We start from the raw sequence: 55881 nt of genomic DNA on the forward strand, positions 1-55881 counted from the left end.
CTGGGTGTCCGGACGTAAAGCGCAGCAGTCCGGACACCCAGCCCCGCAGGCCCGTCACCGCCACCCGAAAGCCCCGCGCAGCGGCACCGCCCGCCGCAGGCGCAACGGCGCGAAAGCCAAAAAGTCGACCACAGCAAAGCGCAGCGGAGAGGCCCGCCGCAGGCGCAACGGCGCGAAAGCCCGACAAGTCGGCCACAGCAAAGCGCAGCGGAGAGGCCCGCCGCAGGCGCACCAACAACAACCCCCACGGCGGGACAGCCGAAAACGTGGGAAGCAGCCCAGGCGCAGCGACTATTTGGACTGGGCGATCCAATAACTGCTAAAATGCCCCCATGGCGCGACCCAGGAAGTTCGACGAGGCGCGGGCCGTCGACGCCGCGATGGACGCGTTCTGGGCCGCCGGTTATGAGGCGACCTCCACCCAGGACCTGTGCGACGCCACAGGCCTGGGCCGCAGCAGCATCTACAACACCTTCAAGAGCAAGCACGACCTCTTCGAGCGTGCCCTGGCCCGCTATATGGAGTACAAGAACGGCGAGCTGTTCGAGCTGCTGGAGGGCGAGCTGCCCGCGCGGCCGAAGATCCGCGCGCTGCTCCAGCGGGTGATCGACGACGAGGCCGCGTACGCGGACGGCCGGGGCTGCCTGGTCGTCAACACCTGTGTCGAGGTGTCGGCCCACGATCCGTCGGTCGCGGCCTCGCTGGAGCGGGACTACGGCGTGCGGCTGGAGGCGATCCGTGCCGTGATCGAGTCCGGTCAGCGCGACGGCGACATCGCGCGCGACAAGGACCCCCGCACCCTCGCGCACCTGGTCATCGCCGCGATCGGCGGGCTGCGGGTCTCGGCGCGCGCCGGGGTCGATCGCGCGGTGCTGGAGAGCGTCGCGGATGCGGCGCTGACCGCGATCTGAGCGGGCCGGTCCGCGCCGTACGCGATCTGAGCGGGCCGGTCCGCGCCGTACGCGATCCGGGCGGACGGGCCCGCACCGTACCCGCTCACCCGGCGTCCGTACCCCGTACGGCCACCAGCGCCGCGCCCGCCGCGGCGAGTGCGGCCACCACGAGGCCGAAGACGGTGGCGGCGGCCGGGAGACCGATGGCGTCACTGAGGTAGCCGTCGGCGACCGGCAGGGCGCCGGCGAGGAGGTAACCCCCGGCGTTCAGGCCCGCGTTGGCCTCCGCGCGGCGGGCCGCCGGGACCTCGCGGCTGAGCAGGGTCAGGCCGCCCAGCTGGCCCGCGCCCTGGCCCGCGCCGGCCAGGACCACCGCGGCGACCAGCGGCGTGAGCGTGGCGGTGTGCACGGCGGCGACCAGGGCCAGGGTGGCGGTGATGGTGGCCGCGCCGGACGTCAGCAGCACCGTACGGACGCTCAGGTGCCGTACCGCGAACTGCACACCGGTGGCAGCCAGGAACATCACCAGTGCCAGCCCGCCCGCCAGTGCGCGGTTCGCCGTACCGAGGAGCCCGGCCAGCAGGGACGGCCCGAGCGACAGGACGAAGGCGGTGGCGCTGATCCCGGGGGCGAACGCCGCGAGCCCCAGGGCGAGATGGCGGCGGTTGTCGCGCGGGACCGACGGCAGCCGCACCCAGGACCGCGGGGCCTCGGCGCCGGCCCCCGGCCGCCGTCGCGGCAGCGGCATCCTGGCGACCGCCGCCAACGCCGTGGCCAGCAGGGCCGCTTCGACGGCGAAGACGGTGACGGTCGGCGCGGGCGCGGTCTGCGACAGCACCCCGGCCAGTACGGGGCCGATCCCGGCGCCCAGGACCATCGCGGTGGAGGCCAGGAGCGGCCCGATCCTGCGGCCGGCCGCGATGTCGGTGACCGCGGCCATTCCGGCGGAGACGGCGGCGCCGGTGGCCACACCGGTCAGCAGCCGGGCGGTGGCCAGCGCGGCCACCGAGGGCGCGGTGGCGTAGCCGAGGCAGGCGGTGATGCCCAGCAGGAGCGCCGGGACGAGCACCGGCTTGCGGCCGAGGCGGTCCGAGGCCACGCCGGCCACCAGCAGCGCGCCGAGCAGTCCGACCACGTAGGCGGCGTAGATCAGCGTCAAGGTGCCGGATCCGAAGCCGAGTCGGCGCTGCCACACCCCGTACAGCGGCATCGCCGCATTCGACAGGGTGAAGATCGCGACCACCGGCCAGGCCGCCAGCCAGACCTCGCGCACGGGGGGTGGTGCGGGTGCCGGTGCGGGCGGTGCGGCGGTCCGGGCCGGCGGCGCGGTACGGGTTTCGGGCATGGGGTCCCCTCCTCGTTCAGCAAGTACGAGATGATTCGTACAAGCAGTACGAGGAGATTCGTACAGGCAACTGCAGTACGATGCAAGTCGTACTAGCGGTCGGTGGTCGAGGGAGAGGAGCGCCGGATGTCGTCCAGGGCAGCGGCACGCGCCGAAGAGGCGCACGTGGGCGGCGGGGCGCGACTCGATTTCGCCGCGCTCCAGCGACCCGTCCCGCCCGGCGCGCCCGATCCCCTGCCGGAGCCGGCGCGCGAGGCCCTGCGGCTGGAATCCGTCATGGGCGCGCTGAGCGAACCGCTGCGGCTGCGCATCGTGCGCACCCTGCTGCTGGAGGCGGAGGCCTTCGACCACGCCTGCGGCTGGTTCGGCCTCGACCGGCCCAAGTCCTCGCTCACCCACCACTTCCGGGCCCTGCGGGAGGCCGGACTGATCCGTCAGCGGCAGTACGGGCTGGAGCGGCGCAGCCATGTCCGCGTCGACGATCTCCAGGCCCGGTTCCCCGGGCTGCTGGCCCTGGTCGCCGACTGGCGGGAGTGAGCGCGCGGCGCGGCCCTCAGGGCGCGCCGGCCGCCTCGACGGTCAGGCGCAGGCCCGGACGCAGCCCCCACCGCGACATCGCACCGGCCTCCGCCTCCAGGACGTGCCGGGCGCGCAGGCGGGGGCGGCCCAGCCGGCCCGGCGGCATGGTGCGTACGGCCAGCACCGTGAAGTCCCGCCCCAGATAGGCGACATCGATCGCGAACCGCATCCGGAAGGTGTGCACACCGCTCGCCGGGGTCAGCAGCAGCGCCCCCTCGATGCCGTCGCGGCCCAGCAGGCCGCGGGCGCGGGCCCGATAGGACGCCGCGATCTCCACCGGAATGCCGGTGTCCGCGCCGTGCACCATCCCCGGTCCGTTCCGCCAACGCGCCATGCGCAGCGTTCTATCAGCTCCCCTGGCGCCGGCCCACCCCTTGAGGGCCGCGGGGCCGCCGGACACGCTCTAGGGTCGGCGGGTGGCACTGATGCTGATGGTTCTCGCCGCCGCCTACGGGGCCGCGGCCGGGCTGCTCATACCGCGGCCCGCCCACCGGATGGCCGTCGAGCCCGAAGAGGAGTGGCGCGCGGCCTGTCCCGGAGGCCATCCGATCCCGGGGGTGGCACGCGGCTGGCTGGGGCGGGGATGCTGCACGCGGTGCGGGGCGTACGGGCCCGGGGCGCTGCCGACGGCGACGGCCACCGCCGCGGTCTGCGCGGCCCTGACGGCGGCCACGGGGCCGCGGCCGGAACTCGCCGCCTGGCTGGTGGCGGCGCCGCTCGCGGTGCTGATGACGGTCGTCGACTGGCGCGTCCGGCGTCTCCCGGACCAGCTGACGCTGCCGCTCGCGGTGCTCGTGGCGGGGGTGCTGGGGCTGGTCGGCCTGCAGACGGGGGAGACCGGGGCGTGGCGGCGGGCGCTGCTGGGCGGTCTGCTCCTCGCCGCGTGCTACCTCCTGCTCTACGTCGTCAACCCGTCGGGGATCGGACTGGGGGACGTCAAGCTGGCGGCCGGACTGGGGGTCGCCCTTGGGTGGTACGGCTGGCGCACCCTCGTCACCGGGGGCGCGGCGGGGGTGCTGCTCGGTGCGCTCTACGGGGCGGGGCTGCTGCTCGTCCGGCCCGGCGCCCGCAAAACGGCCATGCCGCTCGGGCCATTCATGATCATTGGAGCGTTCGGCGGGCTGCTCATGGGCGCCACCGCGGCCGGCTGACCGTCCCCCGCGCCCGTCCCGCGCGAAGCCGCCCGCACACGCCGGAGTGATCCGGGCCACGCCGCAGCGCGCGCCGGTGCACGCAGCACACCCCTCGCGGGGTTATGGTGGAAACCCCCCCTCGGGCCGGTCCGTATCCCCCCCACGGACCGGCCCGCTTTTTGTTTCCGCGGCCCCCAAGGTGTGTCCGCCCTAGCGCCGGGCCCAGATGTTCACGCCGTCCGTCGTCTTCGCGAACTCGTCGATCTCGGTCAGTTCGGCGTCCGTGATCTTGGGGGCGTCGAGGGCGGCGAGATTGGCCTCCAACTGGGCGACGCTGCTGGCGCCGATGAGGGCGGAGGTCATCCGGTCGTCGCGCAGCACCCAGCCGAGGGCGAGCTGGGCCAGGGACTGGCCGCGGCGGGCGGCGATGTCGTTGAGGCCGCGCAGGCGCCGTACGACCTCCTCGGAGAGCAGGTTCGGGTCCAGGGACTTGCCCTGGGAGGCCCGGGAGCCCTCGGGGATGCCGTGCAGGTACTTGTCGGTGAGCATGCCCTGCGCCAACGGGGCGAAGGAGATGCAGCCCATGCCCTCGTCCTCGAGGGTGTCCAGCAGCAGGTCGTCCTCGATCCAGCGGTTGATCATCGAGTACGAGGGCTGGTGGATCAGCGCGGGGACGCCCATGTCACGCAGGATGCCGGCCGCCGTACGGGTCTGCTCGGCGTTGTAGGAGGAGACCCCCGCGTACAGCGCCTTGCCCTGCTGGACCGCGGACGCCAGCGCGCCCATGGTCTCCTCCAGCGGGGTGTCCGGATCGAAACGGTGCGAGTAGAAGATATCGACGTAATCGACACCCATCCGCTTCAGCGACGCATCCAGTGACGAGAGGAGGTATTTCCGCGAACCCCATTCGCCGTAGGGGCCCGGGTGCATCAGATATCCGGCCTTCGTCGAGAGAATCATCTCGTCGCGGTAGCCGCGGAAGTCCTGCGCGAAGATCTTTCCGAAGTTCAGCTCCGCCGACCCGGGTGGCGGACCGTAGTTGTTGGCCAGATCGAAGTGGGTGACACCCAGGTCGAAGGCCCGGCGCAGGATGGCGCGCTGGGAGCTCAGGGTGCGGTCGTCCCCGAAGTTGTGCCAGAGTCCAAGGGAGACCGCGGGGAGTTTGAGTCCGCTGCGGCCCGTTCGCCGGTACTTCATCGAGTCGTAGCGGGAATCCGCGGCGCGGTAGTCGGTGCCAGTCATGCTCATCTCCCTATCACGTACCTGTGACATACCTGATTGGGCTGTCGTGACAGCCGAGAAGTAAAGTTGCCCACTTGAGGCGACGGGGCGACCGCCATTTCGGCACGGAGGGGCTGGACCACACATGCTGCGATCTTCCGGGGTGCGCATCCCGTATCCGCCTGCACTGCGCAATCTGGTCTACCGGCTGTACGCGCGACGGGTGGAGGGCCGCCTGGACCACGCCCAGGTGCCCAAGCACATCGGCGTCATCCTGGACGGCAACCGCCGCTGGGCGCGGGCCGACGGGCGGACGACCGAGCAGGGCCACCAGGCGGGTGCCGCCAAGATCGGTGAACTGCTGGGCTGGTGCGAGGAGACCGACGTCGAGGTCGTCACGCTCTGGCTGCTGTCGACGGACAACCTCGACCGGCCCGAGGCCGAGCTGAACCCGCTGCTGGGCATCATCGAGAACACCGTGCGCGGTCTGGCCGCCGACGGCCGCTGGCGGGTGCACCACGTGGGCAACCGGGACCTGCTCCCGGAGGCCACCCAGAAGGTGCTCAAGGAGTCCGAGCAGGCCACCGTCGACAACAGCGGCATTCTGGTGAACGTCGCGGTGGGCTACGGCGGCCGGCAGGAGATCGCCGACGCGGTGCGGTCGCTGCTGCTGGAGCACGCCGAGCGCGGCACCTCCTTCGAGGAGCTGGCCGAGATCGTCGACATCGACCTGATCTCGGAGCACCTCTACACCCGCGGCCAGCCGGACCCGGACCTGGTGATCCGTACGAGCGGCGAGCAGCGGCTGTCGGGCTTCATGCTGTGGCAGAGCGCCCATTCGGAGTACTACTTCTGCGAGGTCTTCTGGCCGGCCTTCCGGAAGGTCGACTTCCTGCGCGCGCTGCGCGACTACGCGGCCCGGCACCGCCGCTACGGCTTCTAGGACACACGGCTCGTTCCGGGACGTAGGACTCGTCCCGGGATGTACGGATCGTTCCGGGACGTGCGGCTCGTTCCGGGACGTGCGGTTCGAACGCCCGGTGCCGGGACACGGCTCCGGGCCGCCCCGCCGCGGACCCGCCATGGCCCCGCGGCGCGGGCGCTTCTGACGCACCCTCTCCTGGTGGTCACCCCGGTGGGCTCCGTTTCCCCGGGCGATCAGGCGTAACCAAAGGTTCATCGCGCGTGCGTCATATGCCGTGGCATGGGGGAGGGGGTTCGAGGGAATATCCCTTCCAGGTCGGCGTCCGGAACAAGCCATCGGGCGCCGCATCTCAGCGGACGGCATGGGGCCGTCCGCCCGGGAGGCCCTTTGCACATCACGGAGAGCCGTGCGCACCGCACGGGCGACGCGAAGGGCCGGCGCTCGGCCCGTACGTCGTGGCCTGAGCCCGGTCCGGTCACAAGATGGCCGGGGGTCCCGGGGGCTTCGCCCTCCGGGAGCACACCGCCCCGCGACGCCGTCGCACCCCAACCTCATCCGAGGGGGTTCGTCCACCCGTGGTGAACAGCAAGCAGCGCCGTGAGAACGACCGGCGCACTTATGTCCTCGACACCAGTGTGCTGCTGGCGGATCCAGGCGCCATGGCCCGCTTCGACGAGCACGAGGTCGTGCTGCCGGTCGTGGTGGTCACGGAGTTGGAGGCCAAGCGGCACCATCCCGAGCTCGGCTACTTCGCCCGGCAGGCACTGCGGCTGCTGGACGAGTACCGAGTCCAGTTCGGGCGGCTGGACGCGCCCATCCCCATCGGAGAGCTCGGCGGGACACTCCGGGTCGAACTGAACCACTCCGACCCAGGGGTCCTGCCGGCGGCCTTCCTCAACGGCCACCGCTACGGCGACAACGACTCGCGGATCCTCGCCGTCGCGCGCAACCTCCAGGCCGAGGGGTTCGACGTCACGGTCGTCTCCAAGGACCTGCCGATGCGCATCAAGGCGTCCTCGGTGGGCCTGCTGGCCGAGGAGTACCGCGCGGAGCTGGCGATCACCGACTCCGGCTGGACGGGCATGGCCGAGCTGACCGTCCCCGCCGACCAGGTGGACGACCTGTTCGCCGACGAGACCGCGTACGTACCGGGAGCCTCCGAACTTCCGGTGCATACCGGACTCGTCCTGCAGTCCGAGCGCGGCCGGGCGCTCGGCCGGGTCACCGCGGAGGGCGCGGTCCGGCTGGTGCGCGGCGACCGGGAGGCGTTCGGCATCCACGGCCGCAGCGCCGAACAGCGGATCGCGCTGGATCTGCTGCTCGACCCCGAGGTCGGCATCGTCTCGATGGGCGGCCGGGCCGGTACGGGCAAGTCGGCGCTGGCGCTGTGCGCGGGCCTGGAGGCGGTGTTGGAGCGCCGGCAGCACCGCAAGGTGATGGTGTTCCGCCCGCTGTACGCCGTCGGCGGGCAGGAGCTGGGGTATCTGCCGGGCAGCGAGGCCGAGAAGATGAGTCCCTGGGCGCAGGCCGTCTTCGACACGTTGTCCGCGGTGACCACCAAGGACGTCATCGAGGAGGTGGTGGGGCGCGGCATGCTGGAGGTGCTGCCGCTGACCCACATCCGGGGGCGGTCGCTGCATGACGCGTTCGTCATCGTGGACGAGGCCCAGTCCCTGGAGCGGAATGTTCTTTTGACGGTTCTGTCCCGTATCGGGGCCAACTCCCGGGTGGTGCTGACGCATGACGTCGCCCAGCGCGACAACCTCCGGGTCGGGCGGCACGACGGAGTGGTCGCGGTCGTCGAGAAACTGAAGGGGCACCCGCTCTTCGCGCACGTCACGCTGAACCGCTCGGAGCGTTCGCCGATTGCGGCACTGGTGACCGAAATGCTGGAGGACGGCCGGATCTGACCGATTGTCCGAATCTGACCCCCTGTAGGGTCACGCCGCCCGGTGAAGCGAAGGAGCTTAGCCGGGCGGCGTTCTGCTGCGTGCGGATATCCGGAAATCCTCGGCGGCAAACAAGGTGTGAGCTTTCACACCCGGCCGGGAATTGATTCCCGGTGTGTCGTTCGGGCAGAGTCTGGGTCCTGTCAGGCCCCGCATACGGCACACACACCCCTCGGGGTGCCTCCGGTCGAGCGAACGTGAGACCGGGGGAGGTGTAAATCCACGAACTTCATAGCGAGTCGTCGTATGCCGCCCGAAAGCACCACGCGGACCCCGAGGGGGACGTACCGGGCCAGTGCCTCCCGTGACCAGCCGGTCCCGCCCGCTCAACAGGGTCCGGAACAAGGGGAGACCAGCGCCAGGGGCACGATTGCGTCCGCGAGGTCACCTAAGCGGGCGATGCTGGAAGGAAAACGTGTGAGCCGGATCTCGGTCCGGGGATTCGCCGTGGCATCCGCCACCGCGGTCACCACCGTCGGCGCCGTCGTCGGCGTCGCCGCAGGACAGCCCGCTTCGGTCGGCAACGCCGAGGCCGCCGCTGCCGATGCGACGATCGCCGACATCCCCGCAGGCGCTCAGGCACAGGTGCAGACGGCTTCCCTGACGCAGCAGGCGGACGACCAGTCCACCCAGGCGGATGCGGCAGCCCTCAAGTCCGCGCAGGAAGCCGCCCGCAAGGCAGCCGCGGAGACCGCACAGAGCAAGAAGGACGCCGCGGACGAGGCGAAGGCCAAGAAGGACGCCGACGCGCGCAAGAAGAAGGAGCTGGCCGCGTCCCGCTCCGACGCGCGCGACGACCTGGGCGACCTCGTCGGCAAGAGCTCGTACACCATCGCCGAGACGCAGGCCATCGCACGTCAGATGGTGGCGGGCGACCAGTTCCAGTGCTTCAGCAACATAGTGGACCACGAGTCCGGCTGGAACTACCAGGCCACCAACGCCTCCTCGGGCGCCTACGGGCTCGTCCAGGCGCTGCCCGGCTCCAAGATGGCCTCGGCCGGCTCCGACTGGCAGACGAACCCGGCAACCCAGATCAAGTGGGGCCTGAACTACATGAACGACCGCTACGGCAGCCCCTGCGGCGCCTGGTCGTTCTGGCAGGCCAACAACTGGTACTAGGCCCGCCGGCCGCACCACGGCACATCCGAAACCCCCGAACGCGACCGCGTCGGGGGTTTCGCGCATCCCGCACAGGTAACGTCGTGCCGTCAGTGTGTGGTGCGTGGGAGGGGAAGAGGAAGGGACATGTCCAGATTGCCTCAGTGGGTCGGTGGCCTCGGCGCCGGTCTGACGCGGCTCTCGCAGCGGCTGGAGGAACAGCGCCGCCGCGCGGAGGCCGCGGCGGCTGCCGGGGAGCCGGAGGAGCTGAGGCGTGCCGAGCGCGCTGAGGCGCGGCCGGCCAACGGTTCGCCGGCCAACGGCTCACCGGCCGGTGACGGCCCGGTGGGCACGCTCGTCGCCACCCGCCCGCAGCGGCGGGCACCGGAGCCGGCGGACGGCGTGCCGCACCCCGGCGCGGAGCCCGAGCCGCCGGCCGCCGCCCCGCGTCCGCCGGAGTCCGTGCCCGCGCCGCCCGCCTACGCCCCGGCCGTCGCGGCCCGCCCCGACCCGGTGGCCGCCGTGCCGTGGGGCGTACGCGTCGCCGCCGAGGTGGGCTGGCGGCTGCTGGTGCTCGCGGCCACGCTGTGGGTGCTGGCGCGCGTCATCACCAGCATCGAGCTGGTCGTGCTGTCGTTCGTCGCGGCGATGCTGATCACCGCGCTGCTGCAGCCGACGGTGGGCTGGCTGCGCGGGCGCGGGCTGCCGCGCGGGCCGGCGACCGCACTGACCTTCATCGGCGGCTTCGTCATCATGGGCCTGGTCGGCTGGTTCGTGGTCTGGCAGGTCCAGGACAACATCGACTCGGTGTCCAGCCGCATCCAGGAGGGCATCACCGAGCTCAAGGGCTGGCTGCTGAAGAGCCCGTTCCATGTGACCGAGAGTCAGATCAACAGCATCGCCAAGAACCTGCAGGACGCGATCGGCGCCAACACCGAGGCGATCACCACCGCCGGGCTGGAGGGCGTCACCGTCGTCCTGGAGGTGTTCACCGGCATCCTGCTGGCCATGTTCACCACGCTCTTCCTGCTCTACGACGGGCGGCGGATCTGGGAGTGGGTGCTCAAGCTGGTCCCGGGCGCGGCCCGCGAGGGTGTGGCGGGTGCCGGGCCGCGGGCCTGGCGGACCCTGACCGCCTATGTGCGCGGCACGGTCATCGTGGCGCTCATCGACGCCATCTTCATCGGCATCGGGCTGTACTTCCTCAACGTGCCGCTGGCCGTCCCCCTCGCCGTGTTCATCTTCCTGTTCGCCTTCATCCCGCTGATCGGTGCGGTGGTCTCGGGCGCGCTGGCGTGCGTCGTCGCGCTGGTGACCCAGGGCGTCTTCCAGGCCCTGATGGTGCTGGCGGTGGTGCTGGCCGTCCAGCAGATCGAGGGCCACGTCCTGCAGCCGTTCATCCTGGGCCGGGCGGTGCGGGTCCATCCGCTGGCGGTGATCCTGTCGGTCGCCGCGGGCGGACTGGTCGCGGGCATCGGCGGCGCGGTCGTCGCCGTCCCCCTGGTGGCGGTCACCAACACCGTCGTCGGCTATCTGCGGTCGTACTCACGGGAGCAGGCGGTGCGGATGTCGGTGGCGCCCCGCGGGGCCACCGCGATCGGTGTGGCCCCGACGCCGCCCCCGGTGAAGCGCGCGCCCGAGGAGTCCGGAGGCTGAGCCACCGGAGCCGGTCGGCCGCCCGGCCGGCTCCGGAAGGTCCACACACGCGAAACCCCGCGGACACACCGTGTCCGCGGGGTTTCGTATGAGCGTTGCGTTGCCGATTACTCGGCGAGCGCGGCCTCGGCGTCCAGCGTGGCGCCGACGGCCTGGAGGACGGACGCGATCTTCACGGCCTCCTGGATCGTCTCGCGGTCCACACCGGCCTTGCGCAGCACCTGCTCGTGCGAGTCCAGGCACATGCCGCAGCCGTTGATGGCCGAGACGGCCAGCGACCACAGCTCGAAGTCGACCTTGTCCACGCCCGGGTTGCCGATGACGTTCATCCGCAGGCCGGCGCGCAGGGTGCCGTACTCCGGGTCCGACAGCAGGTGCCGGGTCCGGTAGAAGACGTTGTTCATCGCCATGATGGCGGCGGCCGACTTGGCGGCGGTGTACGCCTCGGCGGAGAGGTTCGCCTTCGCCTCGGGCTCCAGCTCGCGCAGCACCTTCGGCGAGCGCGAGGCGATCGCGCAGGCGAGCACCGTGCCCCACAGCTGCTGCTGCGGCAGGTCGCTGTTGCCGATCACCGAACCGAGGTTCAGCTTCAGGTCCTTGGCGTAGTCCGGAACAGCGGACTTCAGGTCATCGAGAGCCATGGGTGTCACTCACCGGCCAGCAGGGAGACCGGGTCGAGGGTGTCCTCGCCCTTGCTCCAGTTGCACGGGCACAGCTCGTCCGTCTGGAGGGCGTCGAGGACCCGCAGGACCTCCTTGGGGTTACGGCCGACGGAGCCGGCGGTCACCATCGTGAACTGGATCTCGTTGTTCTGGTCGACGATGAAGACGGCGCGCTGCGCGAAGCCGTCCTCGCCCTCGATGCCCAGGTCGCGCATCAGCTCGTGCTTGGAGTCGGCGAGCATCGGGAAGGGCAGGTCGGTCAGGTCCGGGTGGTCCTTGCGCCAGGCGTGGTGCACGAACTCGGAGTCGCCGGAGAAGCCGAGGATCTGGGCGTCACGGTCGGCGAACTCGTCGTTCAGCTTGCCGAACGCGGCGATCTCGGTCGGGCACACGAAGGTGAAGTCCTTGGGCCACGCGAAGACGATCTTCCACTTGCCCTCGTAGGTCTTGTGGTTGATCTGCTCGAACTCCTTGCCCTTCTCCAGCGAGACACAGGCAGTCAGGTCGAACTCGGGGAACTTGTCACCGACAGTGAGCACACGCTCTCCTTGTACGCAGAAAGTCCCTTGTGGGGACTTTCGGTCTTTCCTTGAGGCTTGGACGGGTTACACCGTGCCACAGCTGGCATTGATCAGGGAAATAGCTAGACTGGTTGATGTTGATCGGAGGTGGTTATCAGTGGCTTCACCGGCGAGTCAGGGCGGCCGGCCCCGCCAGCCCAGCCTGGCCCAGCTGCGGGCGTTCGCCGCGGTGGCCGAGCATCTGCACTTCCGTGAGGCGGCGGCCGAGATCGGCATGAGCCAGCCCGCGCTGTCCGGTGCCGTCTCGGCCCTGGAGGAGGCGCTCGGTGTGCAGCTCCTGGAGCGTACGACCCGCAAGGTGCTGCTCTCCCCGGCGGGGGAGCGGGTGGCGGCCCGTGCCCGAGCGGTCCTGGAGGCCGTCGGCGACCTGATGGAGGAGGCGGAGGCGGCCCGCGCCCCCTTTACGGGGGTGCTGCGCCTCGGCGTCATCCCGACCGTCGCGCCCTACCTCCTGCCGGCCGTGCTGCGCCTGGTCCACGACGCCTACCCCGACCTCGACCTCCAGGTGCACGAGGAGCAGACCGCCTCCCTCCTGGACGGCCTGTCCCACGGCCGCCTCGATCTGCTCCTGCTGGCCGTTCCCCTCGGCGTCCCCCAGGTCACCGAACTCCCGTTGTTCGACGAGGACTTCGTCCTGGTCGCCCCCAAGGAGCACTGGCTCGGCGGCCGCGGCGACATCCCCCGCGAGGCCCTGCAGGAACTGGACCTGCTGCTGCTCGACGAGGGCCACTGCCTGCGCGACCAGGCCCTGGACATCTGCCGCGAGGCGGGGCGGGACGAGAACACCCCCGTGACGACGAGCGCGGCGGGCCTGTCCACGCTGGTGCAACTGGTGGCCGGCGGACTGGGCGTGACCCTGCTCCCGCGCACGGCGCTCCGCGTGGAGACCGCCCGCAACGACCAGCTCACGACCGGCTACTTCGCGGACCCGGCACCGTCGAGGCGGATCGCCCTGGCCATGCGCACGGGCGCCGCCCGGCAGGAGGAGTTCGAGCAGTTCGCCCAGGCGCTGCGGGGGGCGCTGCGGGGGCTGCCGGTGCGGATGGTGAACCCTTAGGGGCGGGCGGCTCTGAGGATCGCTGCGACATCGAGGGTGACGGCGCCGCCGACGGAGTCGGGGAGGGTGGCGTGCTCGCCCGGGGCGTAGAGGCGGTGTGTGTCGTAGCCGTTGGCGAGGGGGTCGTGCAGGACATGAAGGCGGTCGTGCTTGCGGTCCACGATCACATAGACCGGAATCTTGGCATTGGCGTAAGCGGCGACCTTGATCTTGAGGTCGGCGTTGTAGTTGGACGACGTGACCTCAAGCACCAGGCGGAACGTGTCCGGGCCATAGCAGTTGTTCTGGACCAGGTGATCCCTGAAGTCGGCATCGACGACCGCCAGGTCGGGCACCGCGAAGTCGAACGGGCCGCCCGGGAGCCACAGGCCGATGCCTTGGATCACTTTCGATTCGCCACTGTGCAAGGAGGCGAAGGCGAAGATGAGGTCGGTCAGCGACTGTCCGTGGGCGCCGTCGGGCGGTGGGGTCACGGTGATTACTCCCCCGAGGATCTCGACTCGATAGCCGGGGTTCCGCTCGGCGAGCCTCTCGGCCTCGTCGAGCAGAGTCGGGGGCTTACCGTCACAGGGGTGCTCGACCGCTGCGGCAGACATAGTGCCTCCTTGTGGCTGGTGTCGAGAACATCATCGTAGGCCGGGCGCCCGCACGCGTCTCGTACGACAACGTTCACTCGTTCGAGCGGGCGGGCGCCCCAGGGGCCGTGCTACGCCTCGGCCGACGCCCGGGTGTAGGTCAGGAACGCCGCGCCGCTCTCGAGGACCGTGTGGTCGGTCAGGTCCCAGGTGCGCGGGTCGAAGGCGGTGTCGCGGGAGAAGAGGGGGATGCCGTTTCCGATGGTGAGGGGGCCCAGCTTGATCAGGAGCTGGTCGATCTCCGGGTAGAGGACGCCGGCGAGCTCGCTGCCGCCCATCAGCCAGATGTCCTTGCCCGCCTCGGCCTTCAGCTCGCGCACCTTGGCGACCGGGTCGGTGGCGACCAGTTCCACGGCCGGGTCCGGGCTCTCGGTGAGGGTGCGGGAGAAGACGAGGTGGCGCAGGTGGGGGTAGGCGTCGGTGATGCCGGCCTGCAGCCCGATGTCGTAGGTGCGGCGGCCTTCGAGGACGGTGTCGAAGCGGGTGCCCTCCGCGGTGACGCCGAGGGCCGAGCGGGCCGGGGCGGGCAGGATCTCGGGGAGTTCGGTGATCAGGTGCTTCAGGTAGTCCTCGGCGATCGGCCAGAAGCCGTCCGGGCCGGTCGGGTCGGCGCCGTCCGGGCCGGCGATGAAGCCGTCGAGGGTGGACGCGATGCAGTAGACGAGTCGGCGCGGTGCGCGCATGAGGAGCCCCCGTGTGTCGGTCGGCGCCGAGGCGGCGCCGGTGGTGGGCACATGATCTCCCATGATCACTCCGTGCGGAGGCCCTCGGGGCGCATCAGGCGCCACAGCAGCGGCAGGGAGAGCGCGGTGACGGTGAGGATGACGGCCGCGGCGGTGGTGGTGAGGGCGAGGACGCCCCACCAGTCGGGCAGCAGGGGACGGTCGGCCATGCGCAGCAGCAGGGTGCCCAGTGCCAGGCCGCAGGCGAGGGCCAGGGCGAGGCCGAGGGCGACGGGCAGGGCGGTCTGCCACAGCAGCGAGCGGGCCAGTACGCCGCGGGGGGTGCCCAGGGCGTCCAGGGCGGACAACGGGCGGGCGCGTTCGCGGAGTTGCTCGACGGCGGTGATGAGCAGGCCGCAGCCGACGAGCAGCAGGACGGCGACCGCGCCGGCGGTCAGGGCCCGGCGGGTGAGGTCGAGGGTCTCGTCCGGGGTGGCGCCGGCGTAGGTGCTGACCTCCGCCCGGGCGTCGATGCGGGCGGCGGTGTTGCGGATGTGTTCGAGGGCGTCGGGATCGCCGGGGGCGGGCCGCACCAGGACCGTGATGGTGGGCCGGTGCAGCAGCGTGGGCGGCAGGGCCTCGGGGGTGGCCAGGAGGGTGGGCGTGGGCAGGCCCAGGGGTACGCCGCGGTCCACGATCGTGGTGCGGCGGGCGGTGGCCGGCACGGTCCAGACGGCGGACGCCCGATGGTCGGTGGGGCCGAGTGCCGGCTCCAGGGCCAGGCGTTCGCCGGGGCGGGGGCCGCCCTCCGGCCCGCCGGCCAGGAAGACGTCGCCGTCGGAGCAGGCGCCGATGTGGGCCTGCCGGCGCAGCGTGGGGCAGTCGGCGACGGTGAACGGGTAGGGCTCGGAGGTGACGTCGGCGGGTGTGTCGGCGTCCGCCCGCTGGTGCTGCCGGCGGTAGGTGTCGGCGTAACCGGTGACGAGGGTGCGGGTGGCGAGGACGCCCGGGGTGGCGCCGAGCCGGGCGGCCATCCCGGGTGCCCGATGGGCCGGCAGCGTGCCTTCCTGGGTGGTGACCTCGGTCCAGGCGCCGGCGGCGGCGGACGGGGCGTCGAGGCCGGTCCACACACCGGCCAGGAGCAACTGGACGGCGATGGCGCCGGCCACCGCGACGGTGATGCCGCTGACCGAACGGCTGGCCGTGGCGGAGGTCAACTGTAGCCGGCGGACGGCGAGTTGCCAGGCCTGGCCGCCGAACCCGGCGCGGCCCAGGCGGGCCACCGTGGCGTCCAGTAGCCAGGGCAGCAGCGCCGCGATGCCCAGCAGGAGCAGTGCGGTGCCGAGGATCAACTGGGCGTTGGCGGCGTCGCCGGAGCGCAGCCCGCCGGCCGCCTGCGGAAGCAGCAGCGCCACCCCGGTGGCGGGCAGCAGCGCCCGCCACCACAGCCGGCGGCGCAGCGGCGGCGCCGTACGGGTCACGCCCAGCGGCTCGACGGTGACCCGACGCAGGGTCAGCAGGGTGACGGCGACCGCGCACGGGGGGACGGCGAGTGCGATGACTGCGGCCGGCACCGGGTCGGGGACCACGTCGGAGGGGAAGACACCGAGGCCGAAGAGGGTCAGTGAGGACAGCGGGACGCGGACGGCGAGGAAGAGCGCGGCGCCGCCCAGCAGGCCCAGCAGGGCGCTGGTGAGGGTCTCCCCGGCGGCGATCCGGCGGGTGGTGGGGACATCGGCGCCGACCAGGCGGAGTGCGGCGAGCCGGCGGTCACGGCGGTCGCCGCCGAAGCGTACGGCGGTGGCGACGAAGACGGCGACGGGGGCGAGCAGGGCGACACAGCCTGCGGTGATGGCCAGCATCACCAGGGGGCTCGACTGGAAGGAGGTGTCGGGGTCGCCGAACGCGGTGATCCGCTCGACGCCCGCCCCGGGCCCTCGAAGGCTGTCGGTGCCTTGGTAGTAGCGGAGTTCGGCGGGGTGGGCCAGGCCCGCGTCGGCGATCTTCGCCGTCACCCGCAGATGTGCGAAGCGCTCCTTGAGCAGGGCCCCCTCGGGGGAGGCGAGCAGCTCGGCGAGGGCGGGGGAGACAGCCAGTTCACCGGGGCCGGGGAGGCGGGACAGGCCCGGCGGGACGGGGGCGCGGGTGCCTTCGGGCTGTACGAGGAGGCCGTCGAGCGCCCGGTCGTGGAAGGCGCCGCGCAGATCGGCGGTCAGCAGGGTGCGGTCCGAGGGGCCGGTGCCCTGTGCGGCGGGCAAGACGGTGCGGGCCGTCTTGCGGTCGAGGGCGGCGTGCAGCACCTGGGGGACGGCGGCCGCCAGCAGCAGGACGAAGACGCCCAGGCCGACGCCGAGCGCCGTCAGGGCGGTCCGCAGCAGCCCTTCGCGGCCACCGGTGAGCGCGAAGCGGGCACCCAGGGCGAGGTCGGTGCACCAGCGGCGGGGGCCCGCGCCCCGCCCCCGGTCCGGCCGCGACCGGTCCGGCGGCATCGGCACGCTCACTCCGTCCGCAGCCCCTCCGGCCGCATCATCCGCCACAGGGGCGGCAGGCTCAGCGCCGTCACGAAGAGGATCACACCGCCGCCGATGCCGGTCATCGCGCCGACCCCCGGCCAGTCCACGACCACCGCGCTGTCGATGATCGACAGCAGCAGCGCGCCCAGCGTCAGCCCGCAGCCCAGTGCCAGGCCCAGGCCGAGCACCACCGGGATGGCCGTCTGCCACAGCACCGACCAGCCCAGGGTGGCGCGGCGGGTGCCGTACGCGTCGAGGACGGACAGCAGGCGGCGCCGCTCGTAGAGCTGCTCGACGGTGGAGATGATCAGGCCCGCGCCGATCAGCAGCAGGGTGATCACGGCGCCGACGAACAGGCCGTCGCGGACGCTGGTGTACTGCTCGTCGTGCGGGTTGTCGACCGCGGAGAACTCATGCATCGTCGGGTCGATCCGGGCCGCGGTGTTGCGGATGTGCTCCACCGCGTCCGGGGTGGCGCGGTCGAAGTCGACCTTCAGTTCCATGGTGCCGCCGTTGAGCCGGGTGAGGTCGATCGCGGACGGGGTGATCAGCAGGTCGTAGCGGAGGCGGTCGGGGCCGGGTCCGGGCGCGAGCAGCCGGGCGGGGCGGGCGGCGTGGGGGATCTTCCAGGGGCGCGGCGCCACCGGATCGTCCTTCAGGAACGGGGCGTTGAGGTCGAGGGTCGCGCCGGGCCGTGCGGCGGCGTCGCGGTGCGGGGCGTCGGTGACGTAGACATCGCCGTCCCGGCAGGACCCCAGGCGGGCCAGTTTGCGCAGTTCGGCGCAGCTGCCGACGCCGAGCGTGGAGTGCGGTGCGTCCGGCGCGGGGCGGCCGGCGGCCGGCATCCGGCCGGCGAGTGCGTCGATGGTGCCGCGGACCGCGGTCACGCCGGGGGTGTCGTCCAGCGCGGCCAGCGCCCGCTCGGTCCGGTGCCAGTCCTCGCCGTTGCCCCACAGGCCGATCTGCGGGAGCTTGCCGGACTCGGCGTAGGCCCGGGCGTAGCCGGCCTGCATCCCCGTCATCAGCATGTGGATCGCGACCGCGCCGGCCACCGCGACGGTGATCCCGCTTACCGCGCGGGTGGCCGAGCCGCTGCTCACCTGCAGGCGGCGGACGGCCAGTTGCCAGGGGACCGGGCCGCCGCGCAGCCGCCCGACCACCGCGTCCACCAGCCAGGGCAGCAGCGCGGTGACGCCGAACAGCAGCAGCATCGCACCGGCCGCGAGCCGGAAGGTGTTCAGCGGGGTGCCGCTCCAGGGCTCCTCCCAGGCCAGCGGGACCAGCGCCGCGGCGCCCACCACGGGCAGCGCGAGCCGCCACCACAGCCGGCGCCGCACGGGCGGGCGGTCGCGGACGACGCCCAGCGGCTCGACGGTGACGGCGCGCTGGGCGAAGAGGGTCACCAGGACCGCCGCCGCCGGGACCAGCAGTGCGATCAGGGCCGCGGCCAGTGGGCCCGGCGTCAGGTCCGAGGGGAAGACGTTGATGTCCCACAGCGTGATCACCGAGGCGAACTGGCGGCCGCCCAGGAACAGCGCGGTGCCGCCGGCCAGTCCCAGCAGCGACCCGAACAGCGCCTCGCCGGAGGCGATCCGGCGAGTGGTGCGGACATCGGCGCCGACCAGGCGCAGCGCGGCCAGCCGACGCTCGCGGCGCTCGTTGCCGAACCGTACGGACGTCCCGATGAAGACCATCACCGGCGTCATCAGCGCCACACACGTCATGATCACCAGCAGCACGGCGGGCGCCTGCATCGGCGTCGGATCCCAGCTCTTGCCGAAGTGGTCGATGCGGTAGCCGTCGGGCGCGGCCAGGGTGGCGCTCTGCGCGAAGAAGGTCAGCTCCTGCGGGCCGAGCAGGCCCCGGTCGCCGATGGTGCCGGCCATCTTGTAGGGCAGCCGCTCGCGCAGCAGGGCGTTCTCGGGGGAGTCCAGCAGCTCCTTGAGGGCGGGGGACACCAGCATCCGGCCCGGCCCGGGCAGTTGCCGGACGCCGGGCGGCAGCGGCGGATGCGCGCCGTCGGGGCGCACCAGCCGGCCGCGGATCGGTGTACCGCGGAACGTCGTGTCGACCGAGGTGTAGCGCAGGGTGTTGTCGGCGGGCCCGGGCTCATGGCGCTGGCCGAGGTTCTCGCGGTCCTGCTGCCGGCCGTGGAAGGAGTCCATCATGGCCGGAACGGACGAGCCGAGCAGCAGCACGGCCACGCCCAGGGCGACGCCGGCCGCGGTCAGCGCCGTACGGATCCAGCCCTCGCGGCCGCCGCCGGCCGCGAACCGCATGCCCATGAGGAGGTCGCGGGCCCAGACGGCGGGGCCGCCGCGCGGGGCGGCGGGCGGCTCGGTGGGCGCGGACGCGGTGCGCGCGCGCCCACCGCCGGAGTCGGCGGGGGAGCGCAGCAGGCTCATATCAAGCCCGCCAGCATGTCCTTCACCTTGCCGTCGCGGACGACGATCTCCCGGTCGGAGTAGGCGGCGACCCGTGACTCATGGGTGACCAGGACGACCGCGGCACTGGTGTCGCGGGCGGCGTCGGTCAGCAGGGTCAGGACGCGTTCGCCGTTGAGCGAGTCCAGGGCGCCGGTGGGCTCGTCGGCGAAGACCACCCGGGGCCGGTTGACCAGCGCGCGGGCGACCGCGATCCGCTGGCCCTGTCCGCCGGAGACCTCGCCGGGCCGTTTGTCGCGGACGTCGTCGACTTCCAGGCGCTCCAGCCAGGTGTGGGCCTGGTGTTCGGCTTCCTTGCGTTTGGTGCCGTTCAGGCGCAGGGGGAGTGCGACGTTCTCCAGGGCGGTCAATTCCGGTACGAGTTGGCCGAATTGGAAGACGAAGCCGAAGTCGGTGCGGCGCAGGGCGCTGCGTTGGGCGTCGTTCATGGCGGTCAGTTCGCGGTCGCCGTAGTGGACGGTGCCGGAGTCGGGGGCGATGATCCCGGCCAGGCAGTGCAGCAGGGTCGATTTGCCGGAGCCGGAGGGGCCCATGACGGCGACGACCTCGCCCGGGTGGACGGAGAACTCCACGCCGTCCAGCGCGGGCGTGGGGCCGTACGCCTTGCTCAGCCCCTCCGCCGCGAGCAGGGATCCCTCCGGCGTCATGCGCGGACCGCTTCCGCCAGCTTGCCGAGCCGGGCGGCGGTCAGCTCCAGCCAGCGCAGATCGGCCTCGAGATGGAACAGGGCGTGGTCGCAGATCAACTGGTCGGCGAGGTCGCCGCCGCGCTTGCGCTCGGTCAGCCCGCGCATCAGCCGCAGATGTTCGGCGCGCTGGGTGTCCAGCAGCTCGGCGGCGTCGCGGCCGGTCAGCAGCGCCAGGACGACCTTGGTGTAGAGCGTGGACTGCAGATACGGCTCGGGCTTCTCGGGACGGGCCAGCCACTGGGCGACATCGGTGACACCGGCGTCGGTGATCGCGTACCGCTTGCGCTCCGGGCCGGCACCGGCCTCCACGCCGTCGACCTCCACCAGGCCGTTCTTCAGCAGCCGGGACATCGTGGAGTAGACCTGCCCGTAGTGCAGCGGGCGGTCCTGGCCGAAGTGCTCGTCGAAGGCCCGCTTGAGGTCGTAGCCATGGCGGGGGCCGGACTCCAGGAGGCCCAGCAGCGTATGACCGATTGACATGCCGACCACCTTACTCGTGGGTGTATCGCTGGTGTATACGCACGCTGTATAGAGGTGGTCCCGGGACCCGTCACGCGGGCCCCGGGACGCCGGTCACTCCGTCCGCAGCCCGTCGGGGCGCATCATCCGCCACAGCGGCGGCAGGCTGAGGACGGTGACCAGCACGACGAGCGCGGCACCGGCCGCGGGCAGCGGCCAGACCACCGACCAGTCGAAGGCCGACTTCCCCGCCATCCTCAGCAGCGCCACGCCCAGCCCGGCACCGCCCGCCAGCGCCAGGGCGAGCCCCAGGGCGACGGGGACCGCGGTCTGCCACAGCACCGACCAGCCGAGCGTCGCCCGCCGGGTGCCGAACGCCACCAGCACCGACAGCAGCCGGCGCCGCTCGCGCAGCTGCTCCAGCGTCGTCACCAGCATGCTGGCGGCGATCAGTGCCAGCGTCGCGGTGGCGGCGATCAGCAGCCCGGTGCGCACACTGGAGAACTGCTTGTCGCGCTCCAGGTCCTGCAGCGTGTGGACGGCCATCAGCGGGTCGATCCGGGCGGCGGTGTTGCGTACGTACTCGGCGGCGTCGGCGACCCGCGGGTCGGTCCGCACCATCGCGCGGGCCGTCGGGTCGTCCAGCGCGGCGGTGTCCAGGGCGCCCGGGGTCGCGAAGATGCCGAAGGCCATCTGGCCCGAGGGGTCCTTGCGGGAGTCGACGACGCGGGCGGACTTCGGGATGGTCCACAGCCGCGGGGCGCCGCCGGGTTCGCCGGTGCGCACGTCCCGGTTCAGCAGCACCCGGGCGCCGGGCCGCGCGGTCTGGAGGATGTAGTCGCTGTCGACCATGCCGTTGCTGTCCTTGACGACGAAGACGTCGCCGTCCTTGCAGGAGCCGGTGTGCGCCAGCTCGCCCAGGGTGGGGCAGTCGCCGACGGTGACCTGGGTGGTCGGGGCGAAGTCCTCGCCCTTGCGCACCGGTCCGGGCCGGGAGGCGGAGGACTCGATGGTCGCGATGACGCCGCGTACGCCCTCGGTGCGGCGGAACTCGCCGATCATCTTCCGGATCGTGGCGACGTCGTGGGACGGCAGCGCCACACTCAGCTGCGCCCGGGTGGGGTCCTGCCCGGTGACCTTCAGGAAGTCGTGCTGGATCGCGGAGAAGAACAGCTGCAGCGCGATGGCCCCGGCGACCGCGACGGTGATGCCGCTGACCGCGCGGGCCGCCGCTCCGCTGCCCAGCTGGAGCCGGCGGGTGGCCAGCTGCCAGGGCACCGGGCCGCCGGTGAGGCGCCCCACCACCGCCTCGACGAACCAGGGCAGCAGCAGCGTGATGCCGAACAGCACCAGCACCGCGCCGCCCGCGATCAGATACGGGTCGACCGCTGTGTCGACGCCGCCGATCCGCCCGTTGGACAGCAGTACGGCGATGCCCACGAGCGGCAGCGGCAGCCGCCACCACAGCCGGCGCCGCCGCCCGACGCCGTTGCGCACCACGCCCAGCGGTTCGATGGCCACCCCGCGCAGCGCGAAGAGGGTGACGCCGACGGCGCAGAGCGGGACGGCGACGGCGACCAGCGCCGCCAGGGCCGGGGCCGGCGTCAGATCGCCGGGGAAGGCGTTGACGTCCCAGACCGTGACCGAGCCGGCCGCCTGCCGTACGGCCAGGAACATCGCGGTGCCCAGCAGCAGTCCGCAGACCGCGCCGAACAGTGCCTCCCCGGCGGCCGTCCAGCGCACCGTCCGGGTGTCGGCGCCGATCAGCCGCAGCGCCGCCAGCCGCCGGTCGCGCCGCTCGCCGCCGAAGCGGACCGCGGTGGCGATGAAGATGGCCACCGGCATCAGCAGCACCACACAGGCCACGATGATCAGTACCAGCAGTACCGGATCCATCGCCTCGGGCTCCGTCCGGCTTCCGAAGCCGTCGATGCGGAAGGCGCCGTGCTCGGCGGTCAGGGCGTCGCTGACGGCGTAGTACGCCAGCTCGCCCGGCCCGACCAGGCCCGGCTCGCCGATGGTGCCGGCGGTGGTGAAGCGCAGCCGCTCGCGCAACAGCTTCCCCTCCGGCCCCGCGAGCAGCTCCGCGAGCGCGGGGGAGACCACCATCTCGCCGTTGCGCGGCAGTTCGCGTACGCCGGGGGGCGTGGGGGCGCCGGGCCCGTCGGGGCGCAGCAGCACGCCCCTGACCGGCCGGCCGCGGAAGGACGTCTGGGCCTCGGCGTAGAGCAGGGTCGACGCGGAGCGCTCGATCGGCCGCTCGCCGGCGGCGGCCACCCGGGCGTCGCCGCGCTGCTGGCGGGCGTCGAGGATCTGCGGGATCGACGCGGCGCCGAGCAGCAGCATCACCCCCAGCCCCACCCCGATGGCCGTCAGGACCGTACGGACCCAGCCCTCGCGGCCGCCGCCGGCCGCGAAGCGCACACCCATGGCAAGACTGCGGGCCCTCATGCCGCGGCCGCCGTCTCCCGGGCCACGCCGTCGCGGACGACGATCTCCCGGTCGGAGTAGGCGGCGACCCGGGCCTCATGGGTGACCAGGACGACGGCGGCCCGGGTGTCGCGGGCGGCCTCGGTCAACAGGGTCATCACCCGCTCGCCGTTGAGCGAGTCCAGGGCGCCGGTGGGCTCGTCGGCGAAGACCACCCGGGGCGTGCCGGCCAGTGCCCGGGCGACGGCGACCCGCTGGCCCTGTCCGCCGGAGACCTCGCCGGGCCGTTTGTCGCGGACGTCGTCGACTTCCAGGCGCTCCAGCCAGGTGTGGGCCTGGTGTTCGGCTTCCTTGCGTTTGGTGCCGTTCAGGCGCAGGGGGAGTGCGACGTTCTCCAGGGCGGTCAATTCCGGTACGAGTTGGCCGAATTGGAAGACGAAGCCGAAGTCGGTGCGGCGCAGGGCGCTGCGTTGGGCGTCGTTCATGGCGGTCAGTTCGCGGTCGCCGTAGTGGACGGTGCCGGAGTCGGGGGCGATGATCCCGGCCAGGCAGTGCAGCAGGGTCGATTTGCCGGAGCCGGAGGGGCCCATGACGGCGACGACCTCGCCCGGGTGGACGGAGAAGTCCGCGCCGTCGAGAGCGGGGGTGGAGCCGTACGCCTTGTGCAGCGCGCGGGCGTCGAGCAGGGAACCGGCCGGGGTCATCCGCGGGCCTCCGGGAGTGCGGGCAGGGGGCATCGCCCTGGGTGTCCTGTGGGCATGCCGAGCACTCTACATGAGGTGTATACGCACGATGTATAGACGCGGTGTTCAGTGGTGGGGAGCGGCCTTCGGGGGAGGGGCGCGGCCGCCGGATGCGGTGTCCGGCGCGCCGGTGCCGGGCTCAGTCCTGGGGCGGGTCCGGCTCCGGCGCCTTGGGCGGCCGTCCGCGTCGCGGGATCGCCCCCGCCCCCCGGGGCAGCCGCCCCGCCTCCGACAGCGCCTTGCGCAGCAGGAACTCGATCTGCGCGTTGGCGCTGCGCAGCTCGTCGTCGGCCCAGCGGGCCAGCGCGTCATGGATCAGCGGGTCCAGCCGCAGCAGCACCTGTTTGCGCCGCTGCGGCCGCCGCGCGGGGGTCCGCCCGCCCTCGGCGCCGGACCCCTCGGGACTGTCGGCGCTCATGCCGAAGCCTCGCTTCGCCCGGCCTCACATCCGCCCGGTGCGCACCTTTCGGCGGTGCGCTCGCTTCGCCCGCTCACTGGTAGAGCGAGCCCGTGTTCAGGACCGGCTGGGCGGCCCGGTCGCCGCAGAGCACCACCATCAGATTGCTGACCATGGCCGCCTTGCGCTCCTCGTCCAGCTCGACGATGCCCTGCTCGCTGATCCGGTCCAGCGCCATCTCGACCATGCCGACCGCGCCCTCGACGATCTGCTGGCGGGCCGCCACCACCGCACCGGCCTGCTGGCGCTGGAGCATCGCGGAGGCGATCTCGGGGGCGTAGGCGAGGTGGCTGAAGCGGGACTCGATGATCCGTACGCCGGCGGCCTGGACCCGCGCGGTCAGCTCCAGGGCGAGCTTCTCGGTGATCTCCTCGGCGTTGCCGCGCAGCGACAGGGCGTCCTCGTCGTGCGCGTCATAGGGGTACTCGATCGCGATGTGCCGGACGGCCGCCTCGGTCTGGGTGGCGACGAACTCCAGGAAGTCGTCGACCTCGAACAGCGCCTGGGCGGTGTCCTCGACCTGCCAGACGACGATCGAGGCCAGCTCGATCGGGTTGCCGTAGGCGTCGTTGACCTTCAGGACCGCGGTCTCGTGGTTGCGCACCCGGGTGGAGATCTTGCGGGCGGTGGTCAGCGGGTTGACCCAGCGCAGTCCGTCGGTGCGGATCGTGCCGACGTACCGGCCGAAGAGCTGGATGACCCGGGCCTCGCCGGGCGCGACCATCTTCACGCCGGTCATGCAGAAGAAGGAGCCGAGCAGCACCAGGACACCGGCGATGACCAGCGGCACGCCGACCGCGTTGTGACCGGCGTTGCCGAGGACGCCGCCGGCGATGATCGCGGCGATGCCGAGCCCCACCCCCAGCACGGTCAGCAGCAGGGCGAGGCCTCCCGGGATGCTGTGCGCCGGGGTCTCGCGGACTTGCGGGCGCGGCATCTCGGGAGCGTCCACCGCGAGCTCGCCGTCGGGGCCGATGGTGGGCTCGGCTGTTGTCTGGTCGGTCATGAAGATCCCCGTTCCTCCGGATGCGGCACGTGATGTCCGCCGCAATCGGTGATGTCGCCGGTCTAGCAAAGTGCTATCACTTTAACCACCGCACGGTCGGGGTGTCCACCGGTGTGCAAGGGGTCGGTCGCCGGTAAGTCCGCAGGTGAAGCGGGGGCGACGCAGAACACCCACCTCGAGGTTCCGTCGGCGTGGGTGCTGTTTGTCACGCCAGGAAAAGCCTTGATCGATGAGTATTTGTTGACAGATGCGGTGTTAGCTTCAACAGCTGAGTTAGCTGGGGGCGGAACGACTGGAGTTGTCGAAGCGATGGGCCGAGCGGAAGCGAGAAGGGCGCGACAGGGGAGCGCCCGCCGGACCAAACCGAAACAGAGGAAGTCCGGTATACGCCGCCTCTTCACCTGGAAGAAGATCCTCGGAACGTTCCTCGGGGTGTGCCTGCTGGGCATCCTCGGCTTCGTCGGACTGTACCTGTACGTCGAGGTGCCCGACGAGGGCAACAAGGACGCACAGCTGCAGAGCAACGTCTTCAAGTACTCCGACGGCAAGGTCATGGCCCGGGTCGGCGAGCTCAACCGCGAGAGCGTCCCGCTCGACCGGATACCCAAGGACGTCCAGTACACCTTCGTCGCCGCGGAGAACAAGACCTTCTTCGACGACTCCGGCGTCGACCTGAAGGGCACCGCACGCGGCATCCTCAACACCCTGCTGGGCCGCGGCAAGCAGGGCGGCTCGACGATCACCCAGCAGTACGTCAAGAACTACTACCTGAGCCAGGAGCAGACGGTCAGCCGCAAGCTCCAGGAGATCGTCATCTCGCTCAAGGTGGACAACAAGCTGGGCAAGGACAAGATCCTCGCCGGCTACATCAACACCAGCTACTACGGCCGCGGCGCCTACGGCATCCAGGCCGCCGCCCAGGCCTACTACCGCAAGGACGTCGAGAAGCTCACCGTCTCGGAGGGCGCCTACCTCGCCTCGCTGCTCCAGGCGCCGAACCAGTACGACTGGACCCTGGCGACCAAGGACGGCCAGAAGCGGGTCAAGGAGCGCTGGGCCTACACCCTCGACAACATGGTCGAGATGCACTGGCTCTCCAAGGAGGAGCGCGCCAAGCAGCGGTTCGAGGTCCCCAAGCCCCCCAAGCCGCTGCCCGGTCTGACCGGCCAGACCAGCTACCTGGTGGCCGAGGCCAAGAAGGAGCTCTACGCCCAGGGCGTCGACGAGAAGCAGTTCGAGCGCGGCGGCTGGACGGTCACCCTCGGGATCGAGAAGGACAAGCAGCAGGCGCTGGAGAAGGCCGTACAGCGCAAGCTGACCGACGACCTCAAGCCCAAGAGCCGCAAGGTCGACGCGGACGCCCAGCTCGGCGCCACCTCGGTGGACCCCAAGACCGGCCGCATCGTGGCGATGTACGGCGGCGCGGGCTACCCCAAGCACTACACCAACAACGCCACGCGCTCGGACTACCAGCCGGCGTCCACGTTCAAGCCGCTGATCCTCGCCTCGGCGATGGAGAACAACGCGGTCACCCGGGACAACGTGCCGATCACCCCGGACACGATCTACGACGGCCGCAACCGCCGCCCGGTCGTGGGCGGCGCCATCCCCTTCGCGCCGCCCAACGAGGACGAGCACGAGTACGGCAAGATCAGCGTCCAGACGGCGACCAACAACTCCGTCAACGCGGTCTTCGCGCAGATGGGCCAGGACGTCGGGCTGGAGAACGTCAAGAAGACCGCGGTGAGCCTGGGCATGGACGGCTCCAAGATGGAGGCCCGGCCCGCCATGACGCTGGGCTCCATGGGCGCCAGCCCGCTCCAGATGGCCGCGGCCTACGCCACCCTCGACAACCACGGCAAGAAGGTCACCCCGACGCTGGTGACCAAGGCCGTGCACCCCGTCGACGGCGTCGACACCGAACAGCAGCTCAAGGACCCGATCGGCGAACAGGTCCTCAGCCGCAACACCGCCGACACCATCACCTCCGTCCTCGCGGGCGTGGTCAACGACGGCACGGCCACCTCCGCCGTGAAGAACACCGCCTACCACGCGGTCGGCAAGACCGGCACCTCCGACGACAACAAGTCGGCCTGGTTCGTGGGCTACACGCCCAAGCTGGTCACCGCGGTGGGCATGTTCGGCGAGTCGCCCAAGGGCGGCGCCCAGGTCACCCTCAAGGGCACCGGAGGCGGCGGCCGGGTCAACGGCGGCGGCTACCCGGCCCAGGTGTGGGCGGCGTACAACGAGGCCGTGCTCGGCGGCGACACCGGTGCGGACTTCGACCTCGACACCGACCTCGGCGCCGGGGTGCCCCCGACCAGCACGCCCACGCCGAGCAACACCCCCTCGTCGTCCCCGACGCCGTCCGGCACGCCCAGCGGTACGCCGACGCCGACCCGGACGCCGACCAGCAGCCCGTCGCAGTCCGAGTCGGGCCGGCCGACCGGCCGTCCCTCGCCGAGCGACTCCTCGTCCGGCCCGCCGACCGGCGGCACGACCGGCGGTGACACCACCGACGGCGGGACGACGGACGGCGGCACCGGGCAGGACACCGGCGGGACCGAGCCCAACAGCCTGCCCGGCTTCCACTGACGCCGGACGCCGCACGCCGTGCGCGCACACACCGCGGCCCCCGCCCATCGAGGCGGGGGCCGCGGTGCGTGTGCGGGCGCTCGGGCCGGCGCTTGCGGCGTCCTCAGCCTCCGTTCACCCTCTTGGCGATCCGGTCGCCCAGGTTCTTGTCGATGTTGCGCCAGTACTGCAGCGCTCGCTCCAGCACCGGGGCGCTGACGCCGTTGCGCAGATGGCCGGAGACATTGCCGACCAGGCGGTCGCGGGCGGCGTCGTCCAGCACCTCGCGGACCATCGTGCCCGGCTGGCCGAAGTCGTCGTCGTCCGCGCGCAGCGAGTAGGCGCCTCGGACCATCTCGCCCGCGGTCTCCCAGCCGGCGGCCGGGTCGAAGCGCTCGGGGTCGGCGGCCGGCCCGCCCTTGGAGTTCGGTGCGTACGGGGCGCTCACCCGGGCGGGGTCGAAGCGCATCGGGCCGTCCTTGGCGTAGGAGTGCACCGGTACGTGCGGCCGGTTCGGCGGCAGCTGGGTGTAGTTGGGGCCGATGCGGTACCGGTGGGTGTCCGGGTAGGAGAAGATCCGGCCGAGCAGCATCTTGTCCGGCGAGACGCTGATGCCGGGGATGAGGTTGCTGGGTTCGAACGCGGCCTGCTCGATGTGGATGAAGAAGTCGTCCGGGTTCTTGTTGAGGGTCATCCGGCCGACCTCGATCAGCGGGTAGTCCCCGTGCGGCCACACCTTGGTCAGATCGAACGGGTTGAAGCGGTAGTCCGCCGCGTCCTCGAACGGCATGACCTGCACATACAGCGTCCACGAGGGGTGGTTGCCGCCCTCGATCGCCTCGTACAGATCGCGCCGGTGCGCGTCGGGGTCCGATCCGGCGAGGCGGTCGGCCTCCTCCTGGGTGAGGAAGTCGATGCCCTGGTCGGTCTTGAAGTGGTACTTGATCCAGAACCGCTGACCGCTGTCGTTGATCCACATGTAGGTGTGGGAGCCGTAGCCGTTCATGTGGCGGTAGCTCTTGGGGATGCCGCGGTCGCCCATCAGCCAGGTGACCATGTGTGCGGACTCCGGGGACAGCGTCCAGAAGTCCCACTGCATGTCGTTGTCGCGCAGGCCGTTGTCCGGCCGCCGCTTCTGGGAGCGGATGAAGTCCTGGAACTTGATCGTGTCGCGGACGAAGAAGACCGGCGTGTTGTTGCCGACCAGGTCGTAGTTGCCGTCCTCCGTGTAGAACTTGAGCGCGAAGCCGCGCGGGTCGCGCCAGGTGTCCGGGCTGCCCTGCTCACCGGCCACGGTCGAGAAGCGGGCCAGCATCTCGGTCTTCTTGCCGGGCTGGAAGACGATCGCCTTGGTGAACTGGCTGACGTCGTTGGTGACCTCGAAGGTGCCGTACGCGCCCGAGCCCTTGGCGTGCACCACCCGCTCGGGGACCCGCTCGCGGTTGAACTGGGCCATCTTCTCGATCAGGTAGTGGTCGTGCAGCAGGATCGGGCCGTCGCGCCCGACGGTGAGCGAGTGCTCGTCGCTCTCCACCGGGACCCCGGCGTTGGTCGTCGTGCGCGGGACGTCGCGAGCGGTGCTGGTCATGGGTGGAAATGCCTCCCATTCGACTGGGGTGTCGGGGCGGTAGGTGCAGTAGATCCCTTTTGCCCACCCAAGCAGTCAACGCCTCCGACGGCATGTCGGCAAGAGTTGGACCCCGTCCGGTCTCAGACGGGGTCCAACATGCGGGATGCGGGCGGGCGCCCGCCGGACGTCAGCGGCGCACCGACCCCGGCGGCATCGACAGCTCGAACCAGACGACCTTCCCCATGCTCAGACGGGTCGCGCCCCAGCGCCGGGCCATCCGGTTGACGAGGTACAGGCCCCGCCCGCCCTCGTCCGACGGCCGGGCCTGGCGCAGTCGCGGCAGCTGCGGGACATCGTCGCCGACCTCGCAGCGCAGCACGTCCGTACGCAGCAACCGCAGCGTGATCGGCCGCTCCGCGTACCGCACCGCGTTCGTCACCACCTCGCTGACCAGCAGCTCCAGCTGGTCGGTCAGCTCCTCCAGGCCCCAGCGCGCCAGCGCCCGCCGGGCCAGCCGGCGCGCCTGCCCCGCCGTCTGCGCCTTCGGATCCAGATACCAGTACGCGACATCGCTCGGCGCGATCCCGTCGAACCGGGCGGCCAGCAGCGCGATGTCGTCATCGCGGTCGCCGGGCCCCAGCATGTCCAGCACCTCGTCGCACAGCGGCTCCAGCGGCGGCGGATGGGGACCCGTCAGCCGCGCCGTCTCCGCCAGCCGCTCCCGCAGCTGCTCGATACCGGTCCACACGTCGCGGATCCGCGACTCGACCAGGCCGTCGGTGTACAGGACCAGCGTGGCACCGGCCGGGGCGTCCAGCTCCACCGCCTCGAAGTCCACCCCGCCGACGCCGATCGGCGCGCCCGACGGCACCCGCAGCACCTCGGCGCGCCCGCCGCGGTGCAGCATCACCGGCGGCGGATGGCCCGCGTTGGCGATGGTGATCCGGTGCGCCACCGGGTCGTAGACGGCGTACATGCAGGTCGCCATCCGGTCCGTGCCCAGCCGCTGGGCCTGCTCGTCGAGGTGGTGCAGCACCTCCTGCGGCGGCAGGTCCAACCCCGCCAGGGTCTGCGCGGTGGTCCGCAGCTGGCCCATGATCGCGGCCGAGGTCATCGAGTGCCCCATGACGTCGCCGACCACCAGCGCCACCCGGCTGCCCGGCAGCGGGATCGCGTCGTACCAGTCGCCGCCCACCCGGGCCGTCTCGGCGGCCGGCAGATAGCGGCTGGCCAGCCGCACCCCGGTCGGCTGCGGCAGCGAATCGGGCAGCATCGTGCGCTGCAGCGCGTCGGCGATATACGCCTCGCGGCCGTAGAGCACGGCCTTGTCCACACCCAGCGCGGTGTGCGTCGCCAGCTGCGCCGCCACCAGCAGATCGTCCGGTTCGAACGCCGGCCGGTCCGGGCGCCGCAGGAACACCGCCGCACCGATCACCCGCCGCCGCCCGCGCAGCGGCGCCAGGATCACCCGGTGCCCGCCGGGCAGCCGCGGATCGGGCCCCAGCAGCTCGGGCAGCGCCGTACGCGCCGCCTGCGCCTCGCCGAACAGCGGCCGTACGCCCCGCAGCACCTCGGCCAGCGGACCACCGGGCCGCACCTCCGCCAGCTCCGCGGCGCTGCCGCCCATCGCCGGCCCCAGATCGGGCTGCGCGGGCAGCATCGGCAGCCGGCCGCCGTTGGTGTCCGGCTCCTCCGGAATCCGGTCGGTACGCCGCAGCCGCAGCACCACCGGGCCGGTCGGACGCTCGTCGCCCACCGGCAGCGGATCGCGCAGATAGACCAGGATCGCGTCGGCGAACGTCGGCACCGTCGCCCGGCACAGACCGAGCACGATCTCGTCGAGGTCTATGCCGCGGGCGATCCGCCGCGTCGCCGCCCCGATGAACCGCAGCCGGTCGCCGCCCGCCTGCCGGGCCGCCGCCACCTCACCGCTCTCGCCCGGGTGCGCCGAGCGCGCCGGGGGAGCCGGGGGCAGCGGAGCGGGCGGCAGACTCTCCGGGGGGCCCGCGGGAGCCGGTACCTGCGGCCCGGCGACCTCCCCGGCCGCCGTCAGCGCCGGATCGCCGTCGCGCGGCCGCGACCGCCCACCGCCACCGGGGCCGCCGCCCTCGCGCGGCCGCCCGACGCCCTTCTCCCGCGGACGCTGTCCGTGGTGCGGCTCCTCGCCCGACTCGGGTGCCCCGGCGCGGTTCACCGCGCCCTGCATCCGCCGCCCGGCCCGGGCCGTCTCCCGCCCCGCGTCCGGCGCGCCGCCTTCCCGCCCGCTCGCCGGCATGGCCACCTCCCCGTATGAGTCGCCGTACGCCTCCCCGTACGGGATGGCGGCGCCGTCCCGCGCCGCACCATGGTCCGCGACCGGCTCGTCGTCGGCGTGCCCGAAGTTCCCGGCACGGCCGGCCGGCGGACCCGCCGACGCCGTGACGGCGGCACCGGACAGGCCGAGGTCGTCACCGCCGCGCACCGCGAAGCCGCTGCCCGGCACCGGGCTGACGCCGGTCGCGGCGGGCCGCTGCAGGGCGCTGCGCGGGTCGGGGACCGCGCCGAGCGGCGCCGTCCCGCCCGGCCCCCGCGCAGGGGACGCCGAGGGCGCGGCGGTCGAGGCCGACCGCCGCGATTCGTGGGAGGTGGGGTGCTCCGTCACGCGTGGGATTCCATCCGTCCGGGGCTGCGCGCTCGACGCGCTGCGTCTCAGGCGCTTCGCAGGTGCAGAAAGAGCTGGATCTCGGGTGGTACGTCCGTACTCGCCGGGGCGTATGCGTAGGCATCCTCCCCGACGACGTCGAAACCCGCGTCGTGCACGACCCGGCGCAGGTCGTCCCGCAGGTAACCCGATACCCGGATCGAGTTGCCCAGGAACGGAATCGTGAAGTCGTCCACATCCGCCTCGACCATCGACAGGGCGAGCAGCCCCTCGGGGCGTAGCAGATCATGCAGCATGCCCAGTGCGTAAGGGATTTCGGCACGAGGCAGCATCAGCAGGGAGAAATAAGCGGCGATTCCGTCAAAAGAACCGGCCCCGCCGAGCCGGCCGCCGCGCAGATCGGCGATGTCCAGCCGGTGGAACTCCGCGCCGGGGACGTTGTCCCGGGCCAGCTTGACCATCGAGGGGGAGAGGTCGACACCGACGACGCGGTGCCCGGCCTCCGACAACTGACGGGCGGTCGGCAGGCCCGTCCCGCATCCGAGGTCCAGGATGCGCGAGCCGGCCGGCAGGGCACCGGCCAGCCAGACGCCCGAGGCGAGCTGACCCTCCTTGTGGGGGAAAGCGTCGTCATACCGGTCGCCGATCGCGTCGAACGCCTCGGCCTGACCGGCCCGGTCCAGTGCTAACCGGTTCAGACCCTCGTACCCGTCGTAGCTCTTCGCGCTCACGACCTCGCCCCTCCTGTGACCGCGGTCAAGTTCGTTTTCCCGTTCTGGAGTTGCGCCTGTGCAGTCTTGCGGAGGACGATCCTACGTTTGAAGCCCCAGGGCGCAGCAAGGGGGCTCGGCCCCGCTTCTCGCATGGCGGGAAACAGCTTTGCCCATAGGCGCACCTTTCCACGGTTCGCCCCCTTCACTCCCGTCGATTCGCTTCACACCCTCACGACCGCAAACGTTCCGGCGCGCGGTCCCAGTCCTCGGGCAGTCCCGGGACGCCCCAGGACGGATCGGGCCGCCAGTCCTCCCACCCGTCTGCGAAGGGCCCGCGCCAGGCCGAGATCTGGGCGATCGCCGCCCGTCCGGCCGATCTGACCTCGGCGGCCCGGGCGGGCGCCATCAGCCCGTCCCGCTGCGCCTGCGCGAACTCGTCCTCGTCCCGCCACTCCCAGTGCCGGTCGGGGTAGACGCAGATGTCGAGGAAGTGGTCCTCGGAGTCAATCCCGCCGGCCCAACGGCGCCGCGGCTCCTCCAGGTTGACGTACCAGTTCTTGAACTGCCAGCCGCGCTCCCAGAACAGCCACACCGACCAGGGGTCGCCGGGCCGCGCCAGTTTCAGCACCCCCGTGCCGAACCACTGGTCGCGGACGGTCCGGCGGGGTTTGGTGTAGCGGGTGGACAGCGGTTCGCGATGCACGGGCGTGCCGTCGGCGAGCACCGGCTTGACGCAGGGGGTGCCGGGCGCCATCCACGCCGCGAACAGCTCCGGGGTGTCCTGCACCACGGTCATCGGACGGCAGATGTGGAACTGCTCGGGATGGGCGTTGTCGCGATAGCGCCACAGGATGTGCTCCCCCGTGGCCCAGCGCCCCGCCGCCGTGCCGTCCGCCGCGCGCCTCGCCCCGGCCGTTCCGCCTTCGCCGGCCGCCTCGCCTTCCGTCGTGTCCACCATGTCCGCTGTCATGCGCAGATCTTAGAGGCGCGGCATTACGGCCGCCGTGACTTGAGCCGCACCCGGCGTTACGAGCGCGGTAACGCGCGTCGCGCGCGCCGTTACGAACGGGCGCCGGCGACGCGCGCTACGGGGTGCGCCGCGGCCGCGCGCTACGGGGCGCGCGGCGAACGCGTGCTACGGACGGGTCATCCGCAGCACGTCCAGCGCCTCGTCCAGCTGCTCCTCGGTCAGCAGCCCGCGCTCGACGTACCCGTCCTCGATGACCACCTGGCGAATGGTCTTCCGCTCGGCCAGCGACTTCTTCGCGACCTTCGCGGCCTCCTCGTACCCGAGGTACTTGTTGAGCGGAGTGACGACCGACGGCGACGACTCCGCGTACTCCCGCGCCCGTTCGACGTTCGCCGTGATCCCGTCGACCGTGCGGTCCGCCAGCAGCCGCGCCACGTTCGCGATCAGCCGGATGGACTCCAGCACGTTCCTGGCGATGACCGGCAGCATCACGTTCAACTCGAAATTGCCGGCCGCCCCGGCCGCGGCCACCGTCGCGTCGTTTCCGGTGACCTGCGCCGCCACCATCAGCACCGCCTCGGGGATCACCGGGTTGACCTTCCCCGGCATGATCGACGACCCCGGCTGCAGATCCGGCAGCGCGATCTCCGCGAGCCCGGTCCGCGGCCCCGAGGCCATCCACCGCAGATCATTGGCGATCTTCGTCAGCCCCACGCCGATGGTCCGCAGCTGGCCGCTGGTCTCCACGATGCCGTCGCGCGCCCCCTGCGCCTCGAAGTGGTCGCGCGCCTCCGTCAGCGGCAGCCCCGTGGCCCGCGCCACCTCGGCGATCACCGCCGCCGAGAAGCCGGGCGGCGTGTTGATGCCCGTCCCCACCGCCGTACCGCCCAGCGGCAGTTCCGCCAGCCGCGGCAAGGAGGCCCGCAGCCGCTCCACGCCGTACCGGACCTGGGCCGCGTACCCCCCGAACTCCTGCCCCAGCGTCACCGGCGTCGCGTCCATCAGATGCGTCCGCCCGGACTTCACCACGTCCGCGAACTCCGCCGCCTTCCGCTCGAACGCCGCCGCCAGGTGCTCCAGCGCCGGAACGAGGTCGTTCAGCACGGCGGAGGTCGCCGCGACATGGATCGACGACGGAAAGACGTCATTGGACGACTGACTGGCATTGACGTGGTCGTTGGGGTGCACGTCCCGCCCCAGCCGCTCGCTCGCCAGCGTCGCGATGACCTCGTTGGTGTTCATGTTCGACGACGTCCCGGACCCCGTCTGGAACACGTCGATCGGGAAGTGCTCGTCCCACCGGCCCTCCGCGACCGCGGCGGCGGCCTCCTGAACGGCCTCGGCGATGTCCTTGTCCAGCACCCCCAGCTCGCCGTTGACCTTGGCGGCCGCCCCCTTGATACGGGCCAGCGCCTCGATGTGCGCCCGCTCCAGCCGCTGCCCGGAGATCGGGAAGTTCTCCACCGCGCGCTGCGTCTGCGCCCGCCACTTGGCGTGCGCGGGCACCCGCACCTCGCCCATGGAGTCGTGCTCGATCCGGAAGGCGGTGGAGCCGCCGGGGCCGGGGGCGTCACCGAGGCCGTCGACGCTGCCGAAGTCGTTTTCGCTCATACCTGTTTCAGTACCCGGTCCCCCCGATCTGTTCCCGGTTCCCGAAATCCGCTCACCTGACGGCGCACGGACGCATGGGCAGTTCGAACGGTTTGCCGATTCGGGGGGCCGGTACGCCGGAAGCGGAACGGCCACCCCCCACTCGATGTGGAGGGTGGCCGTTCGTGCCGCGGCGCGCTGCGTCGGGTCAGTCGGCCCGGCGCACCGGGATGCTGGTGAACGTCGGAGCCGGGGCCGGGTCCTGGAAGAAGTCGTTGCCCTTGTCGTCGACGACGATGAAGGCGGGGAAGTCCTCGACCTCGATCTTCCAGACGGCTTCCATGCCGAGCTCCTCGTACTCCAGGATCTCGACCTTCTTGATGCAGTCCTGGGCCAGGCGGGCGGCCGGGCCGCCGATGGAGCCGAGGTAGAAGCCGCCGTGCGCGGCGCAGGCGTCGGTGACCTGCTGGGAGCGGTTGCCCTTGGCCAGCATGACCTTGGAGCCGCCGGCCGCCTGGAACTGCTCGACGTAGGCGTCCATACGGCCCGCCGTCGTCGGGCCGAAGGAGCCGGAGGCGTAGCCCTCGGGGGTCTTGGCCGGGCCCGCGTAGTAGACCGGGTGGTTCTTGAGGTACTCCGGCATCTCCTCGCCGGCGTCCAGGCGTTCCTTGATCTTGGCGTGGGCGATGTCGCGGGCGACGACCAGCGTGCCGGTGAGCGACAGGCGGGTCTTGACCGGGTGCTTGGTCAGCTCGGCCAGCACCTGGTCCATCGGGCGGTTGAGGTCGACGGCGATCGCGTCGAGGTCGGGGCCCGCGCCCTCGGTCAGTTCGGCGTCGGTGGTCTCGGGGAGGAAGCGGGCCGGGTCGGTCTCCAGCTGCTCCAGGAAGACGCCCTCGGCGGTGATCTTCGCGACGGCCTGGCGGTCGGCGGAGCAGGAGACGGCGATGGCGACCGGGCAGGACGCGCCGTGGCGGGGCAGGCGGACGACGCGGACGTCGTGGCAGAAGTACTTGCCGCCGAACTGCGCGCCGATGCCGATCTTCTGGGTGAGCTCGAAGACCTTGTCCTCGAGCTCCTTGTCGCGGAAGCCGTGGCCCGTCGGGGAGCCCTCGGCGGGGAGCTCGTCGAGGTAGTGGGCGGAGGCGTACTTGGCGGTCTTGAGGGCGTACTCGGCCGACGTGCCGCCGACGACGATGGCGAGGTGGTACGGCGGGCAGGCGGCCGTGCCCAGCGAACGGATCTTCTGCTCCAGGAACTTCATCATGGAGGCCTCGTTGAGGACCGCCTTGGTCTCCTGGAAGAGGAAGGACTTGTTGGCGCTGCCGCCGCCCTTGGCCATGAACAGGAACTTGTAGGCGCCGCCGTCGGTCGCGTACAGCTCGATCTGCGCCGGGAGGTTGGAGCCGGTGTTCTTCTCGTCCCACATCGTCAGCGGGGCCATCTGCGAGTAGCGCAGGTTCAGCTGGGTGTAGGCGTCGTAGATGCCGCGGGAGAGGGCTTCCTCGTCGCCGCCCTCGGTGAGGACGTGCTGGCCGCGCTTGCCCATCACGATCGCGGTGCCGGTGTCCTGGCACATGGGCAGCACGCCGGCCGCCGCGATGTTGGCGTTCTTGAGCAGGTCGAGCGCGACGAAGCGGTCGTTGGCGCTGGCCTCGGGGTCGTCCAGGATCTTGCGGAGCTGGGCGAGGTGGGCCGGGCGCAGATAGTGCGAGATGTCGTGCATCGCCTCGGCGGCCAGCTTGCGCAGCGCCTCCGGCTCCACCTTGAGGAACGTACGGCCGTCGGCCTCGAAGGTGCTCACGCCCTCCGAGGTGACGAGTCGGTACGGGGTGTTGTCCTCACCTACGGGGAGAAGGTCGGTGTAGGCGAATTCCGGCATCGAAGGTCATTCCTTACTCGGAGGGGTCCGGCTGGCATCTACGGCAGCGCCTGAACAGCGTAGAACCCCGACCGGTGGACGCCGCTGTGAGGTAAGGCTCAGTCGGCGGCCGCTCCGGGTGCGCCACGGTCGCGTCCGGCCGCCGCCGAAGCGAGCGGACCGCTGATCGCGGCGGAACCCGTGGACCCCTAGTCGCGATCTATCGCGTTTCGGTACGCTGGGGCGGTGGATGCAGACAACGGGGGACGACCGGGCCCCGAGACCCCGCCCGGACCGCTTCACGAGCCCGACCCGCGGCCGGAGCGGCGGCCCGAGCCACAGCCGGTGAAGCTGACCAAGCCGGCGGCCGCGCCGGCGGCCGAGGCCGACATGCGGGCGTCCGACGCGGACCGCGACCGGGTCGCCGGGATCCTGCGCGAGGCGCTGGCGGAGGGCCGGCTGGACCCCGAGGAGCACGCCGAGCGGATCGACACCGTCTTCCGCGCCAAGACCATGGGCGAGCTGGAGCCCGTCATCCGGGACCTGCCCGTGACGGACGGCGCCCGCACGAAGCCGGCGGGCGCGGGGACGTATGCGTACGAGCCCGGCAGCCCGGCCCCGGACCAGAACCTCGTCGCGATCTTCAGCGCCTCCGTCCGCAAGGGGCGCTGGCAGGTCCCCGCGCGGATCAACGCGGTCGCGATCTTCGGCAGCGTCGAGATCGATCTGACCGAGGCGGTCTTCCCGCAGCAGCAGGTCCAGATCAACGTCACGGCGATCTTCGGCAGTGTGGAGATCCGGGTCCCGGAGAACGTCACGCTGCGCAGCAGCGGATCCGGCGTGCTGGGCAACTTCGAGATCCACACGAACGAGGCGGAGGACGCCGACGCCCCGCAGCTCCTGGTCAACGGTTATGCCGTGCTGGGCAACGTGGAGGCCAGGCCGAAGCGCGGCGCCTGGGTCAGCGATCTGCGCGACCGGCTGCGCGAGGGGCACCGGGAGATGCGCCGGCAGCTGCGCGAGGAGCACCGCGAGCGCCATCAGCGGTTGCGCGAGGAGCAGTGGGAGCGGCACGTACGGATACACGCCGACCGGCGCGAGCGCCGGGACCGCTTCCGCAAGGGGCTGGGCGGCTGACCGCCGACGGCCTGTGAAGCGCCGGGCGGCAGACGGCTCCCTCACGGGGCCGGAGGGCGGGCGGCGGGCTATTTTCTCCTTTTCGCGAAGTCTCGTTTCCGCACGATCGCCACGGTGTGCATAAGCGTGCGCACCGTGGGTAGGGCTGGTGCATCGTCTCTCGTACGGCTGCGGGGTGCGGAAAAAGGCCGTGCGCAGCGAGACGGGCAAGGGTGATTTCTCTCGCCGAAGCCGTCGTCAGGAGTAGACCGTGCTGCTACCGCATCAGCCCCTGCAGGATGCCGCTGTCGTTCCGTCCCCGCGAGTGCCTGCGCGCGACGAGGCCGGCCCCTGGCATTCGGAGGCGGTGTGCCGCCGGGACGAAGCCGGGCTGTTCTTCGCCCCGTCCAAGGAGCCGACCGCCGCGCGGCTGGCCAGGGAAGAAGCCGCGAAGCGGGTCTGTGCCCGCTGTCCGGTGATGGTCGAGTGCCGGGAGCATGCGCTGCTCCAGCCGGAACCGTACGGCGTGTGGGGCGGTCTGACCGCGGCCGAGCGCCGGGTCGTGCTGACCCGGCGGCGCCGCCGCGAGTCCGAGCTGCAGCGCACGGCCCATATCCCCGCCGCGGGCTGACCGCCGGGACCGTATGGGCCACTTCGCCCCCGCCGGAGCTTCTCCGACGGGGGCGAAGTGCGTGTCACCAGGGGCGTCAGCTGGGGCGCTCGAAGTCCACCGAGCTGTACGCGCGCAGCTTCGACAGCCGGTGCTGGGAGTCGATCTGCCGGATGGTGCCGGACTTGGACCGCATCACCAGGGACTGGGTGTAGGCGTTCTCGGCGCGGTATCGGACGCCGCGCAGCAGCTCTCCGTCGGTGATGCCGGTGGCGACGAAGAAGACGTTGTCGCCCTGGACCAGGTCCTCGATCTGGAGCACCTTGTCCAGGTCGTGCCCGGCCGCCAGGGCGCGCTCGCGCTCCTCGTCGTCCTTGGGCCACAACTTCCCCTGGAAGGAGCCGCCCAGGCACTTCAGCGCACAGGCCGCGATGATCCCCTCGGGCGTACCGCCGATGCCCAGCAGCAGGTCGACGCCGGTGCCCTCGCGGGCCGCCATGATCGCGCCGGCGACATCGCCGTCGGCGATGAACTTGATCCGGGCCCCGGCCTCCCGGACCTCCTTGACCAGGCCCTCGTGGCGGGGCCGGTCCAGGATGACCACGGTGACGTCCTCGACCGCGGACTTCTTCGCTTTGGCGATCCGCTTGATGTTCACCGCCACCGGGGCCGTGATGTCGACGAAGTCCGCCGCTTCCGGGCCGGTCGCCAGCTTGTCCATGTAGAAGACCGCGGACGGGTCGAACATCGAGCCGCGCTCGGCGACCGCCATCACGGAGACCGCGTTCGCCATGCCCTTGGCGGTCAGCGTCGTACCGTCCACCGGGTCGACGGCCACATCGCACTCCGGGCCGGTCCCGTCGCCCACGCGCTCGCCGTTGTAGAGCATCGGGGCGTTGTCCTTCTCGCCCTCCCCGATGACCACCACGCCGTTCATCGAGACCGTGTGGATCAGGGCGCGCATCGCCTTGACCGCGGCGCCGTCCGCACCGTTCTTGTCGCCCCGGCCCACCCAGCGGCCCGACGCCATGGCACCGGCCTCGGTGACCCGTACGAGCTCCAGGGCGAGGTTGCGATCCGGGGCCTCGGGGCTGACCTCGAGTTGGGACGGGAGATGATGCTCGGTCATCGAGCGCACCTTTCTGTACGGCGACGGCCGTGAGGATGAGGGTAGGTATGACCTTATCTCCAGGTCGCCAAATTGAGCAGGGGGCCCTTCGCATGAGCAGCGCCGGGGGAGGCCGGAGCCCGGACGTTTGCGCAGGTGACGGCCGTCACCAGGGGGCCTGTCGGCTCGGCCGCGGGTATGGGGGACCATAGGGGCGTGGCAGGTATGCGAGGCAGGCAAACGGTGCGGGACATGGTCCTGTCGCTGGCGGTGATCGGCGTCCTGGTCGGGGCGATCTACTTCTTCATCCCGCACGACGACAGCGCCGACGCGGAGATGGGCGCGGTCAAGAGGGTCGACTACCGCGTCGAGCTCATCACGGCCCGCAGGGCGGCGCCCTACCCGGTCGCGGCGCCCGAGGGACTGCCCAAGACCTGGCGCGCCACCTCGGTCTCGTACAAGGCGTCCGACGACGGCAAGGGCGGCGCCTGGCATCTGGGCATGCTCGACCCCGAGCAGCAGTACGCCTCCGTCGAGCAGAGCGACGCGATGGCGAAGGACTTCATCAAGGACGTCACCCTCGGCGCCACGAAGGTCGCGGGCAAGCAGGCCGTCGGCAGCAAGAAGTGGGACCGCTACCAGGGCGAGAAGTACCGGGCGCTGGTCCGTGAGGAGTCGGGGGTGACCACGGTCGTCACCGGCACCGCGCCCTACGGGCGGCTCGCGGACCTGGCGGCCGCACTGGTGGCCAAGAAGGGCTGAGCGAGCCAGGGGCCGGGCGGGCGCCGACGAGCGGGAGCCCGGTACGCGACGAGGCCGCCGCACCCACGCGGGTGCGGCGGCCTCGTCGTTGCCGGGGCGTCGTCCGGTGTGCTCGGGCGCCGGCGGTCCTGACCGGGCGGGCTCAGACGCTGGTGACGGCCTCGTCGAAGTCCAGGCGCGGCGAGCGCGGGAAGAACGCGTCGGCGCCGGGCTTGCCGATGTTGATGACCAGGAACGACTTCTGCTTGCCGTCGCCGAAGAACTCCTTGTCGACGCCGGTGAAGTCGAAGCCGGTCATCGGGCCCGCGGCCAGGCCGGCGGCGCGGATGCCGACGATGAAGTAGCCGGCCTGGAGGGTGGCGTTCTGGGTGCCGGCGACCTCGCGGGCGGCGGCCTCGGCGAAGAAGGTGTCCTTGACGTTCGGGAGGGCCGGGAAGAGCCGCGGCAGGTGCTCGTGGAAGTCCAGGTCGACCGAGAGGATCGCGGTCAGCGGCGCGCTCAGGGTCTTCGGGCCGTTGGCGCCCATGGCGTGCTGGACCAGGCGCTCGCGGGCCTCCTGCGAGCGGACCAGGGTTATCCGCAGCGAGGACTGGTTGAAGGCGGTCGGGCCGTACTTCACCAGGTCGTAGATCGCCTGGACCTGCTCGTCCGTCACCGGCTCGTCCGTGAACGTGTTGGCGGTCTGGGCCTCGCGGAAGAGGAGGTCCTGGGCGGCGGCGTCAAGGGCGAGAGACATGAAGAGCACCTCGGTGAGTCGGGTGGGGTCAGGTTCGAAACCACTGTAATCCGGATATGTTAAGTTTCAACTAAATCCGGATGATTGTGAGCTGGTTCACGTGTGAGCGTAGCGCATTTCCGTGATTCGGAAGCAGATTTCCGGAACGTGGATGACCTTGGGGGAGGCGAGAGGGCCTGGAGGGGCCGGGGGCCGGAGGGCCGGGCCTGGAGGGCCCGCCCTGCCGTGCCGGCGATGGCGCGGCCCCGGCGGTGCCTACGGGCGCTCCGCCCCCGTCTCCGCTCCGTCCGGCGACTCCGCCAGTGCGGCGTCCAGCCGGGCCCGCGCGCCGTCCAGCCAGCGGCGACAGACCTTCGCCAGCGCCTCGCCGCGCTCCCACAGCGCCAGCGACTCCTCCAGCGTCGTACCGCCCGCCTCCAGGCTGCGGACGACCTCGATCAGCTCGTCCCGCGCCTGCTCGTAACCGAGCGTGGAGTCGACCGGTGCCACCTGCGCCGGTGTGCCGGCCGCGTCCTGTCCCGCGTCCACCAGGCCGTCCGTCTTCGCTTTCGCCATGTCTCCCACCCTATGCGCCAGGTGTGACAGCGCCCTCGGCGCCGCTTACCCGCACCCTGAATTCGCCCTCGGCCACGCGGGCCCGCAACTCCTCGTCCGAGCCGACCTCTTGGGGGGACCGCACCGCCGCGCCGTCCGCCTTCTGCAGCACCGCGTAGCCGCGCTCCAGCGTCGCCTTCGGGGAGAGCGCGACCACCCGCGCGAGGGTGTGCGCCAGCTCGGAGTCGGCACGGTCCAGCAGATGCCCCAGGGTGCGCCGGCCGCGCTCCAGCAGGGCCGTGACCTGCTCCTCGCGCTCCTCGACCATCCGCTGCGGCCGCTGTATGCAGGGCCGGTGCAGCGCCGCGGCCAGCCCCCGCTCCTCGCGCTGCACAAAGCCGTCGACCGCCCGGAAGGCCCGGTCCCGCAGCTGCCGGATCCGGGTCAGCTCCTCGCCCACGTCCGGCACCACCTTCTTCGCCGCGTCCGTCGGCGTCGAGGCGCGCAGATCGGCGACCAGGTCCAGCAGCGGGGTGTCCGGCTCATGGCCGATCGCCGAGACGACCGGCGTCGCCGCCGCGCCCACGGCACGTACGAGCTGCTCGTCGGAGAACGGCAGCAGATCCTCCACGCTGCCGCCCCCGCGCGCCACGATGATCACGTCCACCTCGGGCAGCGCGTCCAGCTCCTGGACCGCCGCGATCACCTGCGGCACCGCGTGCACGCCCTGCACGGGGACGTTGCGCACCGCGAAGCGGACGGCGGGCCAGCGGTGCCGGGCGTTCTCCAGGACGTCGCGCTCCGCGGCGCTCGCCCGGCCGCAGACCAGCCCGATCAGCTGCGGCAGAAACGGCAGCGGCTTCTTGCGGTCCGCGGCGAAGAGCCCCTCCGCCGCCAGCGACTTCTTCAACTGCTCCAGCCGGGCGAGGAGTTCACCCACACCGACCGGCCTGATCTCGGCGGCCCGCAGCGACAGCTGGCCGCGCGGGGCGTACCACTCCGGCTTGGCGTGCACCACCACCCGGGCGCCCTCGCTGATCACGTCGGCGACCTTGTCGAAGACCTGGCGGTAGCACGTCACGCTCAGCGAGATGTCGTACGACGGATCGCGCAGCGTCAGAAAGACGACCCCCGCGCCCGGCCGCCGCGAGAGCTGGGTGATCTGCCCCTCGACCCACACCGCGCCGAGGCGGTCGATCCAACCGCCGATGAGCCGGGACACCTCGCCGACCGGGATCGGCGTTTCCGGGGACGTTGAGACAGCCATACGAGCGAGACTAGTGGCGCCCACTGACAGTGGCCGCCACCTCGCCCTCAGTCCGCTCCGCCACCGGCCCGCGCCCGCGCCCCGTACTGCACCGCCAGCACCACCAGCCCCACCGCCATCCAGACCCCGCCCACGATCTGCGCGGTCGGGGACGCCGCCACGACCACCGCGACCACCACCGCGAGCCCCAGCAGCGGTACCACCACATGCCGCGGCACGCTCGACTCCGCGGCCCCCTCGCGGATCCGGAACCAGCCGATCACCGACGCGTGCAACAGCCCGAACGCGGTCAGCGCGCCCACGTTGACGATCGACGACAGCTGATCGAGCCCGTCGTCCCGGCGGGCCGCCCACACCGCCGCCACCAGCGTCACCGCCGCCGCACCCAGCAGCGCCCGGCGCGGCACCCCGCTGCCCTCGTCCACCTTCGACATCGCCGCCGGCAGCCGCCGGTCCCGGGCCATCGCGAACAGCAGCCGACCGGCCGCCGCCTGCCCCGCCAGCGCCGCGAACGCCGCCCCGACCGCCTTGCTGGCCGCCACCAGCTTCTGCAGCCACTCGCCCGCGGCCGCCTGCGCCGTCACGTAGAAGGCGTCCCCCTGCCTCCCCGGGTCGGCCGCCAGCTCCGCCGCCGGCATCGGGGCGAGCAGCGCCGCCAGATACGTCTGGACGGCGAACAGCACCCCCGCCACCACCAGGCAGGTGAGCACCGCCCGCGCCACCCGCCGCGCGCCTCCCGCGGACTCCTCCGCGAACGAGGCGATGGCGTCGAAGCCCAGATAGGACAGCACCGCGACCGACACCGCCGACAGCACCGCGCTCATCGAGAAGGCGCCCTCGCCGGTGAACGGCGCCGTCCAGCTCCGCTGCGCCCCGTGGGCGAGCAGCGCGTAACCGGCCGCGACGACGAACACCACCAGCACCGCGATCTCCATCGCCAGCACCGCGAAGCCCACCCGGGCCGCCACCCGAACGCCCCACAGGTTCAGCAGCGTCGTCACCACCACCGCGAGCGCCGTCCACACCCACTGGTGCACCGACGGCACCAGCGCGTGCAGCGCGATCCCGGAGAACAGATACGCCACCGCCGGAATGAGCAGATAGTCCAGCATCGCCATCCACCCGGCGACGAAGCCCGCGCCCTCGCCCAGCCCCACCCGGGCGTAGGTGTACACCGAACCGGCCTGCGGGGCGACCCGCACCATCAGGGCGTAGGAGTACGCCGTGAACGCCATCGCCAGGGTCGCCACCGCATAGACGACGACGATCGCCCCGTGCGACTTGGCCTGCAGCGTGCCGAAGATGCCGACCGGCGCCATCGGGGCGATGAACAGCAGCCCGTAGACGATCAGGTCCCGGAACGTCAGCGTCCGCCGCAGCGATCTGGCCCCCGCCTCTCCCGTCCGCCCCAGCGACGCCATCGATGCCTCCTCGCGCAGTCCGGCCCTCAGTCTGGGACACGGGCGCGATCTTCCGGGGTGGGGGCGCGGCCTTACGATGGACCGCATGACTGCTACGCCCGGCCCGCCCACCAGCCGCAAGGTCCTGCTCGCCGCCCCCCGTGGCTACTGCGCGGGCGTGGACCGCGCCGTGATCGCCGTCGAGAAGGCCCTCGAGCAGTACGGCGCCCCCGTCTACGTACGCCACGAGATCGTCCACAACAAGTACGTCGTGAAGACCCTGGAGAAGAAGGGCGCGATCTTCGTCGAGGAGACCGAAGAGGTGCCCGAGGGCAACATCGTCATCTTCTCGGCCCACGGGGTCGCACCGGTCGTCCACGAAGAGGCCGAGCGCGGCAAGCTCGCCACCATCGACGCGACCTGCCCCCTGGTCACCAAGGTCCACAAGGAAGCGATCCGCTACGCCAAGGAGGACTACGACATCCTCCTGATCGGCCACGAGGGCCACGAAGAGGTCATCGGCACCAGCGGCGAGGCCCCCGAGCACATCACCCTGGTCGACGGCCCCGACGACGTCGCCAACGTCGAGGTCCGCGACCCGGACAAGGTCGTCTGGCTCTCCCAGACCACGCTCTCGGTCGACGAGACCATGGAGACCGTCGACGCCCTCAAGGGCCGCTACCCCAACCTGCTCTCCCCGCCCAGCGACGACATCTGCTACGCCACGCAGAACCGCCAGACCGCGGTGAAGCAGATGGGCGCCGAGGCCGACCTGGTCATCGTCGTCGGCTCGAAGAACTCCTCGAACTCGGTCCGCCTCGTCGAGGTGGCGCTGGGCGCCGGCGCCCGCGACGCGCACCTGGTCGACTACGCCGAGGAGATCGACGAGGCCTGGCTGGAGGGCGTGAGCACGGTCGGCGTCACCTCCGGCGCCTCGGTCCCCGAGATCCTGGTCCACGGCGTGCTGGACTGGCTCGCCCAGCGCGGCTACGAGGACGTCGAGACCATCACCGCCGCCGAGGAGTCCATCGCCTTCTCCCTGCCCAAGGAGCTGCGCCGCGACCTGCGGGCCGAGGCGAAGGCGGCCACCGAGGGCTGACCCGGCCGGATCCGCCGTCTCCCGGGCGGGCGGTCCCGTCGGCGCCTAGCCTTTTCCCATGAGGGTCTTCGGTGTGGACATCGGCGGATCGGGCATCAAGGGCGCTCCGGTGGATCTGGAGCGCGGCGAGCTCGTCGACGCGCGCTACAAGGTACTGACCCCGCACCCGGCCACCCCGGAGGCGGTCGCGGACTGCGTCGGACAGGTCGTGGCGCACTTCGGGTGGACGGGGCCGGTCGGCGCGACCTTCCCCGGTGTGGTCACCGGCGGCACCACCCGTACCGCCGCCAATGTCGACAAACGCTGGATCGGCACCGACGCCGGCGCGCTGCTCACCGGCCGGCTGGGCGGCGAGCCCGGCACCTGCCCCGTCACCGTCCTCAACGACGCGGACGCGGCCGGTCTGGCCGAGATGCGCTTCGGCGCGGGCCGCGGGCGGGCCGGCACCGTCATCGTCCTCACCCTCGGCACCGGCATCGGCAGCGCCGTCTTCACCGGCGGCCGCCTCGTCCCCAACACCGAGCTCGGCCATCTGGAGCTGCACGGCCACGAGGCCGAGAAGCGCGCCTCGACCAAGGCCAAGGAGGACGAGGAGCTGAGCTGGCAGCACTGGGCACGCCGGGTGCGCAAGTACCTCGCCCATCTGGAGATGCTCTTCTCGCCCGAGCTGTTCGTGATCGGCGGCGGGGTGAGCCGCAAGGCGGAGAAGTTCCTGCCGCTGATCGAGGGCATCAGGGCCGAGATCGCGCCGGCTCAGCTTCAGAACAACGCGGGGATCGTGGGGGCCGCGATGGCTGCGTACGCCGCTCGGGCTGGTGGGACACCCGCCGCGGACGGCTCCCCGTCCGCGGCCCTGCACGCCCCGTCGCCTGCCTGGCCGGCCGCTCCGTCGGCCCGTACTGCCCGTTCCGCGGTCGACTCGCCCGTCGGCTGGCCCGACGCCGCGCGATGACCAGCGCGCGGCGGACCATGGCGATCAGCGCGCAGACGAGCGTGCCGGCGTAGAGCCAGCCGGCGTTCAGCGCGAGGACCGTGAAGACCCCCGTCACCACCCCGCCGACCCCCTCCCCGCCGTGCTGGATCGGCAGCGCCCCGACCGCGAAGGCGATCGGCACGGTGACCGGCGCGCAGATCAGGTCGTACGGCCTGACCCAGAACGCCGCCGCCGCGCTCACCAGCAGGAAGAAGAAGCCGTACGGGGTCTGCGCGCCGCCCAGGAGCAGCCGGTCCAGGTACGCGAACGCCAGCAGGGTCAGCGTCGCCAGCAGCCAGCACCCCAGGCCGGTGAGCTTGGCGGCCGGCATCCGGTGCGGCAGCAGCGCGGACGGGGCGGCCGCGGGGCGGGGCCGGGCCCGGTAGACGGTCGAGGATTCGGCGCCCTCCGGTGGCGCGGGGGCGCGCTCGGGCACCCTGGGCGTCGGGGCCGCCCGGGTGGGGCCGCGGGCGGCCCCCGCCTGTGCCGGGCCCCGTACCGGCAGGGGGGCCGAGGCCGGTACGGACGCGAACCCGGAGGCCCGCATCGCGGAGAGAAAGGCGTCGTCGGGGTCGGCGGCCACGGCCTCCGCGGGGCGCGGGAGCCGGGTGCCCGTGTCGGTGGCCGGGTGTGCGGACCATGACGGTCCGTGCTGGGGTGCGCGCGCTTCGTGTTGCTCCACTCGCCAACGGTAGGCCGCTAAGTGGGATTAACCGGTTACGGGACACGCGCTTTGTTCCGACCTTGGGACTTCGTTCGCCGCGGGGCCCGAACCGGGGCACCGAACGCCGGCCGCGGCCCCGGAGAGGGGCGGGCGCGGGCGCGGTCCCGGTGGCGGCCGCTCGCGCCCGGCCGCCCCGTAGACTGGTTGATCGGCCCTCCCGGGACCGGGCACCCGGACCCGGAGCGGCCGCCCACCCCACCACCTCTGCCTTCGGAAGTCGAGTCGCCACAGTGTCGCTCACGATCGGAATCGTCGGTCTGCCCAATGTCGGCAAGTCGACCATGTTCAACGCCCTGACCAAGAACGACGTGCTGGCGGCCAACTACCCGTTCGCCACCATCGAGCCGAACGTCGGCGTCGTCGGAGTCCCCGACCCCCGCCTCGCCAAGCTCGCCGAGATCTTCGACTCGCAGAAGATCCTCCCGGCCACCGTCGACTTCGTCGACATCGCGGGCATCGTCCGCGGCGCCTCGGAGGGCGAGGGCCTGGGCAACAAGTTCCTCGCGAACATCCGCGAGTCCGACGCGATCTGCCAGGTCATCCGCGCCTTCAAGGACGAGAACGTCGTCCACGTCGACGGCAAGGTCTCGCCCAAGGACGACATCGAGACCATCAACACCGAGCTGATCCTGGCCGACCTCCAGACCATCGAGAAGGTCCTTCCGCGCCTGCAGAAGGAATCCCGCATCAAGAAGGACGTCGCCCCCAAGGTCAAGGCCGTCGAAGAGGCCAAGGCCATCCTGGAGAAGGGCGACACGCTCTTCTCGGCGGGCATCGTCCAGGGCTCCGGCAACGAGGAACTCCTGCACGACCTGCACCTCCTCACCACCAAGCCCTTCCTCTACGTCTTCAACGTCGACGAGGACGAGCTGACCGACGAGGACTTCAAGAACGAGCAGCGCGCCCTGGTCGCCCCCGCCGAGGCGATCTTCCTCAATGCCAAGCTCGAGGCCGACCTCGCCGAACTCGACGAGGACGAGGCCCTCGAACTCCTCCAGTCCGTCGGCCAGGAAGAACCGGGCCTGGCCACCCTCGCCCACGTCGGCTTCGACACCCTCGGCCTGCAGACCTACCTGACGGCCGGCCCCAAGGAAACCCGCGCCTGGACCATCAAGAAGGGCGCCACCGCCCCCGAGGCCGCCGGCGTCATCCACACCGACTTCCAAAAGGGCTTCATCAAGGCCGAGGTCATCTCCTTCGCCGACCTCGTCGAGACCGGCTCCGTCGCCGACGCCCGCGCCGCCGGCAAGGCCCGCATGGAGGGCAAGGAGTATGTGATGCAGGACGGGGATGTGGTGGAGTTCCGCTTCAACGTGTGACTGATCAACGGAAGGCCCGCTGACCTGCACCGGAGCGGTTAGCGGGCCTTTTCGGTCCGCACAGGGTCCGCGTGATCTTGAAACGCCTTGTCGACGGCCTGCCTGGTCCGCTCCTCGGAGTCCGGGAACAGATGGCTGTACGTGTTCAAGGTCATCGCCGCGTTGGTGTGCCCGAGCCGCTCGGACACGACCTTGACGGACTCGCCGCCCGCGATGAGCAGGCTGGCGTAGGCATGGCGCAGCGCGTGCATGCCTGTGCCGGCAGGCAATCGGCCTTCTTCACCGAGCCACGCCATACGTGATCGAAGAACGAGGTGCGGATGATCGGTCCGCCGCGCTCCATGCGGAACAGGTGGTCGTCGCGGTCCGCCGGGAACTTCTTCAGGTGCAGCGCGAGCGCGTCGGCGACGACCTTCGGTAGGGGCACGGTGCGGTACGACTGCGTCGTCTTGGGCGGGCAGACGTAGACGCTGCTGCCCGCGGTCTGCTGTAACTGCTGTTCGACGCGCACCGTGCGCTTGAGGAAGTTCACGTGCCGTACGCAGAGCCCGAACAGCTCCCCGGGTCGTAGGCCGGTACCGGCCCCGGTGATGACGAGCGCCCGGTACCGCTCGGGCACGGTGTCGGCAAGCGCGTTGACCTGTTCCACGGTGAGCGGCACAACCTGCCGACGTGGCACCGGGGCGGACTTCACCCCCTCACACGGGGTGTGCGCGATGATGCGGCCCTGCCCTGTCGCGGCGGCTCGGAACACGGCCTTCACGGTGCTGAAGACCGTCCGGGCCGTGCTCGGCGCGAGCCCCGTCCTGGCGGTCAGCCCCGTCACCCATGCCTGAACGTCGCTCGTGGATATGCGACCGATCGGCCGGTCCCCGAATGCCGGGTAGGCGTAGCAACGAAGGTGCTGTTCAACGGCCTTGGCGGTGCTGACACGGTGAGGCTGCGCCTTGCGCCACTGCTCGGCGTACGTCTTGAACGTGATCTTCCCGGCTTTCGGGTCGACGTACTGCCCGGTGAGGACGCTGGTCGTCACTTCGTCAAGCCACCGCTGTGCATCGACCTTCTTCGTAAAGTGCCGCGCATGCTCCTTCCCTGCGTCGTCGCGGTAGCGCGCCCGCCACTTGCCGTTCGGGCGCTTCTGGATGTTCGCCATTCGCTTCCCCCTGTTGTGTGTCGTCGCCCTCAGCCTTGAACCTGGGGTCGTCGGAGAGGTCGATGTCGAGTACGACGCTGAACTGCTCGAGCAGCCCAGACAGTTGCTTGCCCGCATCCTCAAGCAGGCGGTTCAGGGCGAGGAGATGCTCGGCTGCGGCCTTGAACTCCTGGTCCGCGAGCTCCTTGCGCCGGGCGGCGTCCTCGTAACGCAGCACCCCGCCCATGTAGAGCGACAGAATCAGCCGTGTCTCTGTCTCGGCGTCGTGCGCCTTCGCTGCCGAGATGCCCTTGAGGTAGGGCAACAGGTCGTTCGCCGTGATTCCGAAGCATGCGGCGAGGCTCACCAGCTCGGCCAGCGGTACCGGCCGTGACCCCGCTTCTGTCTTGGCCACGGTGGTTTGCCGCCACGTGTGCCCCTCGTCCTGCATCACTCGCGCGAGGTCCTCTTGCGACCAACCGCGCTGCGTGCGCAGCTGCCGTACCCGCATTCCGAGGTACTTCTCGGGCGGGGTCTTCGAGTCGCCGGGGCGCTTCAACCAGTCCTCGAGCGTCTCGTCTGACTCCTCCGAGGGCTCGTGTTCCGTTGACTCGCGTTGATTCCTCATGGGGATGGACGCTACATGCTCATCAGGGTTGACGCTAGGCGATCAAGGGTGAAAGTCTCCTCGGGAATGATCGTTCGATTCCTCAGGGGGTTGTCGGTGGATCGCTACTTGACCACGGCCGAGGTAGCAAAGCGGTACCGGACTGCTCCGAGCACGGTGCGGTACTGGCGCCACATCGGATACGGGCCCAAGGGCGTAAAGGTCGGGCGGCGAGTCCTGTATGCCGAGGCCGAACTCGCCAAGTTCGATACATGGCTCGCCGAACAGGAGCAAGCGGCATGAAACGGGCTCCGACCTGGCGTAGCAGCGCCAGCCGGAGCCCGAGAAGTCCTCACAACATCACGTGAAGCGACAGCGGCGCCGGGTTGCAGCCCATATGGCGCCGCTCTCATTTTGGGAGGAACTCCGTTGAACCCCAAGTACAGCACGCCCCCGCGGGAGGGGGAGACCAGTCGCGGGGAAAGGGTCGAGCAGGTGCTCACCCTTGCTGTGCGCGGCTGGTACGTGTTTCCGCTGCGCCCGGATGACAAGCGTCCGGCGGTGAAGGACTGGGAGCAGCGCGCCACCGTCGACCCCGGCCGCATCGTGCGCACGTGGTCGCACGGGCCCTACGGCGTGGGCATCGCCTGTGGGCCGTCCAGCCTGGTTGTCGTCGACCTCGACACGGTGAAGGGTGACGAGACGCCGCCGGCGCCGTGGGCCCTGCCCGGCGTCGTCGACGGCGCGGACGTGTTCGCCGAGTTGTACGCGCGTCAGGGCGACCGCTTCCCGTTCGGTACGACGCCGATGGTGCGTACGCGCTCGGGTGGACTGCACGTCTACTACGCGGCGCCCGACCGGGATGTGCGCAACTCCACCTCCAAGGTGGGCTGGAAGATCGATGTGCGGGGCAGTGGCGGGTATGTGGTGGCCCCGCCCTCAACCGCCGAGGGGCGCCCGTATGCGTGGATGACGCCGCCCGATGCGCAGCCCGTTCCGGTGCCGGGATGGCTGCTGCCGCTGCTGCTCGGCATGCCTGCGCAGTGGCGCGGTACTGCGCATGAGGCCGCGGTGCGCACTGCGCCCGCCCCGGCAGTGCGGCCCGTCGACAGCCTCGCCGGCCTCGTGCACTTCGTCCTCGATGCACAGCCGGGGGAGCGAAACAGCTGCTTGTACTGGGCTGCTTGCCGTGCCCTCGAACTGGTGCGCAGTGGACGGATAGAGCATGACGGGGCCGTCGGTTCGCTAGTCGACGCGGGCGTGTACATCGGACTCTCGCACGCCGAGGCAGAGGCCACGGTGCGCAGTGCGGACCGCGCTCCGGCGCGTGCGGTGGCGGTGAGCGCGTGACGTCCGACAAGCGTGCGACGGCTGCGCACATCCTCGCTGCCAACGGTGTCACTGCCAACGACGCTGCGCAGCAGCCTGACCGGCATCTGCGCATTACGACCCTGTCCAAGATCCGGCTGCGCGGTACGTATTGGCTGTGGGACAACCGCGTCCCGATCGGCGGTCTGACGCTGTGGGCGGGGCGGGAAGGAATCGGCAAGTCCACATCGGCCGCGTGGCTGGCCGCACAGGTCACGCGCGGCACCCTTCCCGGCGTGCACGACGGGCGCCCGCGGTCGGTCTTCTACGCGGCGTCCGAGGACTCTTGGGAGCGCACGGTAGCGCCCCGCTTGGTCGCTGCCGGGGCTGATCTCGAGCGCACGTTCCGAGTCGATGTGGTCGAGGAAGAGCGGCCCGGCGTCGCCGCGCCGCTGACCCTGCCGGCCGACACCAGCACCCTCGGGAAAGCGATGCTGGCCCATGATGTCGGCCTGTTGGTCGTCGACCCGCTCGTGTCTGCGCTGAACGGGTCCATCGACACCCACCGCGATCGAGAGGTGCGCTCGGCCCTCGAGCCGCTCGGGCAGATCGCCGACCAGGCGGGCGCCGCCGTCCTCGGCCTGGTGCACTTCGGCAAGGGCAACAGCACCGACCCCCTGTCGCTGATCCTCGGCTCGAGGGCGTTCTCTGCCACCGCACGGGCGGTGATCGCCATGGCGCGTGACCCGGAGTCCGAGGACGGTGCGGTGATCCTGTCGCAGGAGAAGAACAACCTCGGGCGCCTCGACTTGCCGTCGCTGACCTACGTAGTGCGCGATACGCCGATCGATACCGAGGACGGCCGTATCTCGGTCGGTTGCGTCGAGTTCACGGGGGAGTCCTCGCAGAGTGTCGGGGACGTGCTCGCCGAGGGCACGGCCTCGGCTGAGGATCGACAGGAGCGCGAGGAAGCGGCCGACTGGTTGCGCAGTCACGTGATGGACAACGGCGGCGAAGTGCCGTCCCGCGAGTTGCTCAAAGCGGGGGCGCAGGCGGGCTTCAAGGCGCACACACTACGCCGTGCTCAGCAGAAGGCCGGAGTGAAGTCGCAGAAGCCGGATTTCGGCGGTGGTTGGGTATGGCGCCTGATCGCGTAGGCGCGCAGCGAAGTTGACGCCAAGATGACGAAGGTGACAGGGCTCCGAGTGCTGTCACCTTCGTCATCTTCGCTGCCATCTTGGGCGCTGGAATGTCCGTCTGCGACCGGTCGCGACCTTGGGCGCGCACGCGCGCGAGTCCACCCCGCCACTGACAACGAGCCCTTATCGACCGGTCGATGCCCTCCACACGCGCGCGGGGCAGCCCGGCGCGAAACAGGGGCAGCTTGACTCACCCGGAAAGGGCGCACCAGTTGCGCTACAGAGGCAGGGTTCCGAGCTGCATTGGCTCTATATCGTCCAGGTCCATCTTGTATGGGAGTTCACGAGGATCAACACCGAGTGCTGCACATATGTGCTCATGGAGCTCAATTAGTGCGTCGTCGAGTGTCCTAAGTTCCGCGCAACGGTCCTCGATGGACTGCGAGTAGTCCGGCCATTTGAGGTCGAAAGTGTCGTTCGCCCATCTCAGCAGCCACTTGTAGATGAAGTCCACAAGAAAACTGACGTCTTGATTGCTGTCGTCGCTCAGTCGATGTACGGCTTCGTTCATCCGGCTGGCTTTGACTGCACAGTCCTCTCTAGCCACGCGGATAGCGTCCAGTGAGCAACTTGAAGCGACATTCGTGCTGGCGAGTGCAGCGATAGAAGCACTCCAGAGGTCCATTTCGTTCTGGAAGAAGCGATAGGTGTCGAGCAGTGTTTTCCGCCGCGCGTCGAACCCCTCAGCTTCTGGGGCGCCAATGAGGCGAAGCTGTTCCTTGTAGTGCAACATCGCCAGTCGGTCGATCTCGCCGCGATCGAAACGCGTGTGGCAGTTCGGACACAAGACGATCATGTTGTGGAACTCGTGTTTGCGTACGCGGTTCCACGGGATGATGTGGGCTAGTTCGGTTGTTGTGGCGCGACAAGTAGGGATAGCGCACCTGTGCCCTGCCTCAACAAGGAGTTGACGAGCCAAGGGGCGGGGCACTGCCGGTCGCTTCTCAGACATGACCGTACGCTACTCGGCCCCAGGGACCGCCTCTTGCTGCGCCGCAGCGACGCTGCGCAGCGCAGCAGCAACGTTGCTCGGCCCGATGGACGCGAGCGCCCACAGCGCACTGACTTCGCGGGCGAACTGCCAGACGGGGGCAACGGCGGGGGTACGGAAGGGCACAACAGCGATGCGGCGTTCGGCGAACGGCTCGACCTCGAGGTAGCGCATTCCACCCGTACCGCAGAGGTAGACCGTGCTGCCCGTCGCCGCGGCGAGGTCGGCGAGGCGTTGCGAGCGCCCGTCACGGGCGGGTAGGGCGCTGCTGTGGAGGACCTCGCCGCGCCAGCCCAACGACGACAACAGGGCGAGGGCGGAAGCCTCGGCGATGTCCGCCGTGCGGTCCGTCGCCCCGAAGCGGTCGAGAACGGGCTCGAGGACCTCCTGTACGGCGTGCCAGTGGTGGCTACGGCCGTAGTGCTGGCGGACGAGCGCGGCAACTCGGCGCCGGCATCTGTGGGGCTCGGCGAGGCGCGCCTCGAGGATCAAGGTTGAGCGTCCTCGGGGGAGGTGCGTGGACAGCGACAGCCACTGTCGGGCGCGGGGCTCTCTCAAGCTGGCCAGTCGGGCGCGGTGCTGGTAGTCCCGTCGCGCGAACTGCACGTCGTCGAGGACGATCCACCGGTCGGCCGCGTACAGCTTCGCCAGGGTGGACAGCCGCGGGAACAGGTTCGGCTGATGGATGGCGCACACCGCGCCTGGCAGTGCAGGCGGCTCAGGACTTGAGGAGTCGGGTGTCGAATCCGGCGCGCAAGAGGCGCTCGTAGGCGGCATGGACATCAACGGGTACTTCCTGCTCGATGGCGAAGCCCAACTTCGGGTACTCGATCACTCGTTGCAGGTCGCCGACCATTGTGTCGATGACCAACTTCTCGTCGCCGATGCTCTTCACGTAATCGGTGAAGTCCAGCGGATCGGAAGCACACACGGCCTCGACCTCGGGCCACACCTTGCGGCACGTCGCATAGGCGCGCCGCTCCATGTACGGCATGGCCATCAGCATCACGGAGTCGACCTCGACTCCGGCTCCGCGCAGGACCTCACGCGAGAACGTGATGTTCTGCCCGGTGTTCCCGGCGTTGGGCTCGAGGAGGATCACGTCGTCGGGTACGCCCAGGTCGAGCGCGTGCTCACGGAAGTGCACGGCCTCGCCGCGAGGGTAGAGGGCTGCCGTGGTCGGACTGTTGCCACCGCTGAACACGAGCACGGGGAACAGACCGGCGTGATACTGCTTGGCCGCGAACGTCGCGGCTCCGAGATCGTGGCTGCCGAGGCAGATTGCTGCCGAGCAGGGGCGAGGCTCGTGCCCCATCTGGTGATAGGCCCAAATCAGCTCGGCGTCGTGCCACTGCGCATCGGTGATCTCGTGCTGCTCGCGGTCCGGCACTGATACTCCCTGGTTCATCCTCGCTGGCCACTTACCTCGACAGGACAGCCGACGGGCCATCGCAGGACCGTCGGATGCCCTCGATGCTGCGAAGCTGGTGGCTCAACCCGTATTGCCTTGCCACCTGCGCCGCGTCGTCGAGGACGGAAAGCCCATCATCTCGGGTGGCGGGGTCGGACAGAAGGATGTGTCCGTGTGCGGTGTCCAGACGTACATGCTGCATGGGGGAGTCGACCGTGCCGGTAGTACGTGCGATGTCGATGTACTGGAGCGCTCGCGTAAGGTCGCCGGCCCCGCGGTAGGCGAGGGCGATCTTCTGGTGAGCGACAGACCAGTCCTCGGGCTCCGCGAGATCCTCAAAAGCGTGGGTGGCGGCCGTCATCACCTTGACCGCGTAGTCGTTGTTGCCGTTCTTGCTGAGCGCCGTGCCTACCCACAGCCGGGCTCGGGCGCGGTCGCGCCCGCTCAGCCGCTCGTCGGTCGCCAGCCGCTCGTACTGTCGGGCAGACGTCTCGAGCTTCCCGGACATCTCGTCGACCACGGCGAGCGAC

The 55881-nt window shown here is 71.2% G+C and carries 51 protein-coding genes and 1 pseudogene (1 of these 52 cut by a window edge); 18 read left to right on the top strand and 34 right to left on the bottom strand.

Features of this window, described 5'->3' with window-relative positions; genetic code table 11:
* Positions 1–332: 332 nt before the first annotated feature.
* Complete coding sequence (locus AC0680_RS24580; protein ID WP_478632399.1) at positions 333–911, top strand: TetR/AcrR family transcriptional regulator; 579 nt, start codon at positions 333–335, stop codon at positions 909–911.
* Between the two features lie 85 nt (positions 912–996).
* Here AC0680_RS24580 and AC0680_RS24585 read toward each other — a convergent pair whose 3' ends face one another.
* Complete coding sequence (locus tag AC0680_RS24585) at positions 997–2238, bottom strand: MFS transporter (protein WP_478632402.1); 1242 nt, start codon at positions 2236–2238, stop codon at positions 997–999.
* A 126-nt stretch (positions 2239–2364) separates the two neighbouring features.
* Here AC0680_RS24585 and AC0680_RS24590 point away from each other — a divergent pair, with 126 nt between their 5' ends.
* Positions 2365–2775 (top strand): ArsR family transcriptional regulator, encoded by a 411-nt coding sequence (locus AC0680_RS24590; RefSeq protein ID WP_478632405.1) that lies wholly within the window; start codon positions 2365–2367, stop codon positions 2773–2775.
* Between the two features lie 16 nt (positions 2776–2791).
* On the opposite strand, the gene AC0680_RS24595 is transcribed toward AC0680_RS24590, so the two are convergent.
* Positions 2792–3151: a DUF192 domain-containing protein gene (locus AC0680_RS24595; RefSeq protein ID WP_478632408.1), complete on the bottom strand. Its 360-nt coding sequence runs from the start codon at positions 3149–3151 to the stop codon at positions 2792–2794.
* Between the two features lie 82 nt (positions 3152–3233).
* On the opposite strand from AC0680_RS24595, the gene AC0680_RS24600 reads away from it, so the two are divergent.
* A complete protein-coding gene (locus AC0680_RS24600) occupies positions 3234–3968 on the top strand; it encodes a prepilin peptidase (protein WP_478632410.1) in 735 nt (244 codons plus the stop codon).
* Between the two features lie 192 nt (positions 3969–4160).
* On the opposite strand, the gene mgrA is transcribed toward AC0680_RS24600, so the two are convergent.
* Positions 4161–5192 (bottom strand): L-glyceraldehyde 3-phosphate reductase, encoded by a 1032-nt coding sequence (gene mgrA, locus AC0680_RS24605; protein ID WP_478632413.1) that lies wholly within the window; start codon positions 5190–5192, stop codon positions 4161–4163.
* A 124-nt stretch (positions 5193–5316) separates the two neighbouring features.
* Here mgrA and AC0680_RS24610 point away from each other — a divergent pair, with 124 nt between their 5' ends.
* From AC0680_RS24610 to AC0680_RS24625, 4 genes are all read left to right on the top strand, one after another.
* Positions 5317–6114, top strand: coding sequence for an isoprenyl transferase (locus tag AC0680_RS24610; RefSeq protein ID WP_478632416.1), 798 nt, complete (start codon positions 5317–5319; stop codon positions 6112–6114).
* Positions 6115–6671: 557 nt separating this feature from the next.
* On the top strand, positions 6672–8006 hold the full coding sequence (locus AC0680_RS24615; protein WP_478632419.1) for a PhoH family protein: 1335 nt from the start codon (positions 6672–6674) through the stop codon (positions 8004–8006).
* Between the two features lie 456 nt (positions 8007–8462).
* The gene (locus AC0680_RS24620) at positions 8463–9164 is read left to right on the top strand and encodes an aggregation-promoting factor C-terminal-like domain-containing protein (RefSeq protein WP_478632421.1); all 702 of its coding nucleotides are present in this window, start codon (positions 8463–8465) and stop codon (positions 9162–9164) included.
* A gap of 126 nt (positions 9165–9290) precedes the next feature.
* Positions 9291–10799 carry an AI-2E family transporter gene (locus tag AC0680_RS24625; RefSeq protein WP_478632423.1) on the top strand — a complete coding sequence of 503 codons (1509 nt, stop codon included), beginning with the start codon at positions 9291–9293 and terminating at the stop codon, positions 10797–10799.
* A gap of 107 nt (positions 10800–10906) precedes the next feature.
* Here AC0680_RS24625 and AC0680_RS24630 read toward each other — a convergent pair whose 3' ends face one another.
* Together AC0680_RS24630 and AC0680_RS24635 are read right to left on the bottom strand one after the other, a co-directional pair.
* Positions 10907–11440, bottom strand: a complete 534-nt coding sequence (locus AC0680_RS24630) for an alkyl hydroperoxide reductase (RefSeq protein ID WP_384432387.1) — start codon at positions 11438–11440, stop codon at positions 10907–10909.
* A 5-nt stretch (positions 11441–11445) separates the two neighbouring features.
* The gene (locus AC0680_RS24635; RefSeq protein ID WP_393489340.1) at positions 11446–12000 is read right to left on the bottom strand and encodes a peroxiredoxin; all 555 of its coding nucleotides are present in this window, start codon (positions 11998–12000) and stop codon (positions 11446–11448) included.
* 139 nt (positions 12001–12139) lie between these two features.
* On the opposite strand from AC0680_RS24635, the gene AC0680_RS24640 reads away from it, so the two are divergent.
* Positions 12140–13099 carry a hydrogen peroxide-inducible genes activator gene (locus tag AC0680_RS24640; RefSeq protein ID WP_478632428.1) on the top strand — a complete coding sequence of 320 codons (960 nt, stop codon included), beginning with the start codon at positions 12140–12142 and terminating at the stop codon, positions 13097–13099.
* Here AC0680_RS24640 and AC0680_RS24645 read toward each other — a convergent pair.
* The 10 genes from AC0680_RS24645 to AC0680_RS24690 form a co-directional block, all read right to left on the bottom strand.
* The gene (locus tag AC0680_RS24645) at positions 13096–13695 is read right to left on the bottom strand and encodes a Uma2 family endonuclease (protein WP_478632431.1); all 600 of its coding nucleotides are present in this window, start codon (positions 13693–13695) and stop codon (positions 13096–13098) included. The genes AC0680_RS24640 and AC0680_RS24645 overlap by 4 nt on opposite strands.
* Before the next feature lie 110 nt (positions 13696–13805).
* Positions 13806–14417 (bottom strand): dihydrofolate reductase family protein, encoded by a 612-nt coding sequence (locus AC0680_RS24650; RefSeq protein ID WP_478632625.1) that lies wholly within the window; start codon positions 14415–14417, stop codon positions 13806–13808.
* 65 nt (positions 14418–14482) lie between these two features.
* Positions 14483–16885 carry an FtsX-like permease family protein gene (locus AC0680_RS24655; RefSeq protein WP_478632627.1) on the bottom strand — a complete coding sequence of 801 codons (2403 nt, stop codon included), beginning with the start codon at positions 16883–16885 and terminating at the stop codon, positions 14483–14485.
* An 8-nt stretch (positions 16886–16893) separates the two neighbouring features.
* Positions 16894–19314 carry an ABC transporter permease gene (locus tag AC0680_RS24660; RefSeq protein WP_478632434.1) on the bottom strand — a complete coding sequence of 807 codons (2421 nt, stop codon included), beginning with the start codon at positions 19312–19314 and terminating at the stop codon, positions 16894–16896.
* Complete coding sequence (locus AC0680_RS24665) at positions 19311–20000, bottom strand: ABC transporter ATP-binding protein (RefSeq protein WP_478632437.1); 690 nt, start codon at positions 19998–20000, stop codon at positions 19311–19313. Before AC0680_RS24665 ends, AC0680_RS24660 begins: the two co-directional genes overlap by 4 nt.
* A complete protein-coding gene (locus AC0680_RS24670) occupies positions 19997–20521 on the bottom strand; it encodes a PadR family transcriptional regulator (protein WP_478632440.1) in 525 nt (174 codons plus the stop codon). The genes AC0680_RS24665 and AC0680_RS24670 overlap by 4 nt, the downstream gene beginning before the upstream one ends.
* Before the next feature lie 93 nt (positions 20522–20614).
* Positions 20615–22951, bottom strand: coding sequence for an FtsX-like permease family protein (locus AC0680_RS24675; RefSeq protein ID WP_478632443.1), 2337 nt, complete (start codon positions 22949–22951; stop codon positions 20615–20617).
* Positions 22948–23634, bottom strand: coding sequence for an ABC transporter ATP-binding protein (locus AC0680_RS24680; RefSeq protein WP_478632445.1), 687 nt, complete (start codon positions 23632–23634; stop codon positions 22948–22950). The genes AC0680_RS24675 and AC0680_RS24680 overlap by 4 nt, the downstream gene beginning before the upstream one ends.
* 178 nt (positions 23635–23812) lie before the next feature.
* Complete coding sequence (locus tag AC0680_RS24685; protein WP_478632447.1) at positions 23813–24091, bottom strand: type II toxin-antitoxin system antitoxin; 279 nt, start codon at positions 24089–24091, stop codon at positions 23813–23815.
* 73 nt (positions 24092–24164) lie between these two features.
* Positions 24165–25136, bottom strand: a complete 972-nt coding sequence (locus AC0680_RS24690) for an SPFH domain-containing protein (protein ID WP_478632450.1) — start codon at positions 25134–25136, stop codon at positions 24165–24167.
* Between the two features lie 309 nt (positions 25137–25445).
* Here AC0680_RS24690 and AC0680_RS24695 point away from each other — a divergent pair, with 309 nt between their 5' ends.
* Entirely contained in the window at positions 25446–27731 is a 2286-nt protein-coding gene (locus tag AC0680_RS24695; protein ID WP_478632451.1) for a transglycosylase domain-containing protein, read from the top strand.
* Between the two features lie 103 nt (positions 27732–27834).
* Here AC0680_RS24695 and AC0680_RS24700 read toward each other — a convergent pair whose 3' ends face one another.
* From AC0680_RS24700 to AC0680_RS24725, 6 genes are all read right to left on the bottom strand, one after another.
* Positions 27835–29298: a catalase gene (locus tag AC0680_RS24700; RefSeq protein WP_478632454.1), complete on the bottom strand. Its 1464-nt coding sequence runs from the start codon at positions 29296–29298 to the stop codon at positions 27835–27837.
* 169 nt (positions 29299–29467) lie between these two features.
* Positions 29468–31921: a SpoIIE family protein phosphatase gene (locus tag AC0680_RS24705; RefSeq protein WP_478632456.1), complete on the bottom strand. Its 2454-nt coding sequence runs from the start codon at positions 31919–31921 to the stop codon at positions 29468–29470.
* 47 nt (positions 31922–31968) lie between these two features.
* Entirely contained in the window at positions 31969–32652 is a 684-nt protein-coding gene (locus AC0680_RS24710) for a class I SAM-dependent DNA methyltransferase (protein ID WP_478632458.1), read from the bottom strand.
* Positions 32653–32863: 211 nt separating this feature from the next.
* Positions 32864–33604: a cytidylyl-2-hydroxypropylphosphonate hydrolase gene (fomD, locus tag AC0680_RS24715; RefSeq protein ID WP_478632461.1), complete on the bottom strand. Its 741-nt coding sequence runs from the start codon at positions 33602–33604 to the stop codon at positions 32864–32866.
* A 165-nt stretch (positions 33605–33769) separates the two neighbouring features.
* Positions 33770–35215 (bottom strand): class II fumarate hydratase, encoded by a 1446-nt coding sequence (locus tag AC0680_RS24720; RefSeq protein WP_478632463.1) that lies wholly within the window; start codon positions 35213–35215, stop codon positions 33770–33772.
* A gap of 187 nt (positions 35216–35402) precedes the next feature.
* On the bottom strand, positions 35403–37076 hold the full coding sequence (locus AC0680_RS24725) for a fumarate hydratase (RefSeq protein WP_478632466.1): 1674 nt from the start codon (positions 37074–37076) through the stop codon (positions 35403–35405).
* Positions 37077–37400: 324 nt separating this feature from the next.
* Between AC0680_RS24725 and AC0680_RS24730 the strand changes: the two genes are divergently transcribed.
* Together AC0680_RS24730 and AC0680_RS24735 are read left to right on the top strand one after the other, a co-directional pair.
* Positions 37401–38192 (top strand): DUF1707 SHOCT-like domain-containing protein, encoded by a 792-nt coding sequence (locus AC0680_RS24730; RefSeq protein WP_478632469.1) that lies wholly within the window; start codon positions 37401–37403, stop codon positions 38190–38192.
* A 250-nt stretch (positions 38193–38442) separates the two neighbouring features.
* Complete coding sequence (locus AC0680_RS24735; RefSeq protein ID WP_384432330.1) at positions 38443–38802, top strand: WhiB family transcriptional regulator; 360 nt, start codon at positions 38443–38445, stop codon at positions 38800–38802.
* Positions 38803–38878: 76 nt separating this feature from the next.
* On the opposite strand, the gene glpX is transcribed toward AC0680_RS24735, so the two are convergent.
* The gene (glpX, locus tag AC0680_RS24740; protein ID WP_235445352.1) at positions 38879–39910 is read right to left on the bottom strand and encodes a class II fructose-bisphosphatase; all 1032 of its coding nucleotides are present in this window, start codon (positions 39908–39910) and stop codon (positions 38879–38881) included.
* A 204-nt stretch (positions 39911–40114) separates the two neighbouring features.
* Between glpX and AC0680_RS24745 the strand changes: the two genes are divergently transcribed.
* Positions 40115–40651, top strand: coding sequence for a DUF4245 domain-containing protein (locus AC0680_RS24745; protein ID WP_478632630.1), 537 nt, complete (start codon positions 40115–40117; stop codon positions 40649–40651).
* 142 nt (positions 40652–40793) lie between these two features.
* Here the strand turns inward: AC0680_RS24745 and AC0680_RS24750 are convergent, their stop codons facing one another.
* The 4 genes from AC0680_RS24750 to AC0680_RS24765 form a co-directional block, all read right to left on the bottom strand.
* Entirely contained in the window at positions 40794–41387 is a 594-nt protein-coding gene (locus AC0680_RS24750; protein ID WP_478632473.1) for a malonic semialdehyde reductase, read from the bottom strand.
* 255 nt (positions 41388–41642) lie between these two features.
* The gene (locus AC0680_RS24755; RefSeq protein ID WP_478632474.1) at positions 41643–41942 is read right to left on the bottom strand and encodes an exodeoxyribonuclease VII small subunit; all 300 of its coding nucleotides are present in this window, start codon (positions 41940–41942) and stop codon (positions 41643–41645) included.
* Between the two features lie 10 nt (positions 41943–41952).
* Complete coding sequence (xseA, locus tag AC0680_RS24760; RefSeq protein ID WP_478632477.1) at positions 41953–43188, bottom strand: exodeoxyribonuclease VII large subunit; 1236 nt, start codon at positions 43186–43188, stop codon at positions 41953–41955.
* Between the two features lie 47 nt (positions 43189–43235).
* Positions 43236–44609: an APC family permease gene (locus tag AC0680_RS24765; RefSeq protein ID WP_478632480.1), complete on the bottom strand. Its 1374-nt coding sequence runs from the start codon at positions 44607–44609 to the stop codon at positions 43236–43238.
* An 85-nt stretch (positions 44610–44694) separates the two neighbouring features.
* Between AC0680_RS24765 and AC0680_RS24770 the strand changes: the two genes are divergently transcribed.
* Together AC0680_RS24770 and ppgK are read left to right on the top strand one after the other, a co-directional pair.
* Positions 44695–45687 (top strand): 4-hydroxy-3-methylbut-2-enyl diphosphate reductase, encoded by a 993-nt coding sequence (locus AC0680_RS24770; protein ID WP_478632483.1) that lies wholly within the window; start codon positions 44695–44697, stop codon positions 45685–45687.
* A 58-nt stretch (positions 45688–45745) separates the two neighbouring features.
* Positions 45746–46639, top strand: coding sequence for a polyphosphate--glucose phosphotransferase (gene ppgK / locus AC0680_RS24775; RefSeq protein ID WP_478632486.1), 894 nt, complete (start codon positions 45746–45748; stop codon positions 46637–46639).
* A 61-nt stretch (positions 46640–46700) separates the two neighbouring features.
* Here the strand turns inward: ppgK and AC0680_RS24780 are convergent.
* A pseudogene (locus AC0680_RS24780) lies at positions 46701–47207 on the bottom strand (DUF6542 domain-containing protein); the annotation flags it as partial.
* Positions 47208–47614: 407 nt separating this feature from the next.
* Here AC0680_RS24780 and ychF point away from each other — a divergent pair.
* Positions 47615–48703: a redox-regulated ATPase YchF gene (gene ychF / locus AC0680_RS24785; protein WP_478632488.1), complete on the top strand. Its 1089-nt coding sequence runs from the start codon at positions 47615–47617 to the stop codon at positions 48701–48703.
* A 38-nt stretch (positions 48704–48741) separates the two neighbouring features.
* On the opposite strand, the gene AC0680_RS24790 is transcribed toward ychF, so the two are convergent.
* Genes AC0680_RS24790 through AC0680_RS24800 form a run of 3 tightly spaced genes read right to left on the bottom strand, consistent with a single transcriptional unit; the run spans position 48742 to position 50463 of the window.
* Positions 48742–48954 carry a tyrosine-type recombinase/integrase gene (locus AC0680_RS24790; RefSeq protein ID WP_478632491.1) on the bottom strand — a complete coding sequence of 71 codons (213 nt, stop codon included), beginning with the start codon at positions 48952–48954 and terminating at the stop codon, positions 48742–48744.
* Positions 48855–49856 carry a tyrosine-type recombinase/integrase gene (locus AC0680_RS24795; RefSeq protein WP_478632492.1) on the bottom strand — a complete coding sequence of 334 codons (1002 nt, stop codon included), beginning with the start codon at positions 49854–49856 and terminating at the stop codon, positions 48855–48857. Before AC0680_RS24795 ends, AC0680_RS24790 begins: the two co-directional genes overlap by 100 nt.
* Positions 49741–50463: a helix-turn-helix domain-containing protein gene (locus AC0680_RS24800; RefSeq protein ID WP_478632495.1), complete on the bottom strand. Its 723-nt coding sequence runs from the start codon at positions 50461–50463 to the stop codon at positions 49741–49743. The genes AC0680_RS24795 and AC0680_RS24800 overlap by 116 nt, the downstream gene beginning before the upstream one ends.
* A gap of 66 nt (positions 50464–50529) precedes the next feature.
* Between AC0680_RS24800 and AC0680_RS24805 the strand changes: the two genes are divergently transcribed.
* From AC0680_RS24805 to AC0680_RS24815, 3 genes are all read left to right on the top strand, one after another.
* Positions 50530–50745 (top strand): helix-turn-helix transcriptional regulator, encoded by a 216-nt coding sequence (locus tag AC0680_RS24805; protein ID WP_478632632.1) that lies wholly within the window; start codon positions 50530–50532, stop codon positions 50743–50745.
* Positions 50746–50871: 126 nt separating this feature from the next.
* Positions 50872–51792 (top strand): bifunctional DNA primase/polymerase, encoded by a 921-nt coding sequence (locus tag AC0680_RS24810; protein ID WP_478632498.1) that lies wholly within the window; start codon positions 50872–50874, stop codon positions 51790–51792.
* The gene (locus AC0680_RS24815; RefSeq protein WP_478632501.1) at positions 51789–52907 is read left to right on the top strand and encodes an AAA family ATPase; all 1119 of its coding nucleotides are present in this window, start codon (positions 51789–51791) and stop codon (positions 52905–52907) included. The genes AC0680_RS24810 and AC0680_RS24815 overlap by 4 nt, the downstream gene beginning before the upstream one ends.
* Positions 52908–53166: 259 nt before the next feature.
* On the opposite strand, the gene AC0680_RS24820 is transcribed toward AC0680_RS24815, so the two are convergent.
* The 4 genes in view from AC0680_RS24820 to AC0680_RS24835 are tightly spaced (at most 22 nt apart) and all read right to left on the bottom strand, a layout consistent with a single transcriptional unit that may run on beyond the window.
* Positions 53167–53901, bottom strand: a complete 735-nt coding sequence (locus AC0680_RS24820; RefSeq protein ID WP_478632503.1) for an HNH endonuclease — start codon at positions 53899–53901, stop codon at positions 53167–53169.
* 9 nt (positions 53902–53910) lie between these two features.
* Positions 53911–54636, bottom strand: a complete 726-nt coding sequence (locus AC0680_RS24825) for a WbqC family protein (protein WP_478632505.1) — start codon at positions 54634–54636, stop codon at positions 53911–53913.
* Positions 54637–54658: 22 nt separating this feature from the next.
* Positions 54659–55348 (bottom strand): YdcF family protein, encoded by a 690-nt coding sequence (locus AC0680_RS24830; protein ID WP_478632506.1) that lies wholly within the window; start codon positions 55346–55348, stop codon positions 54659–54661.
* A gap of 13 nt (positions 55349–55361) precedes the next feature.
* A protein-coding gene (locus tag AC0680_RS24835) for a helix-turn-helix domain-containing protein (protein WP_478632507.1) crosses the window boundary here: on the bottom strand, positions 55362–55881 show its final stretch. It continues 563 nt past the right edge of the window; the window shows 520 of its 1083 coding nt (coding positions 564–1083); the start codon falls outside the window, past its right edge — the gene reads right to left on this strand; the stop codon is at positions 55362–55364.

The sequence above is a fragment of the Streptomyces sp. NPDC043738 genome, assembly GCF_056436545.1.

Excerpts from the sequence above, each read along its gene's own strand:
- AC0680_RS24820 (WP_478632503.1), bottom strand. The coding sequence starts at position 53,901 with ATGTCTGAGAAGCGACCGGCAGTGCCCCGCCCCTTGGCTCGTCAACTC.
- AC0680_RS24625 (WP_478632423.1), top strand. The coding sequence starts at position 9,291 with ATGTCCAGATTGCCTCAGTGGGTCGGTGGCCTCGGCGCCGGTCTGACG.
- AC0680_RS24585 (WP_478632402.1), bottom strand. The coding sequence starts at position 2,238 with ATGCCCGAAACCCGTACCGCGCCGCCGGCCCGGACCGCCGCACCGCCC.
- ppgK (WP_478632486.1), top strand. The coding sequence starts at position 45,746 with ATGAGGGTCTTCGGTGTGGACATCGGCGGATCGGGCATCAAGGGCGCT.
- AC0680_RS24805 (WP_478632632.1), top strand. The coding sequence starts at position 50,530 with ATGATCGTTCGATTCCTCAGGGGGTTGTCGGTGGATCGCTACTTGACC.
- glpX (WP_235445352.1), bottom strand. The coding sequence starts at position 39,910 with ATGACCGAGCATCATCTCCCGTCCCAACTCGAGGTCAGCCCCGAGGCC.
- AC0680_RS24595 (WP_478632408.1), bottom strand. The coding sequence starts at position 3,151 with ATGGCGCGTTGGCGGAACGGACCGGGGATGGTGCACGGCGCGGACACC.
- AC0680_RS24645 (WP_478632431.1), bottom strand. The coding sequence starts at position 13,695 with ATGTCTGCCGCAGCGGTCGAGCACCCCTGTGACGGTAAGCCCCCGACT.
- AC0680_RS24610 (WP_478632416.1), top strand. The coding sequence starts at position 5,317 with ATGCTGCGATCTTCCGGGGTGCGCATCCCGTATCCGCCTGCACTGCGC.
- AC0680_RS24720 (WP_478632463.1), bottom strand. The coding sequence starts at position 35,215 with ATGAGCGAAAACGACTTCGGCAGCGTCGACGGCCTCGGTGACGCCCCC.
- AC0680_RS24745 (WP_478632630.1), top strand. The coding sequence starts at position 40,115 with ATGCGAGGCAGGCAAACGGTGCGGGACATGGTCCTGTCGCTGGCGGTG.
- AC0680_RS24590 (WP_478632405.1), top strand. The coding sequence starts at position 2,365 with ATGTCGTCCAGGGCAGCGGCACGCGCCGAAGAGGCGCACGTGGGCGGC.
- AC0680_RS24770 (WP_478632483.1), top strand. The coding sequence starts at position 44,695 with ATGACTGCTACGCCCGGCCCGCCCACCAGCCGCAAGGTCCTGCTCGCC.
- AC0680_RS24700 (WP_478632454.1), bottom strand. The coding sequence starts at position 29,298 with ATGACCAGCACCGCTCGCGACGTCCCGCGCACGACGACCAACGCCGGG.
- AC0680_RS24670 (WP_478632440.1), bottom strand. The coding sequence starts at position 20,521 with ATGTCAATCGGTCATACGCTGCTGGGCCTCCTGGAGTCCGGCCCCCGC.
- AC0680_RS24650 (WP_478632625.1), bottom strand. The coding sequence starts at position 14,417 with ATGCGCGCACCGCGCCGACTCGTCTACTGCATCGCGTCCACCCTCGAC.
- AC0680_RS24680 (WP_478632445.1), bottom strand. The coding sequence starts at position 23,634 with ATGACCCCGGCCGGTTCCCTGCTCGACGCCCGCGCGCTGCACAAGGCG.
- AC0680_RS24790 (WP_478632491.1), bottom strand. The coding sequence starts at position 48,954 with ATGCACGCGCTGCGCCATGCCTACGCCAGCCTGCTCATCGCGGGCGGC.
- AC0680_RS24660 (WP_478632434.1), bottom strand. The coding sequence starts at position 19,314 with ATGAGCCTGCTGCGCTCCCCCGCCGACTCCGGCGGTGGGCGCGCGCGC.
- AC0680_RS24725 (WP_478632466.1), bottom strand. The coding sequence starts at position 37,076 with ATGCCGGAATTCGCCTACACCGACCTTCTCCCCGTAGGTGAGGACAAC.
- AC0680_RS24685 (WP_478632447.1), bottom strand. The coding sequence starts at position 24,091 with ATGAGCGCCGACAGTCCCGAGGGGTCCGGCGCCGAGGGCGGGCGGACC.
- AC0680_RS24655 (WP_478632627.1), bottom strand. The coding sequence starts at position 16,885 with ATGCCGCCGGACCGGTCGCGGCCGGACCGGGGGCGGGGCGCGGGCCCC.
- xseA (WP_478632477.1), bottom strand. The coding sequence starts at position 43,188 with ATGGCTGTCTCAACGTCCCCGGAAACGCCGATCCCGGTCGGCGAGGTG.
- AC0680_RS24675 (WP_478632443.1), bottom strand. The coding sequence starts at position 22,951 with ATGAGGGCCCGCAGTCTTGCCATGGGTGTGCGCTTCGCGGCCGGCGGC.
- AC0680_RS24755 (WP_478632474.1), bottom strand. The coding sequence starts at position 41,942 with ATGGCGAAAGCGAAGACGGACGGCCTGGTGGACGCGGGACAGGACGCG.
- AC0680_RS24750 (WP_478632473.1), bottom strand. The coding sequence starts at position 41,387 with ATGTCTCTCGCCCTTGACGCCGCCGCCCAGGACCTCCTCTTCCGCGAG.
- fomD (WP_478632461.1), bottom strand. The coding sequence starts at position 33,604 with ATGACAGCGGACATGGTGGACACGACGGAAGGCGAGGCGGCCGGCGAA.
- AC0680_RS24665 (WP_478632437.1), bottom strand. The coding sequence starts at position 20,000 with ATGACGCCGGAGGGATCCCTGCTCGCGGCGGAGGGGCTGAGCAAGGCG.
- AC0680_RS24830 (WP_478632506.1), bottom strand. The coding sequence starts at position 55,348 with ATGAACCAGGGAGTATCAGTGCCGGACCGCGAGCAGCACGAGATCACC.
- AC0680_RS24765 (WP_478632480.1), bottom strand. The coding sequence starts at position 44,609 with ATGGCGTCGCTGGGGCGGACGGGAGAGGCGGGGGCCAGATCGCTGCGG.
- AC0680_RS24695 (WP_478632451.1), top strand. The coding sequence starts at position 25,446 with ATGGGCCGAGCGGAAGCGAGAAGGGCGCGACAGGGGAGCGCCCGCCGG.
- AC0680_RS24800 (WP_478632495.1), bottom strand. The coding sequence starts at position 50,463 with ATGAGGAATCAACGCGAGTCAACGGAACACGAGCCCTCGGAGGAGTCA.
- AC0680_RS24690 (WP_478632450.1), bottom strand. The coding sequence starts at position 25,136 with ATGACCGACCAGACAACAGCCGAGCCCACCATCGGCCCCGACGGCGAG.
- AC0680_RS24795 (WP_478632492.1), bottom strand. The coding sequence starts at position 49,856 with ATGGCGAACATCCAGAAGCGCCCGAACGGCAAGTGGCGGGCGCGCTAC.
- AC0680_RS24580 (WP_478632399.1), top strand. The coding sequence starts at position 333 with ATGGCGCGACCCAGGAAGTTCGACGAGGCGCGGGCCGTCGACGCCGCG.
- AC0680_RS24630 (WP_384432387.1), bottom strand. The coding sequence starts at position 11,440 with ATGGCTCTCGATGACCTGAAGTCCGCTGTTCCGGACTACGCCAAGGAC.
- mgrA (WP_478632413.1), bottom strand. The coding sequence starts at position 5,192 with ATGACTGGCACCGACTACCGCGCCGCGGATTCCCGCTACGACTCGATG.